Raw genomic sequence first — 55,947 nt, 5'->3', positions numbered from 1 at the left:
TCACCATCGGGCCGCGCAGCACCGCCGGCTGGTCGCCGTCGGGCATCAGGTGGTCGGTGCTCATCACGCGGACGCCGTCCGAGGCCGGGGGAACGATCTCCTCGTTCGGCGTGACGCCCGGCTCGTTTTCGGTCGGCAGCAGCCGGGGCACGTTCGGCCCGTGGACGTCGGCGTCGAGGATGCCGACCCGCGAGCCGCGCTCGGAGAGCCCCGCGGCGAGGTTCGCGGCGACGGTCGTCTTGCCGACGCCGCCCTTCCCGGAGGCGACGGCGATCACGTTGCGGACGCCGGGGAGCACGTCGGTCTCGTGGCCGTGCTCCTCGCGGAACTCGGCGCGGAGGTCCGGTTCCAGTCCGGCCTCCTCGATCGCCTCGCGGACCGCGTCGCCGATCTCCATCTCCGCCGGCGCGTGCGGGGCGTTGAACGCGAGCGACACCTCGGCGGTGCCGTCGCTGATCGCTACGTCGTCGACGAGGCCCATCGAGACGATGTCGTCGCCGTTCTCGGGGTCCTCTACCGCGGCGAGTCGGTCGGTGAGTTCGGCTTCGGTGAGTGTCATTGGTCTGGGTTGGACGGCGAGTCGGTTCGAATTCGGTTCGGGCGTCGAGTCGATTCGGGTTCGGTTCGGGTGGCGAGTCGGTTCCAACGCTGTACGAGTGCCGCCGGGGCCGCGTCAGAAGAACACGGCCCCGATGATCAGCGTCGCCACGAACAGGCTCCCCCACAGGACGGTCGTGAGGCCGGCGAGGTAGCCGACGCCGAGCAGCCCGGCGAACCGGTCGCTCGGGTCGCCGAGGAACCACGCCGCGACCATCGCGTACACCGGCGCGAGGACGATCCCGAAGATCAGGTACGTCCCCGGGCCGACGAACGGGAGCGTGTACTCCGCGGACAGCGGGACCGCGGGCCACGCGGCGGGCGCGAGGGCCGCGACCGCGGCGAGGAGCGCCGGCGGGGGCGCGAGCGCGGTCATGTGTCCACCTCCTCGTGGTCCTCGATCGCGTGGAGCTCGACGACCGGGATCACCTTCGAGACGACGAGGAAGAACAGCACGACGACGCCGATCGTGCCGAAGACCGCCGATATCTCGACCGCCGAGGGGACGTACTGGCCGGGCACCCCGTCGTAGAGCGCGAAGTGCGCGTGCTGGAGCCCCTCGACGACGAACAGCACCTTCTCGGAGAGCGTGCCGAAGAGGACGCCGACGGAGATGCCGACGAGCGCGCGCAGGTCGAACAGGTCGGGCCGCAGCGCGGTCGCGAAGGCGTACAGCATCGCGAGGACGACGAGCCCGATGGCGACCCAGTACAGCGGGGTCGATATCTTCACCTCGGTCGCGTGCTGGAGCGTCGTCGGCGCCGCGAAGATCCCCGTGATCACCTGCTGGAGCTGGAGCCACAGGAAGATCAGGCTGAAGAAGCCCAGCCACTTGGCGAGCCCCCGGAAGACGGCGCGGGGGATGAGCTCCTCCCAGCCGTACGCGTACCGGAACGCGGCCGCGACGATGATGATCCCCGCGACCGCCGAGGTCAGCGCGATGGAGAGGAACGAGGGGCCCTGGACCCCGCCGGCCCAGCCCGCCATCGACGGCAGCAGCGAGAACAGCCACGGGATCACCCCGCCGTGGAGCAACAGCGGCGCCATGATGATGATCGCGAACGCGATCCACCAGACCATGCGCTCGACGACCTCGTCCTCCGTCTCCGTGTACCCCACGGTCAGCGCCGCGTACAGCGGTTCGAGGCGGTTCGGCAGCCGGTCGCGGAGCCGGTTCACGTCGTAGCGGATCGTCAAGGCGAGGTACGTCGCCGTCAGCACGAAGTAGGCCGTGATGACGGTCACGTCCCACATCAGCGGCGACCACTGGACGCGCGTCGGCCACGCCGGCAGGACGCTCGTCACCAGCCGGTCCGGGCGACCGACGTGGATGAGGATGAACGTCCCGGCGCAGGTCAGCGCGGCGATGGTGAGCAGTTCGGCGAGGCGCGCGACGGGCTGGTAGGTGTCCATCCCGAGCAGGCGCACCGCGGCCGAGAGGATGATCCCCCCGTGGGCGATGCCGACCCACCAGATGAACGCGCCGATGTACAGTCCCCACGGCACGCCGCCGCCGGAGCCCCAGTCGGCGAGGTTCGTGACGATCAGGCCGTGCCGGAGCTGCCGGCTGTAGAAGAACAGCCAGACGCCGATCAGACCGAGCGCGACCGCGAGCGCCGCGACGTACCGCGTCGAGAACGTCTTGATCGGCCGGACGAGCGCCTCTCGGTCGACGCCGGTCACGTCGACGCCGTCGACGCTCACGCCTCCTCACCCCCGTTCGCGGCCGCGCCCTGATCGAGGACCTCCTTGCGGTCGTCGACGAGCCCAACGTCCTCGTACGCGACCGGCCCCTCGACCTGTTCCGCGTGCGGCGATGGCTCGTTGCCGACGAACCGGACGTTCGGCTCGGTGCCGCGCTCCTCCATCAGCTTGAACGTCGAGACGGTGTGCCCCTTCCGGTTCGGGTAGTCCGACGTGTCGTTCTCCCGTCCGTCGCGGTACTCGCGGAGGTGCCGGTTGGGGTCGCTCTCCGGGTCGTTGAGGTCGCCGAAGTGGATCGCGTTCATCGTACACGCCTCCTCGCAGGCGGTGGTGCCGACCTTCTCCTCGCCCATCTGCCCGTCCTGCCGGTCGACGCAGAACGTACACTTGCCCATCACGCCCTCCGGGGGGCGGGCGCCGACCCAGCGCCCCCGGTCGTCGATCTGGTGGTCGTCGTCGACCTCGGACTCGGGCACGTCGGGTTCGCCCCACTGGAAGTAGTTGACCCCGTACGGGCACGACACCTCGCAGTAGCGGCAGCCGATACAGATGTCGTAGTCGGTGAGCACGAGGCCGTCCTCCTCGCGGGTGTGGCGGGCGCCGACCGGGCACACCTTCGTACACGGCGAGTCGGTACAGTGCTGGCAGGTCCGGGGGAGGAAGTTCGTCTCGTCGCCCTGCCCCTCGTCCTCGAACGAGAACACGTACATCCAGTTCGCCCCCCGGGAGAGCTTGTGCTCCTGGTTACACGCGACCATACAGGCGAGACACCCGTCGCAGTTGTTGAGGTTGATCGTCATCCCCCATCGGGTCCCCTCGCCGTCGTCGCCGCCGGCGCCGGCCCCTCCGGCGCCGTCGCCGCCGGTGGTCGCGCCCGCGGTGCCGAGCCCGCCGAGCCCGAGCGCGGCCGCCGCGGCGCCCTTCTTCATCACCGACCGACGCGACTCCGCGTCGTCACCGCCGACGCTCCGTAGGGCCTCCCCGACGCCGCCGAACGCCTCTTCGACGCGCTCGACGGCGCTCACGTCCTCCTCGTCGACCTCGTCGGGGTCGGGGATATCCACCTCTCGGTCGTCGACGTCGAACTCCTCGAGGATCCGGTCGTGGTACCGCCGGTAGAACTCGACCTCGGAGAGCTCGTCCGCGGCCACCCGCTGCGCGTCGCGGGCCATCTCCGCGCCGAGGTCGGCGTCGAACCCGGTCTCCTCCAGGAGCCGCCTGTCCTCCTCGTCCACGGTCGTGTACATCGACTCGTCGTCGGTGCTCATGGTGGCTGTGGGGTCGTCTCCCCCCGGCGGTACGCGATCCGAGGGGTCAATCGTGACCCGGGTTCCAACGCCGCGGCAAGAGCGGCGAAGATGTTCGAACCGGCCCACAAGAGGGGCGGGGTCGCCGCCGAGCCGGAACTACTTTTAAAAACCTCGCCAAACGCCGGGGACATGACCGACGAACCAGACGCCGGCGGCTCCGACGTGGACGCCCCGGCCGCGGACGCCGAGAGCGAGGACCCGAACGACGCGGCCGGCTACCACGTCGAGGCCGCGCCCGAGGACGTCGCAGACGCCGTCCTCCTCCCGGGCAACCCCGAGCGGGTCGACAAGATCACCGCGCTGTGGGACGGCCACGAGGAGGTCGCGCGCCACCGCGAGTACCGCACCGCGACCGGCACGTACGACGGCGCGCCCATCTCCGTGACCTCGACCGGAATCGGCTCCCCGTCGGCCGCCATCGCCGTCGAGGAGCTGGCGCGCGTCGGCGTCGACACGTTCATCCGGGTCGGCTCCTGCGGGGCGATCCAGCCGGAGATGGACGTGGGCGACCTCGTCATCACGACCGGCGGCGTCCGGCAGGAGGGGACGAGCGACGAGTACGTCCGCGAGGACTACCCCGCGGCCGCGGACGGCGAGGTCGTCTCCGCGCTGGTCGCGGCCGCCGAGCGGCTGGGCCACGACTACCACACCGGCGTGACGATGAGCGCCGACTCCTTCTACGCCGGGCAGGGCCGCCCCGGATTCGACGGGTTCGAGGCCGCCGGCTCGGACGAGCTGGTCGCCGAGCTCCGGGACGCGAACGTGAAGAACATCGAGATGGAGGCGTCGGCGATCCTCACGGTCGCGAACGTCTACGGGCTCCGGGCGGGCGCGGTCTGCTCCGTCTACGCCAACCGCGTCACCGGCGAGTTCCGGACGGAGGGCGAGTCGCGCGCGGCCGAGACGGCGAGCCTCGCGGTGAAGCTGCTCGCGCGCATGGACGAGGTCAAACGGGAGGCGGGCGCCGACCGCTGGCACGCCGGGCTCTCGCTGTAACGCGCCGTCCAGCCGGGGGCCGGACCGCCGATCGCGACCGTTCCAAAGCGACTTTACCCGCGGGCCGCGGAGCGACAGGCATGAGTACACAGGTCGTGGTCGTCGGCTCCGGGTACGCCGGCGCAGGGGCGGTCAAGGCGTTCGAAGACGAGGTCGGCGAGGGCGAGGCCGATCTCACGTGGATCTCGGAACACGACTACCACCTCGTTTTACACGAGGTCCACCGAGCGATCCGCAACCCCGCCGTCGAGGACAAGATCACGATCCCCGTCGACGAGATCAAGTCGCCCGAGTCCGACTTCGTCCAGGGCCGGGTCGTCGACGTCGACACCGACGAGCGCGTCGTCGAGACCGACGACGGCACGACCGTCGACTACGACTACCTCCTCCTCGCGGTCGGCTCCACGACCGCGTTCTTCGGCATCGAGGGGCTGAAGGAGAACGCCCACCAGCTGAAGGGGCTCGACGACGCGAAGGCGATCCACGAGGACGTGCGCGAGGCGGCCGCCGACGCGACCCGCTCGGACCCCGCGCAGGTCATCGTCGGCGGCGCCGGCCTCTCCGGCATCCAGACGGCCGGCGAGATAGCCGAGTACCGCGACAAGCACCGCGCGCCGCTCGACATCAAGCTCGTCGAGGGGCTCGACGAGGTCTTCCCCGGTAACGACCCGCAGGTCCAGGGGGCGCTCCGCCAGCGGCTCGAAGACGCCGACATCGACATCCTCACCGGCGACTTCATCTCGGAGGCCGACGAGGAGGCGGTCTACCTCGGCGGCGGCGAGGACGAAGAGCCCGAGGAGCTCGGCTACGACGTGCTGATCTGGACCGGCGGAATTACGGGCCAGCCCGAGCTGGAGCACGTCGAGGTCGACAAGGACGACCGCTCGAACCGCGTCCACGCCGGCTCCGACTTCGCCACCAGCGACGACCGCGTGTTCGCCATCGGCGACACCGCCCTCGTCGAGCAGGGCGAGGACGACGTGGCGCCGCCGACCGCGCAGGCCGCCTGGCAGGCCGCCGAGGTCGCCGGCGCCAACCTCGCGCGCGCCGCCCGCGGCGCGCCGCTCCGCTCGTGGACCCACGAGGACAAGGGCACCGTCGTCTCCGTCGGCGAGGAGGCAGTCGCACACGGCGTGATGGGCATGCCGATCAAGACGTTCGGCGGCAAGCCCGCGAAGCTGCTGAAGAAGGCCATCGCCACGCGCTGGATCGCCAAGGTCTCCTCCGCGAGCCGCGGCGTCAGCGCGTTCGGCGACATGTAAGCGCGGGCGACCCGTTAACGGTCAGGACCGTCGGACCCGTTCTCGACCGTTTCGGCGACTACCGAGCGGCGTTTTCCTCTCGAAAACTTTCTCGGCTCGCAGAAACCCCTTCCGCCAGTTAGTGCTGGGCCGGCTCGTCGGGCGCCCGCATGTCGTCGATCCGCAGGATGAGAATGTTCGCGGTGTCGTCTTTGCCGTCGACGGTGCCGTCGATGACGAGCTTCGAGAGCGGCGTCGGGCCGACGGTGACGCTGTCGCCCTCGTGGAAGTCGCGGACCGAGCCCTGGACGTGGATCTCGGCGCGGCACAGCTCGGGGTGGTGGACGCTGGAGAGGTCGATCCCGTCGACGTTGATCCCCTCGACCTGCTCGCCCTCGTGGGAGATCGGCACGTCGGCCGGCTCGTCCATGCGCTGGATGTCGAGCGCCTCGTAGGCGTTCGAGGTGGGCTTGTAGCCGCCCTTCGGACCGGGGACGCCCTCGACGAGCTGGAGGGCCTTGAGGCTCTGCATCTGGTTCCGGATCGTCCCGGGATTGCGGTCTACTTCCTCGGCGATCGCCTCGCCTTTCACGGCGTCCTCCTGTTCCCCGTACAGGTTGATGAGGGCCGTGAGGATGCTTTTCTGGCTCGACGTGAGCTCGATCGATGACATGGTCGCGAATACACGACGCCCCCGCTTAAATGCGATGGAATTCGCTTATAAATGATCGTGTGAAACCGCCTCGACGGCCGGGTACAGCCGGCGCTGCGCCTCGCGGGCCTACTCCCCGCGCAGCCGCTTCATGCGCACGTACGCGAGCGGACTCGACAGCGCGACGACGACGCCGACGCCGATCAGCGCGACCCCGAAGTCGACGGCGACGAACGACACCGCGGCGCCGACGAGCCCGATCGCCGCACCGGTGAACGCGACCGCGATGGTCGCGCCGATCGGCTCGATGTCGCCGGGGTCGACCGAGTAGGAGTCGGAACTGCCCATGACCGCCCCGTGGCGGCCCGGGCGCAAAACGGTGTCCGATCCGGCGAGGCGCATCGGGCGTCGCCGTCGCCCTCGGAGCCGCGGCCGCGTCGATCCCCACCATTCAAGCGCCGCGGCGTCGCGTACCCGGTATGACCACGGTCAGGATCATCGGCGCGCCGACCGACTACGGGGCGAACCGACGCGGAGTCGACATGGGACCGTCGGCGATCCGGTACGGCGGGCTCGCGGACCAGCTCGCCGGGGCGGGCGTCGAGGCGGTCGACGCGGGCGACCTCCCCGTCCCGCGGGCGGAGGAGCGCGACCCGGACGCGGACGCGCCGAGCGAGGGGAAAGCGAAGTTCCTCCGCGAGACCGCCGACGTCTGCCGGGAGCTCGGCGACGAGGTCGCCGCGACGCTCGCCGCCGGCGACGTGCCGCTCGCGCTCGGCGGCGACCACTCGATCGCCATCGGGAGCCTCTCCGGCTCCGCGCGCGACGCGGACATCGGCGCCGTGTGGTTCGACGCGCACGCCGACCTCAACACGCCCGCCACGACGCCGTCTGGCAACGTCCACGGGATGCCGCTGGCGGCCGCGCTCGGGATCGGCGAGTTCGCGGACGCCGAGTGGGCGAACGCGCCGGGGCTCTCGCCGGAGAACGTCGCCCTGGTCGGGCTCCGGTCGGTCGACGGCGCGGAGGCGGAGCTGCTCAGGGAGCGCGGGTTCGCGGCGTACACGATGTCGGACATCGACGAGCGCGGGATCACGGACGTGACCGAGGAGGCGCTGTCGGTCGCCTCGGCCGGCGTCGACGGGATCCACGTCAGCCTCGACCTCGACTTCCTCGACCCGAACGCGGCGCCCGGCGTCGGGACTCCGGTCCGCGGCGGCGCCACCTACCGCGAGGCGCACAGCGCGATGGAGATCGTCGACGAGACGGACGCGCTCCGGTCGATGGAGCTCGTCGAGGTGAACCCGACGCTCGACCAGCACAACGAGACGGCGGAGCTGGCGACGGAGCTCGCGGCGAGCGCGTTCGGGAAGCGGGTGCTGTAAACGGCGGCTCGGGGGACCGAGTCAGACGTTCCGGTCGAGCTCCTCGACGACGCGCTGGAGGTCCGCGGCGGCCTCGATCTCGCCTTTGATCTCCTCGCGGCGGCGGACGGCCGCCGAGTCGGCGTCGTACGCGCGGACGAACTCGGCGCGGGTGTGCTCGTCGAACGCGTGGCGGATGGCGAAGTAGCCGTCCGGGACGATCGTGCCGCACACCTTGCACTCGTGGCGCTGGTGGTCGTTCGTCTGGTGGACGATCGCCGCCTCCACGTCGTCGAAGGCGGCGTCGCAGTCGCCGATGCCGCACGTCCAGCGAGGGGCCATACCCGGAACACTCGCCCGAGGGGGATTAACGGTTTCCCAACTCGGCGGGATCCCGGGACGGGCCGCCGCCCCGCGGTCCGCCCGGCGACCGCGGCACCGTCGTCGTCGAACGATACGCCTTTGCGCGGGCGCGACGACCGTCCGACCGTGACCCGATCGCAAACGCGCGTCGACGCCCACGTCAAGGTGCTCGACGACGAGGTCGTCGCCCGCGCGAAGGCCCGCGGGATCGACGCGCTCGTGTACGCGCCGCACTTCACGCGGCTCCCGACGGTCCGCGAGCGCGCGGCCCGCTACACCGACGACGAGCTGACCGTCGTCCCCGCCCGCGAGGTGTTCACCGGCGACTGGGGGAACCGGCGGCACCTCCTCGCGCTCGGGCTCTCCGACCCGGTCCCCGACTACATCACCTTCGAGGGCGCCATGGCCGAGTTCGAGCGCCAGGACGCCGCCGTCCTCGTCCCGCACCCCGGGTTCGCCACCATCTCGCTCACGCGGCCCGAGGTGGACGCGCACGCCGCCCGGATCGACGCCGTCGAGACGTACAACACGAAGCTCCTCCCCCACCAGAACGCCCGCGCCCGTCGGACCGCGAAGGAGACCGGCTGCGCCGGCTTCGGGTCGTCGTACGCGCACCTCCCCGGCACGGTCGGCGAGGCGTGGACCGCCTTCGAGGGCGACCTCGACGACGCCGAGGCGGTCGCCGAGGCGTTCCGCGAGCGCCGCCCGCGGACGGTGATCCACCGCGGCGGCGTCGGCCACCGGCTCCGGGGGCTCGTCGAGTTCGCCCACCTCGGTTACGAGAACACGTGGGCGAAGCTCGACCGGATGTTCCTCTCCGGCAACGAGCCCACCCTGCCATCGAACGTCGCCTACGAGGGCCGGTTCGACGACGTGAGCGTCTACGAGTAACGCGTCGCGGTCACAGCCCGAACCCAGCCGCGGCCTCGGAGGCCGCCGAGAGGTCCAGGTCGAGGCTGACGACGTAGGTGTGGATCGCCCAGAACGCGGCCAGCTCTATCGCGGTGATGATCACGGTGACGAGGTCGGCGTACTTGCTGCTCGTCGTCACGCCGCTCGGCAGCCCGAACTCCCGGTCCGAGAGCGGGTGGAACAGCGCGATGCCCCGGCGGCTCCCGACCACGTCGAGGACGTAGTGGGTCAACACGCCGATCCAGACGTACTGGAGGTTCCCGAAGAGGATCGGGTACGCGAGGAAGATCGCCAGCACGGGGAGGCTGTGGAGCGTCTTCCGGTGGCGCCCGAAGGCGGTGTCGACGTCCGGGAACAGCGCCCCCAACACGACGGGAACGGTGATCTCGGCGACGGTCGTCGCGGTCGCCGCGTCGAGACCCGGTTCGACGATGAACCCGAGCCCGAGGGCGAGCAGCAGGCCGTTGAGGACGTGGCCGCGCTTGTTCATACCAACCGCTGTGCGTGTCGGTAGGTCAAACCACCGGATCGCGGTGGCTCAGCGGGACCGGGTCCGGCCTTCCGCGCGCCAGCCGCGCGCCGGTCGAAAGAGCCACGGCGACCGCGTCCGACCCGACCGTATGGAGTACGAGGAGCCGAAGTTCTTCCACGTGATGCAGTACGCCGCGGCCGCCGACGGCGACGTCATCGACATGGTGAGCGGCAACCCCGACTGGGAGCCGCCCGCCGCGCTCCGGGAGGCGCTCCGCGAGTACGCCGACCTGCCGCCCGCCGACTTCCAGTACCCGCCGAGCGACGGGCTCCGCGAGCTCCGCGAGGCGATCGCCGAACGCCGCGACGTGGACCCCGAGCGCGTGGTCGTCACTAACGGCACCGGCGAGGCGAACTACCTCGCGATGGCGCGCGCGCTCGACCGCGGCGCCGGCGACGAGGCGCTCCTGATGGACCCGGTGTACCCGTACTACCCGGGCAAGACCCACCTGCTCGGCGGCGAGCCGACGCTCGTGCCCACCGCCCGCGACGGGGGCCTCGACGTCGACGCGGTCCGCGAGGCCGCGAGCGAGGACACCGCGCTGATCGTTCTCAACACGCCGAACAACCCGACCGGCGCCGTCTACGACCTCGACGCGGTCCGCGAGGTCGTCGCGGTCGCCGAGGCGGTCGACGCCGTGGTCGTCGTCGACGAGGTGTACGGTCAGTTCGACCTCGCGGGCTCCTTCGAGTCGGCCCTGACCCTCGACTCCGAGCGCGTGATCGTCACCGGCGGCTTCTCGAAGTCGATGGCGATCACGGGGCTCCGGGTCGGCTACGGCGTGTTCCCCGAGGCGCACGTCGGCGACGCGAAGACCCGCCACATGCTCGTGAACGTCACCGGGGCCCGCCCCTCGCAGTACGCGGTCTACCACGCGCTCGCCGAGACGGAGCCGTCGTACTACGCCGAGTCGCGCGACCTGCTCGCGGACCGGGTCGCGGCGTTCACCGACGCGCTCGACGCGGCGGGCGCGGAGTACAGCCGTCCGGAGGGCGCCTTCTACGTCCTCGCGCGGTTCGACGGGTTCCCCGGAACGATGGCGAACGTCAAGCGCCTGATCGACGAGGCGGGCGTCGCCGGCATGCCGGGCGAGGCGTTCGGCACCGCCCGCGACGAGTGGATCCGGTTCGCGCTGGTGACGCCGCGCGCGACCGAGGCGGCCGAGCGGCTCGCGGACTACTTCGCGGACGGCGCGCCCGCCCCGCGGTGAGCGACGGCGTACACGACTACCCGCCGCCACCGCCGTCGTAGCCCCCCTTCCCCGCCTCGGCCTCCCGCTCGCGGCGGTCCCGGTCGTCGTCCGCGTTCGCGGCCGACCGCTCGGACGCCGACCGCTCCGACGCCGACTCGGACCGCCGCGCCGCGAGCGCCCAGCCGAGTGCGTACGCCGCGACCGCGGCGGCGACGCCGGCGGCGGTACCGACGAGCCACGCGCCGGCGGCGAACGCGACGGCGGCCAGCGCCGGGCCGCCGAGGAGCGCGTACCCGAGGTTCTCGCGCACGACTCGCGGCGTCTCCATGTTCGCTGCGTCCGCTTCCCCGGAGAAGTGTCTTGTCCCGCCTCGCCGCCGCTGAACCGTTCCCACGACTCCGCCGTATTCAAATACGCGCGCGCAGACCAACGCGTATGGAGCAGATCGACGACCAGTACGCGCCCGCGGACGTCGAGTCCGCGGTCGACGAGTACTGGGACGACCACGACGCCTACGAGGCGGCGAAGGAGGCGCACGCCGACGACCCGCCGTTCTTCTTCGTGGACGGCCCGCCGTACACCTCCGGGCAGATGCACCTCGGGACGGCCTGGAACAAGACGCTGAAAGACGCCGTCATCCGGTACAAGCGGATGACCGGCCACCGCGTCACCGACCGCCCCGGCTACGACATGCACGGGCTCCCGATCGAGGTCAAAGTCGAGGAGGAGCTCGGCTTCGAGAACAAGCGGGACATCGAGGAGTACGGGATGGAGGCGTTCATCGAGAAGTGCAAGGAGTTCGCTCTAGAGAACCGGGCGGCGATGGACGAGGACTTCGAGTCCATCGGCGTCTGGATGGACTTCGAGGACCCGTACGAGACCATCTCGCCGGAGTACATGGAGGCCGCCTGGTGGGCGTTCTCCGAGGTCGCCGACAACGGCCTCGTCGAGCAGGGGAAGCGGTCCATCTCGCAGTGCCCGCGCTGCGAGACCGGCCTCGCCAACAACGAGGTGGAGTACGAGGACGTCGAGGACCCCTCCATATACGTGAAGTTCCCGCTCGCCGACCGCGAGGGGAGCCTCGTCATCTGGACGACGACGCCGTGGACCATCCCCGCGAACACCTTCGTCGCCGTCGACGAGGAGCTCACCTACAACGCCGTCCGCGCGGAGAAGGACGGCGAGAGCGAACTCATCTACGTCGCCGCCGACTGCGTCGAGGACGTGCTCGGCGAGGGGCGCTACGAGGACTACGAGGTCGAGGCCGAGCTGACGGGCGACGAGCTCGTCGGCTGGGCGTACGACCACCCGCTTGCCGACCGCGTCGCCGAGTACCCCGACTTCGAGGGCGCCGGTCGGGTGTACGCCGCCGACTACGTGGAGGCCGACCGGACCGGGCTGGTCCACTCCGCGCCCGGCCACGGGGAGGAGGACTTCCAGCGCGGCACCGAGCTCGGGCTCGACATCCACTGTCCCGTGAAGCCGAACGGCGAGTTCACCGAGGCGGCAGGCGAGTACGCCGGCCAGTTCGTGCGCGACGCCAACGAGGACATCATCGACGACCTCGTCGCCGACGGACACATGCTCGCGCACGGCACCGTCGACCACAGCTACGGCCACTGCTGGCGGTGCGACACCGGGATCATCCAGCTTGTCACCGACCAGTGGTTCATCTCGATCACGGACGTGAAGGAGGACCTCCTCGACAACATGGAGGACTCGGAGTGGCACCCCGACTGGGCCCGCGACAACCGCTTCCGCGACTTCATCGAGGACGCGCCCGACTGGAACGTCTCCCGCCAGCGCTACTGGGGGATCCCGATCCCCATCTGGGTGCCGGAGGACGCCGACGCCGGCGACCTCGACGAGGACATGATCGTGATCGGCACCCGCGAGGAGCTCGCCGAGCGCGTCGAGGAGGACGTCGACCCCGAGTCGATCGACCTCCACCGCCCCTCCGTCGACGACCTCACCATCGTCGAGGACGGGACGACGTACCGCCGCGTCGAGGACGTGTTCGACGTGTGGCTCGACTCCTCGGTCGCCTCGTGGGGCACGCTCGGCTACCCGAGCGACGAGGCCGCGCACGACGAGCTGTGGCCCGCCGACCTCATCATCGAGGCGCACGACCAGACCCGCGGCTGGTTCTGGTCGCAGCTCGGCATGGGCACCGCCGCGGTCGGCGAGATCCCGTACGACGAGGTGCTGATGCACGGCTTCGCCAACGACGAGGACGGCCGGAAGATGTCGAAGTCGGTCGGCAACATCGTCACGCCGGAGGAGGCGATCGACCGGGCCGGACGCGACCCGCTCCGCACGTACCTGCTCAGCCACGACCAGCAGGGGGTCGACCTCGCGTTCGAGTGGGACGGGCTCGGCGAGATCCAGGGCAAGCTCAACATCCTCTGGAACGTGTTCCGGTTCCCGCTGGAGTACATGGAGCTCGACGGCTACGACCCCGCCGACGCGGACCTCGCCGACGGCGAGCTCGAACTCGTCGACGAGTGGGTGCTCTCGCGGCTCCAGTCCGTGGAGGCCGAGGTCGCAGAGGCCTGGGACGACTATCAGGTCAGCGACGCGGTCAACGCCGTCATCGAGTTCGTCACGCAGGACGTGTCGCGGTTCTACGTGAAGGCGGTCCGCGACCGCATGTGGGAGGAGGCCGACTCCGCCTCGAAGCGCGGCGCCTACGCCACGCTCGCGACCGTCCTCGACGAGGTGATCCGCCTGCTCGCGCCGATCGCGCCGTACCTCACCGAGCGGATGTACCAGCGGCTCGACGGCGCGGCGACGACGGTCCACGCGCTGTCGTACCCCGAGCCGGACGCCGACCTGCGCGACCCGGACCTCGAACGCGACGTGGCGGTCTTCCGCGACGTGGAGGAGGCGGCCGCGAACGCGCGCCAGCAGGCCGGCCGGAAGCTCCGCTGGCCCGTCCCGCGCGTCGTCGTCGAGACGGACGACGAGACCGTCGCGGCCGCGGTCGACCGGCTCGAAGCGCTGATCGCCGACCGCGTCAACGCCCGCGAGGTGGTCGTCACCGACGCGTTCGACGAGCTGGTCGAGACCGCGGAGCCGCAGATGGCGGCCATCGGCCCCGCCTTCGGCGGCGACGCCCAGAAGGTGATGGAGGCGGTCCAGGGCGCGACCCGCGCGGCGGTCGAGGGCGGCGAGGTGACCGTCGACGGCGAGCCCGTCGACCTCGACGACGAGATGGTCGAGTACGTCGCTGAGCCCCCGGAGCACGTCTCCGGCGCCGACTTCGAGGGCGGCACCGTCTACGTCGACACCTCGCTGACCCCCGACATCGAGTCCGAGGGGTACGCCCGCGACGTGATCCGCCGGATCCAGGAGATGCGCAAGGAGCTTGACTTGGACGTGGAGGCGCGGATCCGCGTCGGCGTCGGCGTCGACGACGACCGCGTGGCCGGCTTCGTGGACGACCACGCCGACCTCATCGCCGGCGAGGTGCGCGCCGACGCCTGGCTCGACGACCCGAGCGACGCGGCGGCCGCCGAGGACGGCCTCGTCGAGGAGTGGGAGGTCGAGGACGTCACGCTCACCATCGGCGTCGACCCGGTCGCGTAGGCTCCCCGACCGAAAACGCCGTTTCGAGCGGCCGAGGGCTGGGTTTCGAAGTCGCGCCCGTCGCGCTCGACGACCCGAACCGACGCCGACGGCACCGCCCGGGCGTCGCCTCCGCGACGCGAGTTACTGTGGGAACAATTCGCACCCCGAAACCTATAGGTGCGTTCTTTACTCACGGTTGAACATGGATGTCCGGGCGGCTCGGGCCGACGACGCCGAGGCCCTTCGCACCGCGGTCTCGCGGGCCCGCGAGGAGACGGTGTTCGACGACATCGGCGCGCCGCTGCTCGACGTCTCCGCCGCCGGCGTTCGCGAGGCCGCCGCCGAGGCCGAGTGGTCGTTCCTGATGGAACACGACGAGGAGGGCCCCGTCGGCCTCGCCATCGCGCACCCGGACCCGGACGGCGCCGAGGCGGAGCTGCTGGCGCTGTGGGTCCACCCGAACCGCGCGGGCGAGGGGATCGCGGGAGAGCTGCTGTCGCGCGTCGGCGCCGCACTCGCCGACCGCGGCGTCGAGACCCTCCGGGCGACGGTGCCGGCGGACAGACCGAGCGCGACGGAGTTCTTCGTCGCGCACGGATTCGAGGGGCGCGGGACCCGACGGAGCCCCGTCGGCGACGAGGACGTGGTGGTCGCGGCCCCCCGGACGCTCGTCTGAGGCCGCCGGCCTACTTCAGTCGTTCCTGGAGGAAGGAGGGGTGCGCCGCGGTGACGCCTTCGACGCCGAGCAACTTCTCGGAGATGACCTCGCCGAGCTCGTCGCCGTCGCCGGCGCGGACCTCGGCCATCAGCATGTGGTCGCCGGAGGAGGTGTACAGCGCCTGGACTTCCTCTAGCGACTTCAGTTCGCGCGTCGCCTCCACGTACTGTCCGGAGTCGACGTCCATCCCGACCATGGCGATGGACTGCGACGAGAGCTTCTTCGGGTCGACCTCCGCCGAGTAGCCGACGATCACGCCCCGCTCTTCGAGGCGGTCGATGTACTTCCGCACCGTCGGCTTCGAGACGTCGGCCCGTTCGGCGATCTCCCCGCAGGACGCCTGCGCGTCCTCCTCTAACACGGAGAGGATCCGCTCTTCCGTCGATACGGTACTCATACCACTCCGTTTGTCACCAATGAAAAAATACCTTGCGAATCAAAAAACGAACTCACCGCGCCGTCAACGACTGACGGCCTCGCTCAGGCGTGTTTGTCGAGGAACATGTCGTGGGAGCGCTCCCACTCGTAGTCGTCGTCCCAGTATCGCTCGGCGAGCGGCTCCTCGGGCATCTCGCCGATCGCGCGCTTCTCCTGGCCGTAGGACGGACGGTCCTCGTCGACGTAGAAGCGGCCGGTGAGGACCTCGCCGTCGTAGAGGGACTCCTCGGTCGTGCGCATCATCTCCTGGGCCTCGACGCGGTCCGTCTTGTCGAACTCGTAGTCGTCGGAGTCGTTGACGTCGATGTACGGGACGTACTGGCGCGCGTCCTTGTTCCAGGTCGGACACTGGGTGAGGAAGTCGACGTGCGCGAACCCGTCGTGTTCGATCGCCTCGGTGATGATCTCCTTCGCCTGGTTCGGGTTAACCGCGGCCGTCCGGGCGACGTAGGAGGCGCCGGCGTTGAGCGACATCGAGAGCGGCTTGATCGGCTCCTTGGCGCTCCCGTGGGGCTGCGTCTTCGACTTGTGGCCCTTCGGGCTGGTCGGGGAGGTCTGGCCCTTCGTGAGCCCGAAGATCTCGTTGTTGAACACGATGTACGTCATGTCGTGGTTCTCCCGGGCCGTGTGGACGAAGTGGTTCCCGCCGATCCCGTAGCCGTCGCCGTCGCCGCCGGCGGCGATCACTTCGAGGTCGGGGTTCGCGAGCTTCGCGGCGCGGGCCACGGGCAGCGAGCGCCCGTGGATCGTGTGGAACCCGTACGTGTCGAGGTAGCTGTTCAGCTTGCCCGAACAGCCGATCCCGGTACACAGCAGGGTCTCCTCGGGCGTGCGCCCGACCTCCGGCAGCGCCTGCTTGAGCGCCTTCAGGACGCTGAAGTCACCGCAGCCCGGACACCACGTCGGCTGCGGCTCCACGCCGGGGGTGTACTCGTCGCGGTCGATCTCTCGCTCCTCTCCGATCGCTGAAAACGTGCTCATTGGTTAGTCACCTGCGGCTGGGACGAACGTGGTCTGGTGGCCGGACGCGTCGCCGTCGCCCTCGACGATCGCGGCCTCGAACCCGTCGACGACCTCCGCCGGCTCGAACGGGTTCCCGTTGTACTTCAACAGGCTCGACAGCTTCTCGCCGTAGCGGCCGAGGTTCTTCTGGACGAGCCCGCGGAACTGTCCGGACGCCGTCATCTCGACGACGAGGACCTCGTCGACGCTCTCGACGAACGCCTCGACCTGCTCGGTCGGGAACGGGAGCATGTCGGAGACGCCGTACGACTTCACGGAGTGGCCGGCCTCGTTGAGCCGACCGACGGCCTCCTCGACGGTCCCCTGCTGACTCCCGAACGTGAGGATGCCGTACTCGGCGTCCTCGGGGCCGGCGTACGAGCCGGTGTCCTCCCCGTCGAGGTCGGCGCGGATCGCCTCCAGCTTCTGGGTCCGCCGGTCGATCTGCGCGACCCGGTTGTCCGGGGACTCGCTGATGTGGCCGGTCGGGTCGTGCTCGTTGCCGGTCGCGAGGAAGCGACCGCCCTTCTGCCCGGGCACCGACCGCGGCGAGACGCCGTCGTCGACGTCGTGCTGGAAGCGGTGGAACTTCCCGTCGCCGGAGTGCGGCTCGTCCGCGAGCGCGTCCTCCGAGAGCGTCTTCCCGAGGTCCGGGTTCGGGTCGCGGTCGAAGTGGCTCTTGGGGACGTTCGTCAGCTCGCCGCCGAGCTTCTGGTCGTACAGCAGGATCGTCGGGATCTGGTACTCGTAGGCGAGCCGGAAGGCGATCCGCGACTGCTCGTACGCCTCCTCGACGGTCCCCGGGGCCAGGACGACGCGCTGGGAGTCGCCCTGCGAGGTGTAGAGGACGTGTTCGAGGTCGGACTGCTCCGGCTTCGTCGGCATCCCGGTCGAGGGGCCGGCGCGCATGGCCTCGACGAGGACAACGGGCGTCTCCGTCATCTCCGCCAGCCCGAGCGGCTCGGACATCAGCGCGAACCCGCCGCCGGAGGAGCCGGACATCGCCTTGACGCCGGCGTGCGAGGCCCCGACCGCGAGCGCGGCCGCGGCGATCTCGTCTTCCACCTGCTCGGAGATCCCGCCGAGCTTCGGCAGGTTCTGCGTCATGATGGTGAACACCTCGGTCCACGGCGTCATCGGGTAGCCGGCGATGAACCGGCAGCCCTCGTCGATGGCGCCGTAGGAGATGGCGTCCGACCCGGACATGAGCAGCTGGGTCTCGTCGTGTTCGCCCGTCGGCACCGACACGTCCGGGGCGTCCACGTCGTACTCCTCGCGGACCTGGTCGTACGCGGTCTCAAGGATCTCCAGGTTCGGTTCGAGGATCTTCTCCGGCATCGCGTCGCGCATCAGGTCCTCGACGTGGTCGAGTTCCATGCCGGTCAGCGCGCAGGTCGCGCCGACGCCGGCGGTGTTGCGCATGACTTCCCGGCCCATGTCGCGGGCGAGCCCGCGGAGGTCGAGCGGGTACACGTGCCAGTCGTTCTCCTCGGCGCGCTCCTCGAAGTTCGGGATCTCGGAGGCGTCCAAGAGCCCCTCGTCGTAGACGATGACGCCGCCCTCGCGGAGCTCGTCTAAGTTCTCCGAGAGCGGTTTGATCTCCTCGTTGCCGTAGACGGCTTCTTCCTGGGGATTACGGGCGAAGGAGTCGCCGAGGGCGAGCAGGAAGTTGTAGCCGTCGCCCCGGGATTCGACGGGGTCCGCCGACGCGCGGACCTCGGTGTAGGTGTGGCCGCCGCGGATCCGCGACGGGTAGTGCCGATGCGTGAAGACGTTGAGCCCCGATCGCATCAAGGCCTTCGCGAAGTTCTGGCTGGTGGAAGCGATCCCGTCACCGGATCCCCCCGATATCCGCCAGATGAGTTCGTCGTCAGTCATAGTGGTATGTGAGCCCGAATGGGCCTCGTGGCCCGACGTTGTGCTGGTTCCCTCTTAGGGCTTGCTATGGAATCCCAAGGGACTATCATGAAGGTCTATTAGGGGCGCTCGGGCGCTCCTCGCCCGTCCGCCGGACCGATCCGAGCGCCCGCCGTCGGTTTCGTCGCTCCCGGCCCTTTCGCGTCCTTTTAGGCCGCCGCGCGCCGAGCGAATCCATGCTCACCTTCATCGGGCTCGGCCTCTACGACGAGCGCTCCGTCACCGTCGAGGGGCGCGAGGCGCTGCGGGCGGCCGACCGGGTCTTCGCGGAGTTCTACACCAGCCGGCTGGTCGGCGCCGACGTCGCCGACTTGGAGGCGTACCACGATGTCGACGTGGATGTCCGCGACCGCGCCGGCGTGGAACAGGATCCGGAGCCGATCCTGGAGGCGGCCGCGGACGGCGACGCGGCCTTCCTCACGGCCGGCGACACGATGATATCGACCACGCACACCGACCTCCGGCTCCGCGCCGAGGAGCGCGGCATCGACACGCGGGTGATCCACGGCGTCACCGCCCAGTCGGCGGCGTCGAGCCTGACGGGGCTCCAGAACTACCGGTTCGGGAAGGCGACGACGCTGCCGTTCCCGTACGCGCACGGCGGCGACGACGTGCCCGCGAGCGTGGTCGAAACCATCGAGGCGAACCGCGAGCGCGGGCTCCACACCGTCGTCTACCTCGACATCAAGGTCGGGACCGGCCCGAGCGGCCCCGACCCGGACCACGAGGAGTACATGACCGCCGACGTGGCCGCCGACCTGCTCGCCGAGGGGTGGCGAGACGAGCTCGCCGTCGTCGTCGCCCGCGCGGGCTCGCCCGACGCGGTCGTCGCCGCCGACCGCCTGAGCGCGCTCGCCGACCGCGAGTTCGGCGACCCGCTCCACCTGCTCGTGATCCCTGGCGACCTCCACCACGTCGAAGCGGACGCGCTGGTCGGCCTCGCGGACGCTCCCGAGGCCCTCGTCGAGGAGTGAGCCGGCGGCGGCTCGGGGGGTTCCCCTCCCTCGCCGCTCGCTCGGCCAGCGCCCGTGTCGCCCGACGCGGACCGGTCCCTCCGACCGGATAATTGATTACCGTGCCCAGCGTTACCACGAGTCATGAACGACGTACTCGTCGATCGGCTCATGTCGACCGACCTCACCACGATCGAGCGCGGGGCCGCCGCGGCCGACGCGGCGAAGCGGATGCGCGACACCGGCGTCAGTTCGATCCTCGTCGTCGAGCCCGACGGGCGGCTGGCCGGGCTGATCACCGCGACGGACTTCGTGGGGCTCGTCCGCGACAACGACCCGAAAGACCGGACGCCGGTCGAGGCGTTCATGACGACCGACGTCGTCACGGTGGGCCGCGAGGACACCGTCGCGGAGCTGGCGGCGCCGACCGCGCACGGCTACACCCACCTCCCCGTGACCGACGCGGACGGGAGGCCGATCGGGATGGTCTCGACGACGGACCTCACGGCGCACCTCTCGAAGGCGCGCTGACGCCCCCTCGGAGCGTCGCGTCCCGACGGCCTTCCGACGGTCCCGAGCGGGGTCGCGCCCGCCCCGCGTTGTGCGTTCCGGAAGAGTAATGACACGCGGTACCACACGTCGTGGCATGGATCTCGACGACAGAACCCGCGTCGCGGACGTGATGTCGACGCCCCTGGAGACGATCGGAGCGGACGCCCCGATTCGGGACGCGGCCCGACGGATGCGCGACGGCGGCATCAGCGCGCTCGTCGTGACCACCGGCGGCGGCTGTATCGTCACGCAGAGCGACGTCGTCGGGGCGGTCGCCGACGGGCGCGACCCCGAGGCGACGACGGTCCGCGACGTGATGACCGAGGACGTCGAGACGGTGACGCCCGACCTCATGATGCAGGAGGTGGCCGCGATGATGACGATGTACGGCGTCAAACACCTCCCGGTCGTCGACGACGACTACGTCGGCATGGTCTCGTCGACGGACATCGCCGAACACCTCTCGTAAGGCCCCCCGACCCCGCGCCGGAGCGGGTCCGCCGGCGCGTTTCAGAGCAGCAACAGCGGGACCCCGGCGAGCACGCCCACGGCGATGAGCAGGAGGTTCCAGAGGAACACCGGTCGGACCAGCTCCCGGGCGATGCTCGCCGCGAAGACGGTCTTGATCAGGACGCTGGCGGCGGTGCCGGCGATCACGCCCGCGACCGCCGTCTCGACTCCGATCTGTCCGGTCCCGAGCAGCGAGACCGCCGTGGTCGTCGAGGTCCCCGACGACACCAGGCCGGCGAGGAAAGAGGTCACGATGAAGCCGCTCGCGCCGAACGACTCCTCGGCGACCGCGGAGGCGAGCAGCACGAGCAGGAAGAGCGCGCCGAAGGTGAGCGCGTTCCCGAGGCTGAACGGCGAGGTCAACTCGGCCTCCATCGTCGTCCGCCAGTCGCTCCGCCACACGGCGACGCCGACCCCCGCGACGGTGATCGCGCCGAGCGGGACGCCGACGACGAGCGCCGCCTCGGGGACGAAGACGGCCACCACCGCGGCGTTCCGGAACGCCATCGCCGCGTTCGCGAGGAGGATCGACCCCACCGCGATGTCGCCGAGGTCCGCGCGCCCCTTCGCCCGCTTGGCCATCTCGGCGACGACCGCCGTCGAGTTGACGAGCCCGCCGAAGAAGCCCGTCACCGCGTAGCCGCGGCCCTGATACCGCTTGACGAGGACGTAGTTGACGAACCCGATGGCGCTGACCGCGACCACCAGCGACCAGACCAGCCGCGGCTGGACCGCCCCCCACGGGTCGACCGTCTCAGCGGGGAGGAGCGGGAAGACGACGAACGCGAGGATGGTGAACTCCACGGCGCTGCGCACCTCCTGTCTGGAGAGCCCCCACGCGAACGCGTGGAGCTCCCGTTTCAACACCAGGAGTAGCGACGACAGCACCGCCACCGTCACCGACTCGATGAACAGTCCCGCCGCGACGAGGACGCCGACGCCGTACGCGACGAGCATCGACGCCGACGTGGTCAGCGAGAGGCCGTCCACGTCGGCCTCGACGAAGCTTCGCACCGCCAGCAGCACCGCGCTGGCGACCACCAGCACCCCGCCGACGACGAGGAGCCCCGGCTCGCCGACGAGCGAGAACACCGCCGCCGCGAGGCTGATCAGCGCGAACGTCCGGATCCCCGCCGACTTCTGTGACCACTCCCGCTCTAACCCGAGGAACATGCCGAGCGCGGTCGCCAACACCAGCTTCGCGACGTTCGTCTCCAGGTAGACGAACGGGTCGACGCCGCCGATCACCGCCGCTCACCCCGTCGCGGCCGCGTCCCCCGACGCGGACCGGGGGATTCGCCGCGCGTCGTCGCAGTCATGCTCGCCCGTACCCGTCGCCCACGTCTATAGCTTGCTATATAGCGCTATGTATTCTCCGCAGTTCTCCGGGACGTGACCGCCCCGCCAGGACCGTCGAGAGGCCGTCGGCTACCGGTTCGTCGGCTCGCGCGGGAGGTCGAGCGCCTCCGTCAGGTCGTGTTCCTCGCCGGTGATGAGGTAGAGCACGTCCTCTAAGATGACCGCCAGCTCGGGCAGTTCGCGCACCGCGAGGAAGGTGATCGCGATGAGCGCCACGACCGCCAACAGCTGGCTCATGATCCGGTCGGAGATGAGGAAGGAGACGCGGTACGGGTCGGTCGCGCCGAACATCGTCATCACGAGGTCCGGGTACCAGTGCATGTACTGGTTGCCGGACACGACCGAGATGAACGTCGTCCGGAGGATGTTCAGCCCGTAGATGAGCGGGATCGACACCGCGAGCGCGCGGAGCTTCCTCGTGAGCGGCGCCTCGACGGCGGCCACGAGCCCGCCGAAGATGGCCATGCTCCCGAGCCCCGTACACGCCAGCACGATGTGGATGACGACCGTGTGGCCGTCGTCGAGCGTCCACGAGTACGCCGCGTCGTACCCCTCGTTGCTCGCCACCGCCTCCGGCGCGTAGCCGAGCAGGTCGATGAGCGCTCCCGTCTGGGACGCCACGATCTCGATGAGGACCCGACGGGGCTCCGGGACCGCGACCCCGGCGACGGTGAACGCCGGGATGGTCTCGAACGGCAGGTAGATGAACAACATGAATGCGATGGCCCGGGTGAGAGTGAAAAGCGAGGCCCGCCCGTCGTAGAGGAGGTACCCCGCGTACACGCTGGCGGGGAAGCCGACCAAAGCGAGGATCGACTCGACGTAGCTCTGGTGTTCGAACGCGAAGTACGGCACCGTCGACAGCCAGAAGAGCCCGAACAGCGCCCACGTCGCGGCCGCGAGGACGCGCCCCGCGGCCAGTCCGCGGCTGTCGAGCGCCCACGAGATCGCGAAGAGGATCGCGACGATCCACGCGAACGTGAACGTGTCGGGGATCACGCTCAACACCGCCGGCACGCCGTGGCCGAACATACCCGTCTGGTCCGTCGTCGTCGAATAAAGCCCTTGTCGTTGCGTGCGGGACCGCCGTCAGACCGGCGGACCGATCCGCCTCGCGTCGCTCCGTTTCCGCGCTCGCCCGGGGGGAGCTACCGTTCCTCGCTGTCGAGCACGCGGATCTGGTCGCCGCGGACCGTCACCGGAATCGGCACGGTCGCCTCGTACAGCTCGACGGTCACCTGGTCTTTCCCCTCGTCGATCCGCTGGACGCGCGCCTTCTCGCCCTTGAACGGGCCCGCGATCAGCTCGACGATGTCGCCCTCGCCGATCCCCTCCACGTCCGGGGTCGGCGAGAGGAAGTGCTCGACCTCGGAGAAGGGGCTCTCGGCGGGGCCGTCGCCGCCCTGAATAACGCCGCGAGCGTGCGGGATCTCGTCGAGGATCCGCCCGAAGGCGGTCCCGTCGGTCGCCTCGACCATCACGTAGCTCGTGAGCTGGTCGGGGGCGATGACGGCCTGGATCTCCGGCGCCTCCTTCTCGGCGATCATGTCGGCGACCGTCCGCTCCTGGCTCGCCGTCGTCTTGACCGAGTAGATCGGCATTACGCGCCGACCCCCGGGAGGAGGCTCATGATCGCGAACATCAGGAAGCCGATGAACCCGATGAGCAGGATCCCGGCGCCGGCGATCTTCGACACCTGGAGGAACTCGTCGGTGCTCGGCGTGCTCGCCAGCTTCAGCACCCGAATGTAGCTGTTGAGGTCGTACGGAACGTCCATGTTACCCGAGGATTCGAGACGAGACGGTTTTTACCTTTTGATGCGCCCCCGAAGCGGCGACGGCGCCGTCGCGGCGCGGGGCGACCGACCCGCCCGCTCGGCGTCCGTCACTCCACGTAGTCGATGTCCTCGACGTCGCTCGGCGCGCCGCCCTCCGGCGGCTCGCCGTTGCTGCCGTAGATCTGCGGCGACTCGACGCCGGTGACGACGATCATCGTCCGCATCTCGCCCTCCAGCTCGTCGTCGACCGAGGTCCCCCAGATGATCCGCGCGTCGGGGTCGATCCGGTCGTAGATCTCCTCGACGACGCCCTCGGCCTCCTCGATGGACATGTCGGTGCCGCCGGTGACGTTCACGAGCGCGGAGTTCGCGCCGGAGATGTCCACGTCGAGCAGCGGCGAGCGCAGCGCGGACTTCACCGAGTCCTGCGCCTTCGAGTCGGAGTCGGACTCGCCGAGGCCGATCATCGCGACGCCGCCCTTCTCCATCACGGTGCGGACGTCGGCGAAGTCGAGGTTGACGAGCCCGGGCATCGTGATGAGCTCCGTGATCCCCTTCACCGAGCGCATCAGCACCTCGTCGGACACCTTGAACGCCTGGCGGACGGGGAGCTTCCCGACCGCGTCGAGCAGGCGGTCGTTGGGGACGACGATGACCGTGTCGCTCACGTCGCGGAGCCGTTCGAGGCCGGCCTCGGCGTTCGTCCGTCGGACCTCGCCCTCGGCGGTGAACGGCGTCGTGACGATGGCGATGGTGAGCGCCCCGGACTCGCGGGCCGCCTTCGCGACGACCGGCGCCGAGCCGGTTCCGGTACCGCCGCCGAGCCCGGCGGTGACGAACACCATGTCGGAGCCGTCGATGGCGTCCTGGATCTCCTCTTGGGACTCGATGGCCGCCTCCTCGCCCACCTGCGGGAGGGAGCCGGCGCCGCGGCCCTGCGTCTTCTGCTGGCCCATCAGGATCTTCGTGTCGGCCTCGATGTTGACGAGGTGCTGGACGTCGGTGTTGGCCGCGACCAGCTTCGCGCCGTGGATCCCCTCCTCGGTCATGCGGTTGACCGTGTTGCCGCCGGCGCCCCCGCAGCCGACGACCGTGATGTTCGTCTGGAGGTCCTGGAGGACGTCCTGTAGCTCGTCGTCGGTCATCGTCCCCGTCTGCGGCGGCGCGCCGGCGCTCCCCCCGGCTGCGCTCTCGCCGGCTCCCCCGGCGTCGTCTGCGGGGGCCTCTTCGGCTTCGTCGATGGCGTCCTCAACGATGGAGTCCATTATGTGGTGAGGTTGCGACCCGGACGTATTTATTTTTGCCCGTTCGTCTGACGCGGGTCAGACGCCGAAATCTCCGTCGTTCGCGGCCGACCCGAGCGCGCACGGCCCGGACGGCGGCGACGACGCCCGCGGGACCGCTTATAAATTATTTCAGGGCCGCGCCGTCGATCGGGAAGCGGTCGGTACGCGCGCGCGACACCGCCTCCGGCGTCACGGTCTCGCCGTCGACCTCGACCGGCTCCCTGTCGGCCAACCGACCGAACGCGGGCCCTTCCGGGACGCCTCGCTCGGCCGCCAGCGACGGGTCGAACGCCGTCTCCCGGGCGACCACCGCGCCCTCCTCCGGCGACACCTCGACCGCGTCGTACCCCGTTTCCAGCACACCGACCAACCCCTCAATCAGGTCCGCGTACCCCGGCGCCTCCGGGGCCGTCGCGAACGCGACGCGCCCGGCCGCCCGCGTGCCGCCCTGTTCCGTGTCGAACGCGACGGCGACGCGCTCGACCGCCGCGCGCGCCGCGTCCGCGTCGAGCCCTTGGGCCCGCGCGAGCAGGTCCGCCGGGAGGTCCCGGACGCGGACCGCGTCGCTATCGCCGTCGACCGCCCCCGCGTCGTTGTCGACCGCATCGTCGTCGACCGCGACCGCGCCGAACCGCAGGCCGTCGTCGACGGGACCGATCTCGGCCTCCAGCCGTTCGACGAGCGCGAGCGGCGCGTCGCCGACCTCGCGGACCCACGTCTCGCTCACCACCCCGTACCCGAGGTCCTCGACCACCGCCGCGAGGTCGGGGCGGTCGCCGTCGATCACGGCCCGCTCGGCGCGGCTCCGCTCGAACGCGGCCTCGATCACCCGGCGGTTTGCGTCGGGCGCGCCGAGCTCCCCGAGCGCCCAGTCGGCGCCGACGTGGCCCACGGCCCACTCGGTCTCGCGAACGATCCGGGTGAACCGCGGCGCGTAGTGCCCCCCGCCGAAGCCGACGACGTGGCGGGGCCGGCTCTCGGCGTCGGCCGCGTCGGCCGCCGCGGCGTCGTCGTCCGCCGTCAGGTCCGCGCCGGTCCCCCGCAGGTCGAGGACCGCCCGCGCGACCGCCCGGGCCGCGTCCGGGTCCTCCCACTGCGGCTCGTCGGACCCCAGTTCGACGAACAGCGACGGGACGGCGACGTCGGTCGGGCCATGGTGGGTACACTCGATGCCGACCTCGTACCCGTCGGGCGCGTGCCGCGCGAGCGCCTCCACGACGCGCTTCTCGGCGCCCGGCGCGGCCCGCGCCAGCGACTCAGGCTCGCCGCCGTACTCGGCGCCGCCGAAGTTCCCGGTGACGTGCGCGGTGAGGAGCCGCCCGGTCTCGCCGGAGTGCCTGGAGACGAACGCGAGGAACGCGGGGTCGCAGTCGAAGGCCGCGGTCGGGTCGGACAGCCGGATGTGGAGGTCGTCGAACTCGCGGAGCTCGAACCCCTCCGTCCGGTAGTAGGTCCCGCCGCCGTCGGCGTCGGGGCGCGAGCCGTCCTCCCGCGCCGTCCAGTCGCCGACCTCCAGCAGCCGCTCCCCGATGTGCGCCGAGGCGCCGTCGGCCCGGCTGACGACGATCGCTATCACGGAACCCGCTCCGGCGCCCGCGACCGAATACCCGTCGGTTCCGCTCCCGGATCTCGCCCCGTCGCGGCCGCCCTCCGCCGCGGCCGCCCCGGTCGGAACCGGGCACGCCGCGCTACGGGAGCAACAGGTACACGAAGACCCCGTACCCGACGGTGAGCACGGCGCCGTCGAGCCGGGTGATCCGGTCGCGGTACGCCATGATCGCGACGATTCCGGCCGTGAACGCGAGCAGCGCGGGGAACTCGAAGCCGCGGACGCCCGGGGCGACGCCGATGGGCGTCACCACCGCGACGATCCCGATGACCGCGAGGATGTTGTAGATGTTCGACCCGACGACGTTGCCGACGCTGAACTCCGCCTGGCCGCGCACCGCGGCCACGACGCTGGCGGCCAGCTCCGGCAGCGACGTGCCCAGCGCCAGCACCGTGAGCCCGATGAAGATGTCGGAGAAGCCGGCGGCCGCCAGCAGCGACTCGCTGCCGTCGATCAGCCACCGGGAGCCGAGGACGAGCGCGGCGATCCCCCCGACGACCGCCGCGGCGTCGCGCACCTTCGCGTCCGGCATGTCGTCGCGCTCGCTGTCGGAGATCGCCGACTGGTTCGCCTGAACGCGCCGCAGGACCGCGGCCGTGAACGCGGCGAGCGCCGCGAGGAGCACCGAGCCGTCGAACAGGCCGATCCGCCCGTCCCAGCCGAGCGCGACGAGCAGCAGCGCGGCCAGCACCATGAACGGAACGTCTCGGCGGAACACGGTGTCGGAGACGTCGAGCGGGCGGATGAGCGCGGAGACGCCCAACACGAGCCCGATGTTCGCGATGTTCGAGCCGACGATGGCGCCGAGCCCGATGTCGGTCGACACCGTGACGGCGCCCAGCAGCGAGACGAACAGCTCCGGGGCGGTCGTCGCGAACGCCACGACCGTGACGCCGACGGTCGACGCCTTCAGCCCCACGGCGAGCGCGAGGTCCCGCGCGCCGGTGACGAGCAGTTCGGCGCCGGCGTACAGGAGGGCGACGCCGCCGACGATCAACAGCAGTTCGAGGAGTGGCGACCCGGGCAGCACGGCTCCCGGTTCGCAACGGCGTTTCAAAAGGGTCGTGATCCCCGGTCGCTCGGGGCGTCGCCACCGGTCGATCGCCGCTCGCCGCCGCCCCCGCGTCAGGCGTGGCCCGCCCGGAACTCCCCGTGTTTCACGCCGATGGCGAACGCGAGCCCCCCGAAGACGAGCATCGAGGGCACGACCATCATCAGCGTCGTCTGAAGGGGCATCATCCCCGCGCCGATGAGGCCGCCGGCGCCGACCGCGACGATCAGTACGAGGATCGCTGCCGCGCGTGGAAGGTCGAACTCCATGGGATCGGTACGTGGCGAGCGATCCTAAACGTTCTGTCTCCGACGCCCGCGTCCCGGCGCATCACGCCTCGATGATCTCGTCGTCCTCGTCGTCGGGGATCCGGATCTCCCCGTCGAGCGCGACCGTGGCTCGCCCGCCGACGCGGACGCCGTCCGCCTCGACGCGGACGCGGACCCGTCCGGGTCGGTCGAGGAAGTGCCCCTGTTCGAACCGGAGCTCGTCGGGCTCGTCCCCGTCGAAGGCGTCGACGCGGCGGAGGTACCCCCCGACCGCGCCGCTCGCGGTCCCCGTGACCGGGTCCTCCGCGATGCCGAGCGACGGGACGAACGCCCGGCCGTGGAGCGTCGAGTCGGCGTCGAGCGCGTCGAAGGTGAACGCGTACACGCCCGCGACGTCGAACTCCTCGGAGAGCGCCTCGACCGCGTCGTCGTCCGGGTCCGCCTCGCCCAGCCGCTCCAAGAAGTTCACCGGGACGACGAGGAACGGTAGGCCGGTCGACGCGACCGCGACGGGGAGGTCCGCGCCCACGTCGCGCAGCGCCGCGGGGTCGACGCCGAGCGCGGCCGCCACCCGGTCGAGGTCGACGTCGACGACCTCGACGCTCGGCGCCTGCTGTCGCATCCAGACGGTGCCGTCGTCGTCGACCGAGACGGTGAGGTCGCCGACGTTCGTACGGAGCGTGCGCTCGCCGCCGTCGATCGCCCCCTCGGCGAACAGGGCGCCGTAGGTCGCTATCGTGGCGTGGCCGCAGAGGTCGACCTCCGTGGTCGGCGAGAAGTAGCGGAGCCGGTCGTCGGCCGCGCCGTCGCCGTCGGTCAGGAACGCGGTCTCCGAGGCGCCGAGCTCGGCGGCGACCGCGGCCTGCTGGTCGTCGCTCAGCCCCTCGGCGTCGGGGACGACGCCGGCGGCGTTCCCGGCCAGCGGCTCCGCGGCGAACGCGTCGACGAGCATCGCGCGTCTGTGTTCCATGTCGGCCCCTCAGCGAGTCACGGACAAAAACCCTCCCGAGCCGGTCGGCGGTCCGGGCCTCGCGAACAGACGAGCCGCCCCTCGGGCGTCGCCGATCCCCGCCTCTCGCGGGCGGCGACCCGGCGTTTCGCGGCGCGTCCGATGTCAATCCTTTTGCCCTCGACCGCGGATGGGTGTGTATGGGCCTCTTCGACCGGCTGCGAGGGAGCGACACGCCGCGGGTGGCGTTCATCGGGATCGACGGCCTCTCGTACCGGCTCGTCGCCGACAACCCGGAGACGTTCCCGGCGCTGTCGGCGATCGCGGACGAGGGCGGTGGGGGACGGATCGACAGCATCGTGCCGGCGGAGTCGAGCGCGTGCTGGCCGAGCCTGACGACGGGGAAAAACCCCGGCGAGACGGGCGTGTACGGATTCCAGGACCGCGAGGTCGGATCCTACGACACCTACGTGCCGATGGGGCGCGACGTCCAGGCGCCCCGGGTGTGGGACCGCGCGACCGAGGCGGGGCTCGACGCAACCGTGATGAACGTCCCCGTCACGTTCCCGCCGCAGCGGACCGTCCAGCGGATGGTCTCCGGCTACCTCTCGCCCGACCTCGACGCGGCGGCCACCCCCGAGGAGCTCCGCGAGTACCTGACCGGCAGCGACTACCGGCTGTCGGTCAACGCGAAGCTCGGCCACAAGCCGGACAAGACGGCGTTCCTAGAGCACGCCCGGGAGACCCTCGACGCGCGCGCCGCGGCCTTCGAGCGCTACGTCGAGCGGGACGACTGGGACCTCTTCGTCGGCGTCTTCACCGCCCCCGACCGCGTCAACCACTTCCTCTGGGGCGACTACGAGGACGGCGGGACGTACCGCGAGGAGCTGCTCGCCTTCCACGCCGCGCTCGACGAGCACGTCGGGTCGATCCGCGAGGCGCTCCCGGACGACGTCACCCTCGTCGTCGGCTCCACGCACGGGTTCCGCCGCCTCCGGTACGACGTGTACTGTAACGAGTGGCTCGAACGCGAGGGGTGGCTCTCGTACGCGGACGACGACCACGACGCGCTCGCCGACGTCACCGATGACACCCGCGCGTACTCGCTCGTCCCCGGCCGCTTCTACCTCAACGTGGAGGGCCGCGAGCCGAACGGCGTCGTCCCCGAGTCCGAGTACGAGGAGACGCGCGCCGAGCTGCGCGAGGCGCTGGAGTCGTGGACCGGCCCCGACGGCGACCCCGTCGCCGACCGCGTCGTCGACCGCGAGACCGTGTTCCGCGGCGATCATGCCGCCATCGCGCCCGACCTCGTCGTCCTCCCGAACGACGGCTTCGACCTCAAGTCCGGGTTCCGCCCGCACGACGGGGTGTTCGACCCCGACGGCCCCCGGACCGGGATGCACGCCTTCGACGACGCCGCGCTGTTCGTCGACCACCCGGACGCGACGGTCGAGGACGCGGACCTCCTCGACGTCGCCCCGACCCTCCTCCGACTCCTCGACATCGAGTACGGCCGCACCGACTTCGACGGCGCCAGCCTCGTCTGAGCCGTCGGCGCCCCGGCTCCCGCGTCGCCCCCACCGTTCCGCTCCCGCCGTCCGGCGACCGAATTGAAGTGAGTCCGCCCCCACCGACCGGTATGGAGCGCACCCCCGACGGGACCCCCGTCGGCGTCGACGACCCCTACGCGGTCGCCGGCGTCTGCGACCACCTCACCGACGACGGTCGGTGTCGCTTCGCGCTGACGCGGTCCGGAGACGACCCCGAGTTCGCGGCGGCCCGCCGCGCCGACGGCTACGACTGCCACGTCGGCGCCGACGGCGAGTGGCGCGCGTGCCCGCACTACCGGTCGACGACCGACGCGAAGACCTGCGCCCGGTGCGGGCTGGCGGACGTCCGTCTGGCCCACGACGACTCCCGGCCGCTCGTCGAGGAACACCACCTCTCGTACGGCGGCGACGGCTCCCACGAGATCACGGTCGGCCTGTGTCGCTGGTGCCACGCCAAGGTCCACAACTCGATCGCTCGGATCGACGACGACGCGAGCCCGGACCCCGAGGCGATCGCCGAGCGCGAGCGACGGCGGGAGACCGAGCGCTCGGCGTCGGCGTTCGAAGCGGCCAGCGAGGGATACGATCCCGAGGAGTGAGCGACCGTCGCCCGATCCGATTCAGCCGACTGACGACCGATCCGATTCAGGCGACCCCCGACCCGATCAGGCGTCGTCGGCCGGCCGGATCAGGTTCGCCAGCGCGACGAGCAGACCGAGGAACCACCCGAGCGGCACCGAGATCCCGATCCACATCAGCACGTAGCCCAGCCCGGGGAGCCCCCACTGCTCGCCGAACGTCTCCAGGTCGAACGCGCCCCGGAGCATCTCGTTTATGCCCCCCACCGAGAGGAACGTGTCGAGGATCCACCGCGCGAGGTCGTAGCTCGGCGGTAAGATCAGTTCCTCCAGCGTCGGCGTGACGAGGGCGGCGACGACGGGCGGCAGGAACAGCGCCGTCATGGCGAACGGGTACGCGAGCAGGACGCTGACGAACCGCCCGCCCAGCTTCGAGAAGCCGGCGGCGAGCGCGGCCGAGACGACCGCCACCGCGCTCGCGGCGCCGACCGCGATCACCGCGTCGAACGGGAGCTGGAGGTGGGTGATGACGGTCAGCGTCCCCCAGACGACGGCCGCGACGAGCACCGCGCCGGCGACGCCGATGCGGGTGACCGCCGAGTCGAGCTTCGCCGCGTAGTAGCGCGTGGCGAACCCGACGAGCAACAGCGGGTACGCGACCGCGACGAGCGGCGCGCCGAGCACCGCCCAGAGGTAGTAGCCGACCGACTGAACCGTCGTCTCGGGCTTCCACTTCCCCAGGACGGCGCTCGGGTCGAGCTGTCGGGGGAAGACCACCTCCATCCACGTCTCGTGGAGGCGAACAACGTCTAAGAAGAGCGCTTCCACCAGCCCGGTTTGTCCTCGGCGTTCCATTTGCCTCACGTCGCGCACGCCCCGACGTGAACTTTGTGCCTTCGGCCCCGGCGTTCTCGCGACCGATACCCTCGGCGATAGTCTTAAAGAACTGTGTGGACCTACGCGATCACATGAAACGACGTGGACTGCTCGCGGCGATGGCCGCCTCGGCGTCGGTCGCGGTCGCGGGGTGCGCCGGCGAGGACGGCAGCTACGAGTTCGACGCGGAACCGGCGCGCGTCCCGGAGAGCGCGTACAGCGACTCCGGATACGACGGTCAGGAGCCGGAGTCGTTCAGCATCGACCGCGAGTTCAACGCCACGGGCGTGAACGCGCGGGTGACGGCGACGACGTGGGTCGCCCGGTACGTCAACCCGACGACCCAGTCGGCGCTGTTCGTGGCGAGCACCCCGAACGCGTCGGTCGCCGGCCAGTCGGTCAATCCGCTCGTCCGGGTGGAGGGCGCCGAGCTCATCCGCCGGCTCCTCAACCAGGTCAACCAGCAGGATATCGGCGGCGGCAACGCCGACATCCAGACGGACGACATCGAGGCGCGCGGCGAGGAGACGCGGACGATCCTCGGTCAGGAGGCGACCATCTCCGTCTTCGAAACGACGGTCAGCGCGGATGTCGAGGGCTCGAACGGGCAGAGCGGGTCGGTCGAGGACATCCCCGTTCTCCTCTACCTCACGACGATCCAACACCAGGCGGCCGACGCGGACAGCGAGGACGTGATCGCGCTGGTGGGGCTCCACCCGGTCGAGGTCGAGCAGTCCGAACAGCTGCTCGCGATGATGGAAGCGGTCGAGCACTGACCCGCTTCGGCGACCGTCCAGTCCTCTCTTTCCGTTCTGTCCGGTCCCGGACTTATCGGCGGTGAATTTCTACGAAAGCAACCCACATGTGACGCCGCTGTCTTGCGATTATTTCTCTGAGCGGAAGCTTTCCCGTTCGTAAGCCACTTATAAGCGATCGATCCGAGTGAGAGATCCCGCGGTGCGACAAGAGCCGCTTCGCGGAGGCGGGCCGACCACTGACGCCGCGCTGCCCCGGGAGCGATCGCTCTGGCATCCGTGGTTCGTTGGCTATGATCCGGACGCGATCGCTTCGATGGCTGTGGGCCGGTATTGTCGTTTGCTTCGTGATCGGTTCTGCTATCGTACTACTGGGAACAAGCATTGTTGATGCTCAAGCAAATAATTATAAACCCACTCTGAACAGCACTGGTGACGCGGAATCTATCCGAATAGGTCATTCTGGACAAAAAATAAATAACATTGAAATTCTGGTTTCGAATACATCAGACTCTCCCGGAAAAATCAGACTGTATGTGGATTTAGCTAGCATTGAGTCAAATGGAGTAAACACTTCTTCGGTCTCAATGTCAATCAACGGTATCCAGAACGGATCTGTAATTAACACCTCACAATTAGATACTGAAGATACGACTCTCCTAGCTGCTACGATACAGCCGAATAGATCTAGTCGCTCAATACATATTGACTCTGTCCAAATATCTGGAATTAACACCGATGAGGCACAACTTTCGAGAAACATAAAATATCCAATTGTAGTCACTAACAAGACTGATTTCTCACCTACCAGCCTTACTGAACGAAAGAGTACAAGTTCATTTCAAATAATAGATGGTAATATCCGAATTCACAACCAAGCGACCGGGTCAACACAACTTCATCGGGACTCCCGGACGACTGTCGGCGTAACTGTTGACAATCTCAGCGGGAATACAAATTCAACCCTATTTATCACAAAAAAGGAACATAACGAGATAATAGGTGTTAGAAATATTAGCAAAGAGACTCTTATGAGAGAAGATTCTATTTCTGTTGATCTGTCCAACCCTGGCGGAGATGTCACTGGATATCTCATAGCTAACTCTACGGTTGATACTTCAGATTTTGACATTGGAGATTATTTACCCACTAATGTAACCGGCTTAGCTCTTTCATCCGCTAGTGGTCGAGTAGTTAATGCCTATATTAAATTCGATAATTCATCACATGATAAACCACAAACAGATACCATCGTTATCTCCAGAGCTAAAGTCTCAGATACAATCAACGATGAGACTCCATACCTAATTTCACTACACCCTGTCAATTCAACAGGTCACATCCTACATGACCAAGTTATTGCTCGCTCGAGAGTTCTAACGGGATGGAGTGAGGATATTCCTCTCCATTTCAATACTACAACTCCTCAAAGTGGAATTTTCCGTAGCAACCGCTATGCTGCGTCCATTCAGTTGGCACTAGGACATAGTGCTGGTAACTGGGTATCTGTAGAAAAGGCGGAGCCTCTTCGGAACTCCGACCTTAGTCAACAGTTTGTCTCTGATGGCGTCGCCGATGGTGGAGTAATTGTCATCGAGTCTGTTCAAACAACTGGGTCAAGTACAGATACTGTCCAAATCAGCCGCAATCAGTCAATAAACACGCCCGTATACTCCGGACAAACAGTTCTGTTTAATTCCACATTAAATCCGAGATCTGTTGAGCTTCATAAAGTAGGGAAGGACGGAAACTCTCGGATTGTATCCATAGGAACACAGTTGAACAATTCCCAACAAGTCGGATATAATACTTCAACGCTCTCTACTGGTACATACTACATCCACTCAGATAGAGTGGATTCAGAGAAGTTTGAGATTATTGGAGAGGACAGAAAACGAGTTACTCTGAAGAATATTACTGAAAGGTCGAACTACGGAAGTCCAATGCGGATCTCTATGTCTCACAGTGTGCCAAGATTAAATATAACATTTTCTAGTACGAATAGTAACTCTTCTACAACACTCAACCTGACAACCAACGAGACAGGCCCGACACCCGTCACGATTAACACGTACGCGTCGCCGGAATCTTCGTCGAACTTCGTCACGACAGGCACCGGTATCTCCGTCGAGTCGATCAACGGGGACTCCGGGTCGCTCACTCCCGGGACGTACGACCTCACACTCCGGTCGGAACACGGCACCGAGGTCGCCAACGACACCGCCACAGTCACCGTGGAACCCCGATCGACGAACAACCTGACGGCGTACACGACGCAGGCGGTCGACCGCGGCGACTTCGAGAACGCGACCGCGGTCCGGGAGGCGATCGCCGACGGAACGCTCACCGAAGCGACGGCCGCGACCGCGAACGACACCGTCGTGTACGCGGTGAACGCGACGGGACTGACGGGCCTCGCGGCGACCGCGAACGGACCGCTGGAGCGTGGCGGGGATCTCGACCGACTCGACGGCCTCGAATTCGGAGTCCAACCGACGGCTACGGACGCAAGTAACGGGTCCGACGGGAACGAGCTCGGTCGTACGCCGAACGAGTCCGCAGTCCACCTCGACCGGAACGGTCTGTTTCTCGTCGTCGCCGGCGACCGCGCGTTCGGAACCGAGACGACCCCCGACCCCGGCGAAACGTTCGAGGCCGCCTTTCGCGTGGACGACGATCGGCTCCGCCGGACCGCGGCGGACGACAGGCACCGCGTGACGACCGGGCTGACCTACGCCGCAGATCCGAGCGAGGTGGACGCTGGCGTCGACTCGACCGCCGACTCCACCGAGACGACCGCGTCGGTCGCGACGGAGCCGTCGGGTCAGTCCGGTTCGGCGACCGGTTCAGACACGGGCGGCGGCTCGGCCGGTGGAAGTTCGGCTGGTGGGGGTTCGAGCGCTGGTGCTTCGGCCGCCGGCGGTTCGATTACTGGCGGGTCCCCGGGCACTGGTTCGACTGGCAGTCCGAGCGGGCCCGGCGGCGCCGTCGGCTCCGACGACGCTACCGGCACCGATATCGGTGGTAGCGGCGGGACTGACGGACCGACCGGCTCGGATCTCGGCCGGTCGACAGGGCCGCCGGGCGTTGATGTCTCGATCGCCCCCGGAACGTCCGAGATCCCGCCGGCCGCGGGACCGGCGGAGTTCTTCGGCACTGGCGGGCTCGAACCCGGCCCAGGCGGTTCCGCGGCGAACTCTCGCCCCGAGAACGGACGGTCGAGCGACGGCGAGAACGATGAGAGCGGCGGCGCGACATCGATCGCCCCCGGCAACTCGGGCGAGTCTCCGGAATCGTCTGCGGCGGGCGAGCAGTCCACGGACGAGACCGCCGCGAGCGATCTGGGCTACGACGACGCGCCGATCCGATCGACCGCGTACGACCTCCCCGGGTTCGGCCCGGTCGCGTCGCTCGCGGCGGTGGCGGGGGCCTCGCTGCTCGCTCGTCGCCGCGAGGGCGGGGCGTGAGCGCGGGCGTGACCGTCGTTCGGGCGCTCCGTCGGATCGCGCCCCGATCCAGTTCGGCGGTCGCCGGCCGTCGGTACGTTTTTGCTCGCTGACGCCTTTCGCTCGGTCATGGGCGTGACCATCACACCGCCGAAGGAGCGCGCGTGCGAACTCTGCGGGCGCGAGGAGCGATGGGACGACGAGGTGGAGGGGTGGCGGATCGCGGACGACCCGGGCAACGTCTACTGTATCCACGAGTGGGACATCAACGGCTCGTTCGTCCCGCTTCGAGAGTAATTTCGGGCTGGACGTTTCACCACTCTACTCGGGTCGAGTGAAACGTTTGCGGTGTGTTATGGGATATCCCGTCAATTATCGGGCTGAAAACCCGATAGTTCTGTCTGGTTCTGGTGGTGTGTCATCTGTTCACCACCCGTGATGAATAATTACCTTATATTCCCTAATGTGTGTACGATGGATCCTACCCCTATCAGGGTCATACCTTTAACTGTTCATCCGTAGGGAGGTGTATGACCAAGTCACGTAGTACCACCCGGGGCGTACGCGACTCGGAGTCCTCGGGTCAGGAGGGGGGGCTCGCGGCACCGACGGACGACCGGTCGAACTGCGGCATCGGCGGTGTCGTCGACCTCGACGGCGCGCCGTCGCACGACACCGTCGCGGACGCGGTCGAACTGCTCGAAAACCTCGAACACCGCGGGACGACCGGCGCCGAGGAGAACACCGGCGACGGCGCGGGGATCATGGTCGCGCGACCGGACGAGTTCTTCCGCGAGGTCGTCGACGCCGACCTCCCGGAGGAGTACGCGGTCGGCTCCGTGTTCATGCCGCCGGAACCGGGGGTCCAGGCGGAGATCCACGACGTCATCGCCGAGGTGTGCGCCGTCTACGGGCTGGAGGTGCTCGCGTGGCGCTCCGTGCCCACCGACAACGCCGACCTCGGCGCCACCGCGCTCGACTCCGAGCCCGAGGTGTCGCAGGTGTTCGTCGCGCCCGTCGAGGGCGCGGGGCTCGCCCAGCGGTTCACCAGCGAGGGGAACCGCCCCGACGACGCCGACCCGGACCTGCTCGGGTTCGACCGCGCGCTGTACGCGGCCCGCCGCGAGATCGAGAACGCGGTCTCGGAGGTCGACGGGGCGGGGCGCTTCTACGTCTGCTCGCTCGACCGCCAGCGCGTCGTCTACAAGGGCCTCCTCAAGGGCTCGCAGCTCGCGGACTACTACCCGGACCTGACCGACGAGCGCTTCGCGAGCCACGTCGCCTTAGTCCACGCGCGGTTCTCGACGAACACGCTCGGCGCGTGGCACCTCGCGCACCCGTACCGCAACATCGTCCACAACGGCGAGTTCAACACGATCCGGGGCAACGTCAACTGGATGCGGGCCCGGGAGAACGACCTCGAACACCCGGCGTTCGGGGCCGAACTCGACACGATCAAGCCGGTGATCGACGACCCGAACCAGTCGGACACCGCCAGCGTCGACAACGCGCTCGAACTGCTCCTCCACACCGACCGCGACCTCCCGCACGCGCTCCGGATGCTGATCCCGGAGGCGTTCCGCGGCGACGACCTGATGGACGACGCCCGCGCGGACTTCTACGACTACCACGCCTCGCTCGTCGAGCCGTGGGACGGCCCCGCCCTCGTCATCGGCTTCGACGGCGAGCGCGTCGCCGGCGTCTTGGACCGCAACGGGCTCCGCCCGTGCCGCTACGAGGTGACGACGGACGACCGCCTCGTCGTCGGCAGCGAGGTCGGCGCGCTCCCGACCGAGCCCGCGGACGTGCGCCGTCGGGGCCGCCTCCAGCCCGGTGAAATCTTCGTCGCCGACCCCGAGGCGGGCCGGATCGTCCCCGACGACGAGGTGTTCGAGGAGCTCACCGACGAGAAGTACGGCGAGTGGGTCGAGGACGGCCAGGTCGACCTCGACGCGCTCACCGAGGAGGACGACATCGCGGCCGGGATCGACGCCGACGCGTTCGACGGGGCGGACGGCGGGGACGCGGAACCGACCGTCCGCGCCCATCAGGCCGCGTTCGGCTACACGACCGACTCGCTGAACCACCTCGTCGAGCCGATGGCGAAGGACGGGAAGGACCCGGTCGGCTCCATGGGCGACGACACGCCGCTCTCGGTGCTGGCCGACGTGGACCGCCCGCTGTTCACCTACTTCAAGCAGCTGTTCGCGCAGGTGTCGAACCCGCCGATCGACTACATCCGCGAGGAGCTCGTCACCTCGCTCGAGACGCGCATCGGCAACCAGCGCAACCTCCTCGACGAGACGCCGGAGCACGCCGAGCAGATCGTCGCCGACTCCCCGGTCCTGACGGACGCCGAGACGACCGCCCTCCGGGACCTGCCCGGGCCGGGCGAGCGGAGCCCGGGCGACGCCGACGGGGCCGCCGACCGCCCTGACTTCACCTCCGTCGTCGTCGACGTCACCTACGACCGCGACGGGTCGCTCGTCGACGCCGTCAACCGGGTCCGCGAGGACGCCGCGGCCGCCATCGAGGACGGCGCCGACGTGGTCGTCCTCTCGGACCGCGCGGTGGGCCCGGACCGCCTGGCGGTGCCGAGCCTGCTCGCGACCGGCGCGGTCCACCACCACCTCGTCCGCAAGGGGCTCCGCAACCGCGCGGGCGTGGTCGTTGAGTCCGCCGAGCCCCACGAGGTCCACCACCTCGCGACGCTCGTCGGCTACGGCGCCGACGCCGTCGACCCGTACCTCGCGTACGCCTCCATCGCCGATGTGGTCGCCGGGCCGGACGGCGCCGACGAAGATGAGGCGCTCGCGGCGTACCGCCACGCGCTGGAGGACGGCCTCCTCAAGACGATGGCGAAGATGGGCATCTCGACGATGGAGTCGTACCAGGGCGCCCAGATCTTCGAGGCGGTCGGGCTCGACTCCGAGTTCGTCGCCGAGTACTTCGAGGGGACCGAGATCCGCACCGAGGGGATCGGGATCGAGCAGATCGAAGACGACCTGCGCACGCGCCACGCGATGGCGTTCGGCGCCGACCCCGAACTGGAGACGATCGGCGAGTACGAGCACCGCTCGTCCGGCGTGAAACACGGCTGGAACCCCCAGACGGTCGGCACCCTCCAGCAGGCCGTCCGCGGCGGCGACTACGAGCAGTACCAAGAGTTCGCGGAGCTGGTGAACGACCAGACCGAGGAGCTCCAGTCGCTTCGCGGGCTCTTGGAGTTCGACTCCGACCGCGACCCGGTCCCGGTCGAGGAGGTCGAGCCCGTCGAGTCGATCGTCGAGCGCTTCTCGACGGCCGCGATGAGCCTCGGGAGCATCTCGCCGGAGGCCCACGAGAACAACGCCATCGCGATGAACCGGCTGGGCGCGAAGTCGAACACCGGCGAGGGCGGCGAGCCGCCCGAGCGGTTCGACACCGAGAAGGAGTGTACCGTCAAGCAGGTCGCCTCCGGCCGCTTCGGCGTCACCTCCGAGTACCTCGCGAGCGCCGAGGAGCTCCAGATCAAGATGGCGCAGGGCTCGAAGCCCGGCGAGGGCGGCCACCTCCCGGGCAAGAAGGTCAACGAGATGATCGCGCACGTCCGGTGTTCCACGCCCGGCGTCGGGCTCATCTCGCCGCCGCCCCAGCACGACATCTACTCGATCGAGGACCTCAAGCAGCTCATCTTCGACCTGAAGGCCGCGAGCCCCGAGGCCGACGTGAACGTGAAGCTGGTCTCGGAGGCCGGCATCGGCACCATCGCCGCCGGGGTCGCGAAGGCGAACGCCGACGTGGTCCACGTCTCCGGTCACGACGGCGGCACCGGCGCCTCGCCGAAGACCTCGATCAAGAACGCCGGTCTGCCGTGGGAGCTCGGGCTCGCGGAGGCGAACCAGATGCTCCGCGCCACCGGGCTGCGCGACCGCATTCGCGTCTCCGCGGACGGCGGGCTGCGGACCGGTCGCGACGTCGCGGTCGCGGCCGCCCTCGGCGCCGAGGAGTACGTCTTCGGCACCGCGTCGCTCGTCACCGCGGGCTGCGTGATGGCCCGGCAGTGCCACGAGAACACCTGCCCGGTCGGGGTCGCCACCCAGCGGGAGGACCTCCGCCAGCGGTTCCCCGGCCAGCCGGACCACGTCATCAACTACATGACGTTCATCGCGCAGGAGCTGCGCGAGATCATGGCCGAGCAGGGGTACACGGAGCTTGAGGAGTTCATCGGCCGCCCTGAGCTGCTCGCACAGCGCGACACCGACCACGAGAAGGCGAAGCACCTCGACCTCTCGGCGGTCATCGCCGAGCCCGCGGGCGAGTCCCGCACCAAGGTCCGCGAACAGGCCCACGGCGGCATCGACGACCTGCTCGACTGGGACCTCATCGAGGAGGCCGCGCCCGCCATCGAGGACGGCGCGCCGGTCGCGCTCACCCGCGACGTGCGCAACGTCGACCGCGCGGTCGGCGCCACGCTCTCGAACCGCGTCGTCTCCGAGCACGGCGGCGAGGGGCTCCCGGACGACACCATCTCCTGCCGGTTCGACGGCGAGGCCGGACAGAGCTTCGGCGCGTTCCTCGCGCCGGGGATCACGATGGAGCTGTCGGGCGCCGCCAACGACTACGTCGGCAAGGGGCTCTCCGGCGGGCGGCTCGTGATCGACACGCCCGCAGAGGCGGCGTACGACCCGACCGAGAACGTCGTCGCCGGCAACGTCTGTCTGTACGGCGCCACCGAGGGCGAGATGTACGTCAACGGCGTCGCCGGCGAGCGGTTCGGCGTCCGCAACTCGGGCGTGAAAGCGGTCGTCGAGGGCGTCGGCGACCACGGCTGCGAGTACATGACCGGCGGCGTCGTCGCCGTCCTCGGCGACACGGGCCGCAACTTCGCGGCCGGGATGTCCGGCGGCATCGCCTACGTGTACGACCCCGACGACCGCCTCGACGACCGCGTCAACCGCGGGATGGTGTCGGTCTCCGAGACGCTGGAGGGATCGGACGAGCGGATGCTCCGCCGGCTCGTCGAGAACCACCGCGCGTACACCGACAGCGAGCGCGCGGCCGACCTCCTCGACGACTGGGAGGCCGCGCTCGACGACTTCGTCCGCGTCTTCCCCGACGCGTACGCGGAGGTCATCGCGGAGGGCACGGGCGCCGACGTGCGCGACGAGCCGCCCGCGCCCGCCGCTGCGGTGCCGGACGCCGACGCCGACGCGACCGGTCAGGTGTCGAGCGACGACTGAGCCGCGAAACGAGCGCCGCCCGCTACTCTAAGGTCTCCGAGTCGACCTCGCTCTCGGTCGCCCGCTCGACCGCGCGGTCGACGTGGCGCTCGCGGGCGCGCTCGACGAACTCCTCCGGAAGCTCGTCTATCTCGCCGGCCTGGACGCCCCAGAGCTTCGCGTAGAGCCCGTCCGCGGCGAGCAGTTCGTCGTGGGTGCCGCGCTCGACGACCTCGCCGTCCTCCAACACTAAGGCGGTGTCGGCGTCGGTGACCGTCGAGAGGCGGTGCGCGATGACGAAGGTGGTGCGGTCGGCGGCGAGGCGGTCGAGCGAGCGCTGGATCAGCATCTCGGTCTCGGTGTCGACGGCCGAGGTCGCCTCGTCGAGGATGAGTATCGCGGGGTCCTGGAGGACGACCCGGGCGATGGCGAGGCGCTGGCGCTGTCCCCCCGAGAGCTTCACGCCGCGCTCGCCGATCCGCGTCTCGTAGCCGTTCGGCAGCGACGAGATGAACTCGTGGGCCTCCGCGGCCTTCGCGGCCTCGACCACGCGCTCGCGGACCTCGTCCTCGTCGAGGCCCTCGGCGCCCGCCTCATCGATCCGCGTGAACCGCCCGTAGCGGATGTTCTCGGCGATGGTGCCGTCGAACAGCGTGGTGTCCTGCGCGACGTAGCCGACCGACGAGCGGAGGCTCTCGACGGTCACGTCGCGCACGTCGTGGCCGTCGACGCGGATGGCTCCGTCGGTCACGTCGTACAGCCGGAGGAGGAGCTTGAGCAGCGTCGACTTCCCGGCGCCGGTCGGGCCGACGAGGGCGACGGTGTCGCCCGGCTCGGCGGCGAACGAGACGCCGCGGAGGACCTCCTCCTCGGCGTCCTCGGGGTCGACGAGGGCGTTCTCGGGGTACGCGAAGGAGACGTCGCCGTACTCGACCGCGCCCGCGACGCCACCGTGGTCGGGGTCGCCGGCCGGCGTCACGCCGCCATCGTTTCGAGCCCCGTCGTCGCTCCGGCCCTCGCCGCCGAGCTCGACCGCGTCGTCGGCGTCCTCGATGCGGACCGGGATGTCGCGCAGGCCGAACACGCGCTCGCAGGAGGCCTTCGCGTTCTCGTACTGGTCGATGATGTTCGAGACCTCGGCGAGCGGGGCGACGAACTGCTGCGTGAGGAGGACAAAGGTGACGAACGTCCCGACGGTCAGCTCGGTGGAGAACGGGCCCGGCGGGCCGTTCGCGAGCCAGTAGCCGCCGACCGCGAAGGTGGCGGCGAAGGCGAGCCCGGCGAGCAGTTCCATCCCGGGGCGGTAGACGTAGTTGAGCCGGAGGATCGACATCGTCCGCTGGAAGTACGAGAACGAGGCGTCCTCCACGCGCTCGCTCTCGTGGGCCTCCGTGTTGGAGGTCTTCACCAGTTCGACGCCCGACAGCGCGTTTTCCAGGGCGGTGTTGAGGTCGCCGACGACCGACCGCTGGGCGGTGTACCGCGGCTCAACCGCGCGCATGAACCAGAGCGTGAAGAGGAACATCAGCGGGATCGCGGCGAGGGTGACGACCGCCAGCTCGTAATTGTAGTAGACGAGGACGGTCGCGATCCCGACGAGCATCACGCCGAGGCGGGCGGAGTTCTGGAGGGCGTTGTCTAAGAAGACCTCCAGGTTCGAGGCGTCGTTGTTGAGGACGGACATGACCTCGCCGGTCTGTTTGTCGTCGAAGAAGGTCATGTCGAGTCGCTGCATCTGGTCGAAGGAGTCGGTGCGGACCGCGTGCATCACGCGGTGCGCGAAGTTGTTCGCCGCGATGCCGTAGACGTACGTGAACACGCCCGTCACGATGAACGACCCGAAGATGAGCAGCACGGAGAGGCGGAACTGCGCGCCGTCCTCGGTGGGGAGCCACGCGTCCGGCACGATCGGGAGCGTGTAGGGACCGGTGCCGGTGAAGACGGCGTCGATCGCGACGCCGAGGACGACCGGCGGGATCAGCCCCGCCACCCGGGCGACGATGTTGGCGACCATCCCGACCACGAGCCAGTGGGCCTCGGAGGCCCCGTACTCGCGGAACAGCCGTCCGAGGGGTCGATCCACCCGGTCGCGGTACACTTCGAAGGCGTTGCGCTCGTCGGCAGCCATGGGCGTACGAGCGCCGCGACCCCCATGTATCCGGCGGCTTCGGCGGCCCGTTCCGGGTTCGGCTGATCGCGGTCCTTCACTCGTCGTTCACGTATAAGACACCGATCACGTGCGGTGGCGCGCGCCTTCGAGTGGCCGCCGACGGCGGCCGCGAGGAGCGCGCGCGAGGGAGTCGGTGGTCCGGAGCGAAGCGGAGGACCACCGACGAGGCTGGGGAGGTGTGAGGCGCGGTGCGGTCGCTGTTGGGTGGGACCCAAAGGGGCAGTCGCGAGGACGACGACGCGCGACGCAAGGACCGCAGGGAGCGTAGCGACCGAGGACCGCAGCGAGCGCATCGAGTCCTCGCGACTGGGGCTTTGGAGGCGGTCACGGCCGATCTCTCGTCGGCTACTTGTATATCAGCGTCCGGAGATCCGACAGCGACTGTCACGGAAAGGCCGACCAAGCACTGTCGCCGGACCGTTTAATAAGCGCCGCGCGAACCCGAGTACGTGGACGAACTCGTCGTGCGAACGGAGGTGTACGCCGACCCCGAGGAGGTGTACGAGTTCCTGCTGGACTTCCCGCAGTACGCGAACTACTCGGAGTACCTCCGCGAGGTCCGCACCGTCACCGGCGACGGCGGGCCCGGGACCCGGTACGCGCTCACGTTCGCGTGGTGGAAGATATCCTACACCGCCCGCTCGGAGGTGACCGGCGTCGACCCGCCCGCCCGCATCGACTGGGAGATCACGAAGGACATCGACGCCGGCGGCTGCTGGCGGGTGACGCCCGCGGCGAGCGACGACGCGAGCGACGACACCGACCGGACCGGCGACGCCGACCGGACCGGCGACGCCCCCTGCGAGGTCGCGCTCGAAGTCGAGTTCGACCCGGGCTCCGCCAGTTCGGACGCGCTCGATCTCCCGCGGCTGGTCTCGTTCGACTGGGTGTTGAAGAAGGCGGTCCCGCTGATCCGAGACGAGGCCGAGCAGGTCGTCGAACGCGCCGTTCAGGACTTGGAGGGGTCGAGGCGGGACGTGGATCTCGACGTGTACGTCGACTCCGACCGGATTTGACCCGCTCCGGGGCGGCCCGCCTCGCGTCGGCGAGTCGAAGGCCTTAATATATCCAGCGGGGAACGAACGGATGCGTTCGCGGGCTCGTAGATCAGTGGTAGATCATCCCCCTGGCACGGGGAAGGCCCGGGGTTCAAATCCCCGCGAGTCCACTCCTGCGCTCACTTCGTTCGCTTAGTCGTTCCCTCGCGTGGTCCCACTCGCTCACTGCGTTCGCTCGCGGGACCCCCGCGAGTCTACGTTTTGCGCCGCGAGCAACGTCGCGGTCGGTGTAATCCGTACTGAGGGGTCGAACCCTCACTCACACGCATCGAACGAAGAGACCCCTTCCCGTTCACCACACGCTGCCCCGGTACTCCAGCCGTAGGTGGTCGGCCGTCTCCGGCGGGATCCCCATCTCCTCGAACATCCGTCGGAAGGTCGCGCGAACGTCGGCTTCCTCGAAGGACCGGGAGGCGCGCGTCTGCGCGTCGACCTCGATCCCGCCGTGGTAATCGAGGTGGACGCGGTAGATGTCCCCGTCGACCTCGTGCGTGACGGTCGCCCGAGAGAGGACGAAGTCGATCGCTCCCAGTCGCGCTTCGCCCGCGTAGTACTCGCGAGTGTGCTGACCGGAGCCCGGGACAGAACGCTCGGTGACTGTCGTCGCGCGAGCGGTCAGATCGTCGTACGTCGCGCGGAACGCGACCGGTTCCTCGATCCGGATCCCCGGGGCGCCCGCCCCGGGCTCGTCGGGATCGGCGTCACGGACGTCCGCTCGCAGGTCCTCGACGTACCCCGCCGCGGTCGCCTCGTCCATCTCGAACAGCGTCGTGAACCGATCGACGAGCCACTCCTCCGGCGGGAGGTCGTCGACGGTGAACGCGCCGCGGTTGCCGTCCGCGAAGACGGTCACGACGGTGACGCCCTCGTCGGCGTAGAAGGTGGCCCACAGCCGCGTCGCCTCCGAGCGGTCGAACGTGACCCTGAACGCCTCGTACTCCGGGCCGAGGTCGGCGTCGAGCTCGTCGATCCCCGGCGGGTGGAAACCGCTCGATCCGACGCGCTCGACCGCGTACCCGGCCGCGTCGGCTCGGTCCAAGGCGTCTTCGTACGCGAGGTCCGACACGGTGACGCCGTCCGAGGAGTACGACGCCACGTCGGACCCGATCAGGACGCCCGCGAAGACCGCGTACGCGGCGGCGACGACGACGACGGCCCCGACGAGCGCGACCGCGGCCCAGCGGCGTAATTCCATACGCGCCGATACATCTCAGCGTCGTATAGCCCTGCCGACGGTTCCCTCGCAGCGGTGACGACCGCCGCGGTGCCGGCCCGCAGCCTCCCGCGTAACGCGGTCGAGCGGGCCGCGGCTACTGCTCCGCCGCCGACACCCGCACCACCTGCTTCCCGATGTTGTCGCCGGAGAACAGGCCGAGGAAGGCGTCGGGCGCGTTCTCCAGGCCCTCCACGACCGTCTCGCGGTGTTCGAGGTCGCCGCTCGCGACCCACCCCGCGAGGCGCTCGCTCGCCTCGCCGAACCGGGTCGCGAAGTCCCCGACGAGCAGGCCCTGGACCTTCGCGCGCACGGAGATGAGCTGCGGGAGCTTCCGTGGGCCGGTCGGGACCGTCTCGTCGTTGTAGTGGGCGATCTGACCGCAGACCGCGACGCGCGCGTCGAGGTTCAGCTTCGTGAACACGGCGTCCGTGATCGGGCCGCCGACGTTGTCGAAGTACACGTCGACGCCGTCCGGCGCCGCCTCGTCGAGCGCGGCCCGGTAGTCGTCCGTCGTCTTGTAGTTGATCGCGGCGTCGAAGCCGAGGTCGTCGGTGAGCCAGTCGGTCTTCTCGTCGCTGCCGGCGAAGCCGACCACCCGACACCCGTTCAGCTTCGCGATCTGGCCGACGACGGAGCCGACGGCGCCGGCCGCGCCGGAGACGACGACCGTGTCGCCGGGCTTCGGCTCGGCCACGTCGAGGAGGCCGAAGTAGGCGGTCCGGCCGGGCATCCCGAGGACGCCGAGGTACGCCTCGGGGGCGGCGACGGTCGGGTCGACCGGCGCGACGTCGTCGGCGTCGAGCGTCGCGTAGTCGGCCCAGCGCCCCTCGCCGGTCACGAGGTCGCCCGCGTCGTACGCCTCACTCTCCGTTTCGACCACTTCGCCGACGACGCCGCCCTTGAGCGCGTCGCCCACGTCCCACGGCTCGGCGTACGACTCGGCGTCGCGCATCCGGCCGCGCATGTACGGGTCGACGGAGAGGTACCGAACGCGGACGAGGAGCTCGCCGGGGTCGGGGTCAGGAACCTCGGTCTCGCGCAGTTCGAAGCTGTCCTGGTCGGGCTCGCCGGTCGGCCGCTCGGCGAGAAGCCACTCGCGGTTGGTGTCCGTCACGGTCGCCGTTGGGGGATGGAACGCAATAGGGTTTGGACCCCAGCAGCCGGCGTGGGGATCCGAAACTCGCAGCCGGCGGGGTGGTCGAAGCATGCGCGGCGGTCAAAGAGTCGCGGCGGGGGACCGTCGCTCACGGGAATCCGCGAGCGACCGCCGGGCGACTCACGCGACCGCGACGCCGTTGCGCGCGAGGTAGTTGCTGGCGGCCTTGATCTCGACCGGGCTCCCGATGATCCGGTACTGGTCGGAGCCCTCCACGACGGTGACGGTGAAGCGGGATTCGAGACACTCCCGGTGCCCGTCGAGCGCGCGGCGCGGGAGGACGATCTGCGTACTGTCGCGAAGGCTCGACGGATCTGGCATTCGGCGTGTGAGAGGGTTATTCGTCTCCGATATAACCGTGTCGAAGTATCGGCGGCCCAACCACTTGCGGCGGCGGCGAACGGCCGGCTCGCGCGGGGCTGGCGGTCGATCCGATCCCCCATCGCGGGCCGGCGACCCGAAGGAACACCTTTAACGAGCCGACCGGCCGAGGAACGGGTAATGGGACTGGAGGAGGAGATCGAAGACCTCCGCGAGGAGATCGCCAACACGCCCTACAACAAGGCCACGGAGGCCCACATCGGGCGGCTGAAGGCGAAGCTCGCGGAGAAAAAGGAGAAGCTGGAGAACCAGTCCTCCGCCGGCGGCGGCCACGGCTACGCGGTCGAGAAGCACGGCGACGCCACCGTCGCCCTGGTCGGGTTCCCGAGCGTCGGCAAGTCCACCCTCATCAACGCCCTCACGAACGCCGACAGCGAGGTCGGCTCCTACGAGTTCACGACCCTCGACGTCAACCCCGGCATGCTGCAGTACCGCGGCGCGAACATCCAGATCCTCGACGTGCCGGGCCTGATCGAGGGCGCCGCGGGCGGCCGCGGCGGCGGGAAGGAGGTGCTCTCGGTGGTCCGGACCGCGGACCTCGTCGTGTTCATGCTCTCGGTCTTCGAGATCGAGCAGTACGACCGGCTCCGCGAGGAGCTGTACAACACGAACATCCGCCTCGACACCGAGCCCCCGAACATCAACATCCGGAAGACGCACAAGGACGGGCTCGGCGTGACGATGAGCGACGAGGTGAGCCTCGACGAGGAGACGGTCAAGCAGGTCCTCCGCGAGTACGGCTACGTCAACGCGAAGGTGACGATCCCCCACGACCTCACCATCGACGAGCTGGTCGACGCCGTGATGGACAACCGCGAGTACCTCCCCTCGATGGTCTCGGTCAACAAGGCGGACCTCATCGACAAGAGCTACCTCCCGACCGTGAAAGAGGAGCTGCGCGAGCGCGACCTCGACCCCGACGACGTGGTGTTCATCTCCGCGCAGGAGGGGCTCGGCCTCGACGGGCTGAAGGAGCGCCTCTGGGAGGAGCTGGGGGTCATTCGGATCTACATGGACAAGCCGGGCCGCGGCGTCGACTACGAGGAGCCGCTCATCCTGTTCGAGGGCGACACCGTCGGCGACGCCTGCGAGAAGCTCGGCGGCGAGTTCGACGAGCGGTTCAAGTTCGCGCGCGTGACCGGCGAGAGCGCGAAACACGACGACCAGCAGGTCGGGAAGGGGCACGAACTGGCCGACGAGGACGTGCTCCGGATCGTCGCGCGGAAGTAGCCCCGCGCGCTCGCCCCGCCCGACCGAAAGGCGCTTTTCGCGGGGCCGCGACCCTCGGGTATGCTCACGGTCGCGCTCGCGGGCAAGCCGAACGCCGGCAAGTCCACCTTCTACACCGCCGCCACGATGGCCGACGTCGACGTCGCGAACTACCCGTTCACGACCGTCGACCCGAACCGAGGCGTGACCTACGTCCGCACCGAGTGCCCCTGCCTCGACCGCGAGGAGCGCTGCGGGGCGGAGAACTGCCGCGACGGGAAGCGGTACGTCCCGATCGAGCTCCTCGACGTCGCCGGCCTCGTTCCCGGCGCCCACGAGGGGAAGGGGCTCGGCAACCAGTTCCTCGACGAGCTGACGAACGCGGACGTGGTGTTGAACGTCGTCGACGCCTCCGGCGCCACGAACGCCGAGGGCGACCCGGTGGAGGTCGGGAGCCGCGACCCCCTCGACGACGTGGACTTCATCGAGGAGGAGATGGACCTGTGGCTCGCCGGCATCGTCGACCGCAACTGGGAGGGCGTCGAGCGGCAGTCCCGCGCGCCGGACTTCGACCTCGAAGCGGCGCTGTCGGACATGCTCACCGGGTTCGGCGCGACCGAGCGCGACGTGACCGCGGTCCTGCGCGGGCTGGAGTACCCCGACGACCCGAAGGCGTGGACCGACGGGGACCGCGAGGCGCTCGCGCGGGCGGTCCGCCGCCGCACCAAGCCAATCGTCGTCGTCGCGAACAAGGTCGACGCGGCGCCCGACGGCGCTGTCGAGCGCATCCGCGAGGGGACCGACAAGCCCGTGATCCCGGCGACCGCCGACGGCGAACTCGCCCTGCGCCGCGCCGCGGAGGCCGGGATCGTCGACTACGACCCGGGCGACGAGGAGTTCGCCATCACCGGCGAGGTCTCCGACGACCAGCGCGCCGGCCTCGACGCGCTCCGCGAGTCGATGGCGGCCCACGGCGGGACGGGGGTCCAGACCGCGCTGAACGCGGCCGTCTACGACCTGCTCGACCGGATCACCGCCTACCCGGTCCAGGACGCCGGCAAGTGGACGGACGGGACGGGCAACGTCCTCCCCGACGCCTTCCTGCTGCCCGCGGGCTCGACTCCGCGCGACCTCGCGTACGCGGTCCACTCCGACATCGGTGAGGGGTACCTCCACGCGGTGGACGCGCGCGCCTCGCGCCGGATCGGCGAGGGCCACGAGCTGACCGAGGGCGACGTGGTCAAGATCGTCTCGACGGCCGGGCCGTAGCGGCCCCCTGGGGAGCGAGCGTCATCGGCCGGGGGCGTCGCCGGTGGTGGGCGCCGCCCGCTGATCACTCCAGCGAGCGCGCGTACGTCACCTGCTTGGGCTCGAAGCCCGCGTCGCGGTAGAACCGCCGCGCGCCGTCGTTGCCCCACTCGCAGGAGACGGTGAGGTAGTCGCGATCCTCCTCGCGGGCCATCGCCTCCACCCGTTCGAGGACCGCGCTGCCGTGCCCCTCGTTCCGGCGGCCCGGGTCGATTTCGAGGTTCACCACGTCGAGGTACCGCCCCCGCTCCCGGGAGGGGCGCTCGCCCGCTTCGAGGGTGACGAACCCGACCGTCTCGCCGTCGACGACCACGAGGTAATCGGTCACGGAGGGGTCGTCGAGGTGCGCGCGGAACCCGTCGTCGGGGACCGCCTCCGCGTCCGGATAGACGATTTCGTTCAGCGTCGAGTGCGACTCCATCGCCGTCGCGAGGTCGTACCATCGCTCGACGAGCGCGTCGAGGTCGTCCTCGTCGGCTGCCACGAGTTCCATGTCGATCCGCGACGGCGGACGGTCACTTCAGCGTTCGTCCGGTGTGCGTCGCCGTCTCGGTCGGGGCGCGGGGGCGGTCTCCGCCGTGCGACCGACAGGCACATGCGGGTCGCCCGAGACGGGCCGGTAGAGAGCGGCATGCTCGGGCTCGAACACGACTTCCGGATCGTCGACACCCGCGCGACCCTCGACCCCGACGAGTCGTCGGTCGCCACCCACGGGCGCGACATCTCGCCGGAGCGCCTGGAACGCGAGATGCTCCAGGCCGGGATCGTCCGCGCGGTCGCGAGCCCCGGGCAACGCGCCGCCGGGCGGAGCTACCTCCGCGCGAACAACGCCGTCGCCCGCCTCTCCATCGACCGCCCGTTCGTCGCGTTCGCCCGCCTCAACGGCCCCCGCGACCCCGGGACCGGCCCGGTGTCGGCCGTCCGGAACCTGCGGGCCGAGCGCGACGACCACCACACCCGCCCCGACGACGTCGAGCAGTACTCCTACGACGACCGCTTCCACGGGTTCACGCTGGCGCCCCACGTCGACGGCCTCCCCAACGAGGACGTGCTGACCCGCCTCGAGGACGCCGACCTCCCCCTGTTCGTCCACGCGGGCCGGGAGTTCCCGCCTGAGGCGGTCGAGACGGAACTGCTCGGCTACGACCTCCCGGTCGTGCTGGGTAGCTTCGGCGGGTACCCGCTGGACGCCGACCTGATGAACGAGACGCTCGACCTGCTCGACGAGTACGACCGGCTCCACGTCGACACGAGCGCGGTCCGGTACCGCGAGGTGCTCGAACGCGGCGTCTTGGAACACCCCGACCGCGTCCTCTTCGGCTCCGGCGCGCCGGACGTCCACCCGAACGTCGGCGTGATGGAGGTGCTCACGCTCGACGTCTCCGAGGACCTGATGCGGCGCGTGCTGGCGAAGAACCCCGCCCGCCTCGTCCCCGCGCTCGCCGAGGGCGCCGACGTGTGACCCGGAGCGCCCCCGCCGCCCGCGGATCGATCCGCGCCGCCGAAGCGACGCGCACTTGTCGCGCCGCCGCCGACCGACGGACATGAGCGACGCAGACGCCCGGAGCGACCCCGTCGCGGGCGACGCCGACGCGGGCGCCGACGACCCGTACGTCGAGGTCGTGCGCGCGGTCGGCCACGAGCACGTCACCGCCGAGCACGCGAGCACGTTCGAGTTCACGACCGACGACTGGCTCACGCCGGCGGGCGACTGTATCGTCGGCGTCGAGGCGGACCGGGCCCCGCGGGACTTCTCGGCCGAGTTCCGCGAGGCCTGCCGGGACGCGGACGCGACGATCACGGCCACCGTCGCGGCCGGGGAGCCGGGCGCCGAGGCGGTCGACCTCTCGGACCCCGCTCACGTCGACCGGGTCGTCGGCCGCGGCGACCCCGGGCTCGCCCTGCTCGACGAGCGTTCCATGGTCGGACGCACGAGCGACTACACCGACGACGAGCGGACGGTCCTCGTCGACGGCGACGGCGCCGCGGCCGACCTCGACCGCGACCTGGTCGCCGCGCTCGCCGACGGCGCGCCCGCGGCGCTGCGGCTGGCGGTCGAGCCGGCGTGAGCGGCCGCTCCGAGTCGGGCGCCGCGAGCGGTCAGGACCGATCGGCGGCGTCGATGATGTCGAGGACGGGGAACGGCTCGGTCCGGTCGAAGGAGGCGAAGACGGCCTCGTAGCGGGCCGAGGGGAACACGAACACGACGACGTTCTCGAAGAACAGCGTCTGGGCCTCGATCGACTCGTCGATCAGCTGCTTGAAATCGTCGCTGGAGACCTGATTCGCCATTATCAGCCGGTAGGCGGACTCCAGATCCTGGTCCGAGTACAGGGACGCGAGGTCGTCCCGGACGTACTCGATGGTGAAATCGAGGGACCCGAGGTGGGCTATCACCCGGGCCTCCGCGCCGTCGACCGCGCGGAGGCTCTCGACGAGGTCGGACATACCGGTGAAGCGTCCTTCGTCGTAGTAAAGCTGGTCATTCGGGGCCGAAACCGCTCAGATCGGGAGTTCCGCGTCCGCGCCGACGACCCGGTCCGGCTCCGCGGGCGCGCGCCAGTCGGTCGTCCGTTCGAGGAGTTGGACGACCATGCGGCCGGTCACGCCCCAGACGGTGTAGCCGCCGACGTGGAAGAAGTGGACGCGGTGATCGCCGTACTCCGGGTGGCCGACCCGGCGCTCCGACTCGTAGTTCGCCGGGTCTGTGAGCGCGTCGACCGGGAGGACCGCCACCTCGGCGACCTCCGACTCGTCCGGGACGTACTCGCGGTCGGGGGCGACGCCGACGAACGGGCGGACCGCGTACTTGCTCGACGTGCGGGTGTCGTCGAGGCGCCCGACGACGTCGACCTCCGTCGGTCGCATGCCGACCTCCTCGTCGGCCTCGCGCAGCGCGGTGTCGGTCAGCGTCCGGTCGATCGGCTCGCGGCCGCCCCCGGGGAAGCTCATCTGCCCGGGGTGCTCGCCGAGGTGCGCGGCGCGCTTGGTGAAGAGGAGGTGGGCGTCGCCGTCCCGCGCGATCACCGGCGCCAGCACGGCCGCCTCCCGGCGTCCGGCGAGCGACTGCGGCGCGTGTCGACGCAGCCCCGACAGGTCCATGGACGAGGTAGGCGACGCGACGCGGTTAACGTTTCCGCGAATTCCGACCGCGTCGGACGGGAACGTATCGCGCGGAGGTCGGGGCGACGCGCCGACCCCGGCTCAGATCGCCGGTATCTGACGGACGAGCGTCGCCACGAGCGCCGACAGCACGACGATCATCGCCGCGAGCAGGACGGTCCGCTTCGTCGGGTACATCGTGTTCGCGGGAGGGGCGGGGCGACCAAGTACCCCGCCGACCGTCGTCCCGAGTTTAGCCGAATTTGGCGACGCGCCGGGCCGAAGGGGCTCCGTACCGACGTACCCCGCGGACGGGCGACGGCGGTCGGGTTCGGACCTTTTAAGCCCGCGACACCCGCTTTCGAGAGTAATGAGCGACGACGACCAGGAGCTCGGTATCACCGAGTCCAAGACGCACAACACCGGCGAGTGGTACGCCGAGGTCGTACGGAAGGCGGGGCTCGCGGACTACGGCCCCGAGGGGATGAGCGGGTTCATCGTCACCCGCCCGCGGGCGTACGCCGTCTGGGAGCGCCTCCAGGGCTTCCTCGACGCGAAGTTCAAGGACACCGGCGTCCAGAACGCCTACTTCCCGCTGTTCATCCCCGAGTCGTACCTCGAACGCGAGAAGGACATCGTCGAGGGGTTCGACCCCGAGGTGGCGTGGGTCGACGAGGCCGGCAACAAGGAGCTCGAAGAGCGGCTGGCGGTCCGCCCCACCTCCGAGTCGATCATCACGCCGTACATCAGCCAGTGGGTCCGGAGCCACCGCGACCTCCCGCTGCGCGTGAACCAGTGGTGCTCGGTCGTGCGGTGGGAGGCGACCGAGACGAAGCCGTTCTTCCGCACGAAGGAGTTCCTCTGGCAGGAGGGCCACACCGCGCACGCGACCCGCGAGGACGCGTGGGACGAGACGATGACGCGGCTCGACCAGTACGAGTCCGTCTACGAGGACCTGCTCGCGCTGCCGGTCCTGAAGGGACAGAAGCCGGACCACGACAAGTTCCCCGGCGCCGACACGACGACGACCGTCGAGGCGCTGATGCCCGACGGGAAGTCGGTCCAGGCCGGCACCTCTCACCACCTCGGCCAGTCGTTCGCGGAGGCGTTCGACATCACCTACTCGGACGAGGACGAGGAGGAGCGCACCGCCCACACCACCTCGTGGGGGCTCTCGTGGCGCGCGCTGGGCGCGCTGATCATGACCCACTCCGACGAGCAGGGGCTCGTCCTCCCCCACACCGTCGCCCCCACGCAGGTCGTCGTCGTCCCCATCTGGCAAGAGGACACGAAAGACGACGTGCTGGCGTACGCGGAGGGCGTGGCCGACGACCTCGACGACGCGGGGATCCGGGTCGAGCTCGACGACCGCGACGAGCGCAACCCCGGGTTCAAGTTCAACGAACACGAGCTGAACGGGATCCCGCTCCGGATCGAGATCGGCCCCCACGAGGTCGACGACGAGGAGCTCACCCTGGTCCACCGGCCCGACGGCGAGAGCGTCGAGGTGGACCGCGACGGGGTCGCCGAGACGGTCCGCGAGCAGTTCGACGAGATATACGCCAAGCTGTACGCGACCGCCGAAGAGACCCTCGACGACGGCGTGCGCGAGGCCGACGACCGCGCCGACATCCTCGGCACGCTCGGCCAGCACGGCGGCTACGTGAAGGCCCCGTGGTGCGGCGACGAGGCCTGCGAGGAGCCGATCAAGGAGCCCATGGCCGCCGAGATCGTGATGGTTCCGTTCGAGGACGACGACCCCCTCGCCGACGGGGGGCACGACGAGACGTGCGCGATGTGCGACGCCGACGCCGAGCGGACCGCCTACTTCGCGAAGACGTACTGAGCCGCGGCGGTGCCGGCGCCGCCTGCGCTACCGGGTTCGCGCGGTGGCGGTGACCCGGACCGCGCGTCCCCTGTGGGAGTGACCCCTCGGCGACGCGACGTTCCTCCGGGATCGAACTGACCCCCTCACGTCGTGCGATTAATCCGCGTTGATCCGACTTAACGGAGTTCCGGGTATATAGGGACGGAGTGCGTACGCGCAGGTGATGAACCGATGGATTGCCGGCCTCGTCGTCGCGGCCGTCGCCGCCGCGGTGATCGCGGGGGCCGCCGCCGCCGCGCCGGCGGGAGCGGTGACCGCACAGACCGACGCGCCGAACGGGAGCGGTGCGGACTCCGGCGCCGAGAACGCGACGGTCGACCTGAGTCCCGGCGAGCAGCTCGCCGGCGTCGTCGGCGTGCAGGGCGCCGAGATCGAGGGCGAGGTCGAGTCGCGGGCCTTCGAGGTCGGGCTCCGCGAGGCGGCGAGCAACGAGAGCCGCGCCGCCGTCGTTGCGGAGCGCCTGAACCGGACCGAGGAGCGCCTCGCGGAACTGGAGCAGCGACAGGAGGAGCTGCGCGAGCGCCGCGCGGCCGGCGAGTTGAGTCAGGGGGAGTACGCCGCGCGAATGGCGACGACGACCGCGCGGATCGAGACGCTCTCTCGCGGGCTGAACCGGAGCGCGAGCGCGGCCGCCGAGCTCCCGGCCGCCGTCCGCAGCGAGGCGGGCGTCGACGGCGAGCGACTGACGGCGCTGCGCGAGCGCGCGAGCGAGCTCAGCGGCCCCGAGGTCGCCGCCATCGCCCGCGGCGTGGCCGGCGAGGGCGTCGGCGGGCCGGTGGCGCCCGGGCGGCGCGGCCCGCCGGCGAACGGCACCGAACGCGGCCCGCCGGGCGACGCCGGTCCGCCCGGTGCCGACGCCCCGGGCGGGACCTCGGGAAACGGCTCGATGGGGCCACCGGGAGCGGGATCCGGGAACGGCTCGATGGGGCCACCGGGAGCGGGATCCGGGAACGGTTCGATCGGAGCGCCGGGCGCGGGCTCCGGGAACGGATCGGTCGGCGGTCCCGGTGACGGGTCAGCCGGCCCGCCGGACTCGGGGAACGCGACCGGCTCGGGCCCCGGCGGGTCCGGGAACGCGACCGACGGCGGCTCCGGCAACGCGTCGAGCGGTCCCTCGGCCGGCTCCGGCACCGGGTCCGGGAGCGAGGGCGGTCCGGGTGGCGGCAGTTCGAGCGGCGGCAACGGCACGTCCCCGCAACGACGCATGCGTTCACCGACGGGCGCGATACC

The 55,947-nt window shown here is 69.8% G+C and carries 53 protein-coding genes and 1 tRNA gene (1 of these 54 only partly in view); 24 read left to right on the top strand and 30 right to left on the bottom strand.

Going from position 1 to position 55,947, the window contains the following annotated elements; all coding sequences use genetic code 11:
* The 4 genes from EXE44_RS14165 to EXE44_RS14150 all read right to left on the bottom strand — a co-directional run.
* On the bottom strand, nucleotides 1-559 hold the 5' portion of the coding sequence (locus tag EXE44_RS14165) for an Mrp/NBP35 family ATP-binding protein (protein WP_137717684.1). It extends 572 nt beyond the left edge of the window; the window shows 559 of its 1,131 coding nt (coding positions 1-559); it begins with the start codon at nucleotides 557-559; the stop codon falls past the left edge of the window.
* A gap of 114 nt (nucleotides 560-673) precedes the next feature.
* On the bottom strand, nucleotides 674-973 hold the full coding sequence (locus tag EXE44_RS14160) for a hypothetical protein (RefSeq protein ID WP_121561897.1): 300 nt from the start codon (nucleotides 971-973) through the stop codon (nucleotides 674-676).
* Nucleotides 970-2,301 (bottom strand): NrfD/PsrC family molybdoenzyme membrane anchor subunit, encoded by a 1,332-nt coding sequence (nrfD, locus tag EXE44_RS14155; protein ID WP_199241218.1) that lies wholly within the window; start codon nucleotides 2,299-2,301, stop codon nucleotides 970-972. Before nrfD ends, EXE44_RS14160 begins: the two co-directional genes overlap by 4 nt.
* A complete protein-coding gene (locus EXE44_RS14150; RefSeq protein ID WP_137717683.1) occupies nucleotides 2,298-3,569 on the bottom strand; it encodes a 4Fe-4S ferredoxin N-terminal domain-containing protein in 1,272 nt (423 codons plus the stop codon). Before EXE44_RS14150 ends, nrfD begins: the two co-directional genes overlap by 4 nt.
* Before the next feature lie 171 nt (nucleotides 3,570-3,740).
* On the opposite strand from EXE44_RS14150, the gene EXE44_RS14145 reads away from it, so the two are divergent.
* Nucleotides 3,741-4,607 carry a nucleoside phosphorylase gene (locus EXE44_RS14145; RefSeq protein WP_137717682.1) on the top strand — a complete coding sequence of 289 codons (867 nt, stop codon included), beginning with the start codon at nucleotides 3,741-3,743 and terminating at the stop codon, nucleotides 4,605-4,607.
* 80 nt (nucleotides 4,608-4,687) lie between these two features.
* On the top strand, nucleotides 4,688-5,869 hold the full coding sequence (locus tag EXE44_RS14140) for an NAD(P)/FAD-dependent oxidoreductase (protein ID WP_137717681.1): 1,182 nt from the start codon (nucleotides 4,688-4,690) through the stop codon (nucleotides 5,867-5,869).
* A gap of 118 nt (nucleotides 5,870-5,987) precedes the next feature.
* Here EXE44_RS14140 and EXE44_RS14135 read toward each other — a convergent pair whose 3' ends face one another.
* Both EXE44_RS14135 and EXE44_RS14130 read right to left on the bottom strand, forming a co-directional pair.
* Nucleotides 5,988-6,521 (bottom strand): Rrf2 family transcriptional regulator, encoded by a 534-nt coding sequence (locus EXE44_RS14135; protein ID WP_137717680.1) that lies wholly within the window; start codon nucleotides 6,519-6,521, stop codon nucleotides 5,988-5,990.
* A gap of 108 nt (nucleotides 6,522-6,629) precedes the next feature.
* Nucleotides 6,630-6,848: a hypothetical protein gene (locus EXE44_RS14130; RefSeq protein ID WP_137717679.1), complete on the bottom strand. Its 219-nt coding sequence runs from the start codon at nucleotides 6,846-6,848 to the stop codon at nucleotides 6,630-6,632.
* Between the two features lie 131 nt (nucleotides 6,849-6,979).
* Here EXE44_RS14130 and rocF point away from each other — a divergent pair, with 131 nt between their 5' ends.
* A complete protein-coding gene (gene rocF, locus EXE44_RS14125) occupies nucleotides 6,980-7,885 on the top strand; it encodes an arginase (protein ID WP_137717678.1) in 906 nt (301 codons plus the stop codon).
* Nucleotides 7,886-7,906: 21 nt separating this feature from the next.
* Here the strand turns inward: rocF and EXE44_RS14120 are convergent, their stop codons facing one another.
* The gene (locus EXE44_RS14120) at nucleotides 7,907-8,206 is read right to left on the bottom strand and encodes a hypothetical protein (RefSeq protein ID WP_053771534.1); all 300 of its coding nucleotides are present in this window, start codon (nucleotides 8,204-8,206) and stop codon (nucleotides 7,907-7,909) included.
* Between the two features lie 120 nt (nucleotides 8,207-8,326).
* Here EXE44_RS14120 and EXE44_RS14115 point away from each other — a divergent pair, with 120 nt between their 5' ends.
* On the top strand, nucleotides 8,327-9,118 hold the full coding sequence (locus tag EXE44_RS14115) for a PHP domain-containing protein (protein ID WP_137717677.1): 792 nt from the start codon (nucleotides 8,327-8,329) through the stop codon (nucleotides 9,116-9,118).
* A 10-nt stretch (nucleotides 9,119-9,128) separates the two neighbouring features.
* Here EXE44_RS14115 and EXE44_RS14110 read toward each other — a convergent pair whose 3' ends face one another.
* Nucleotides 9,129-9,629, bottom strand: coding sequence for a metal-dependent hydrolase (locus EXE44_RS14110; protein ID WP_137717676.1), 501 nt, complete (start codon nucleotides 9,627-9,629; stop codon nucleotides 9,129-9,131).
* A 130-nt stretch (nucleotides 9,630-9,759) separates the two neighbouring features.
* On the opposite strand from EXE44_RS14110, the gene EXE44_RS14105 reads away from it, so the two are divergent.
* Nucleotides 9,760-10,881 carry a pyridoxal phosphate-dependent aminotransferase gene (locus EXE44_RS14105; protein WP_137717675.1) on the top strand — a complete coding sequence of 374 codons (1,122 nt, stop codon included), beginning with the start codon at nucleotides 9,760-9,762 and terminating at the stop codon, nucleotides 10,879-10,881.
* Between the two features lie 16 nt (nucleotides 10,882-10,897).
* On the opposite strand, the gene EXE44_RS14100 is transcribed toward EXE44_RS14105, so the two are convergent.
* A complete protein-coding gene (locus EXE44_RS14100; protein ID WP_137717674.1) occupies nucleotides 10,898-11,191 on the bottom strand; it encodes a hypothetical protein in 294 nt (97 codons plus the stop codon).
* A 107-nt stretch (nucleotides 11,192-11,298) separates the two neighbouring features.
* Here EXE44_RS14100 and ileS point away from each other — a divergent pair, with 107 nt between their 5' ends.
* Nucleotides 11,299-14,451 (top strand): isoleucine--tRNA ligase, encoded by a 3,153-nt coding sequence (gene ileS / locus EXE44_RS14095; RefSeq protein WP_137717673.1) that lies wholly within the window; start codon nucleotides 11,299-11,301, stop codon nucleotides 14,449-14,451.
* Between the two features lie 184 nt (nucleotides 14,452-14,635).
* Nucleotides 14,636-15,109 carry an N-acetyltransferase gene (locus tag EXE44_RS14090; protein WP_137717672.1) on the top strand — a complete coding sequence of 158 codons (474 nt, stop codon included), beginning with the start codon at nucleotides 14,636-14,638 and terminating at the stop codon, nucleotides 15,107-15,109.
* Between the two features lie 10 nt (nucleotides 15,110-15,119).
* Here the strand turns inward: EXE44_RS14090 and lrpA1 are convergent, their stop codons facing one another.
* The 3 genes from lrpA1 to EXE44_RS14075 all read right to left on the bottom strand — a co-directional run bounded on the left by lrpA1 (nucleotide 15,120) and on the right by EXE44_RS14075 (nucleotide 18,469).
* Nucleotides 15,120-15,548: an HTH-type transcriptional regulator LrpA1 gene (lrpA1, locus tag EXE44_RS14085; protein WP_121561912.1), complete on the bottom strand. Its 429-nt coding sequence runs from the start codon at nucleotides 15,546-15,548 to the stop codon at nucleotides 15,120-15,122.
* Between the two features lie 83 nt (nucleotides 15,549-15,631).
* Nucleotides 15,632-16,570 (bottom strand): thiamine pyrophosphate-dependent enzyme, encoded by a 939-nt coding sequence (locus EXE44_RS14080; RefSeq protein ID WP_137717671.1) that lies wholly within the window; start codon nucleotides 16,568-16,570, stop codon nucleotides 15,632-15,634.
* Nucleotides 16,571-16,573: 3 nt separating this feature from the next.
* Nucleotides 16,574-18,469, bottom strand: coding sequence for a 2-oxoacid:acceptor oxidoreductase subunit alpha (locus EXE44_RS14075; protein ID WP_053771524.1), 1,896 nt, complete (start codon nucleotides 18,467-18,469; stop codon nucleotides 16,574-16,576).
* Nucleotides 18,470-18,684: 215 nt separating this feature from the next.
* Between EXE44_RS14075 and dph5 the strand changes: the two genes are divergently transcribed.
* The 3 genes from dph5 to EXE44_RS14060 all read left to right on the top strand — a co-directional run bounded on the left by dph5 (nucleotide 18,685) and on the right by EXE44_RS14060 (nucleotide 20,482).
* Nucleotides 18,685-19,482, top strand: a complete 798-nt coding sequence (dph5, locus tag EXE44_RS14070; RefSeq protein ID WP_137717670.1) for a diphthine synthase — start codon at nucleotides 18,685-18,687, stop codon at nucleotides 19,480-19,482.
* Between the two features lie 123 nt (nucleotides 19,483-19,605).
* Nucleotides 19,606-19,992, top strand: a complete 387-nt coding sequence (locus EXE44_RS14065; protein WP_137717669.1) for a CBS domain-containing protein — start codon at nucleotides 19,606-19,608, stop codon at nucleotides 19,990-19,992.
* A gap of 115 nt (nucleotides 19,993-20,107) precedes the next feature.
* Nucleotides 20,108-20,482, top strand: coding sequence for a cyclic nucleotide-binding/CBS domain-containing protein (locus EXE44_RS14060; RefSeq protein ID WP_121561917.1), 375 nt, complete (start codon nucleotides 20,108-20,110; stop codon nucleotides 20,480-20,482).
* A 41-nt stretch (nucleotides 20,483-20,523) separates the two neighbouring features.
* On the opposite strand, the gene EXE44_RS14055 is transcribed toward EXE44_RS14060, so the two are convergent.
* The 9 genes from EXE44_RS14055 to EXE44_RS14015 all read right to left on the bottom strand — a co-directional run bounded on the left by EXE44_RS14055 (nucleotide 20,524) and on the right by EXE44_RS14015 (nucleotide 28,844).
* Nucleotides 20,524-21,771: a DUF4010 domain-containing protein gene (locus tag EXE44_RS14055; protein WP_137717668.1), complete on the bottom strand. Its 1,248-nt coding sequence runs from the start codon at nucleotides 21,769-21,771 to the stop codon at nucleotides 20,524-20,526.
* A 180-nt stretch (nucleotides 21,772-21,951) separates the two neighbouring features.
* Nucleotides 21,952-22,914, bottom strand: coding sequence for an archaeosortase A (artA, locus tag EXE44_RS14050; protein WP_137717667.1), 963 nt, complete (start codon nucleotides 22,912-22,914; stop codon nucleotides 21,952-21,954).
* Between the two features lie 116 nt (nucleotides 22,915-23,030).
* Nucleotides 23,031-23,483 carry a transcription elongation factor Spt5 gene (locus tag EXE44_RS14045; protein WP_004598345.1) on the bottom strand — a complete coding sequence of 151 codons (453 nt, stop codon included), beginning with the start codon at nucleotides 23,481-23,483 and terminating at the stop codon, nucleotides 23,031-23,033.
* A complete protein-coding gene (locus tag EXE44_RS14040; RefSeq protein WP_006628863.1) occupies nucleotides 23,483-23,659 on the bottom strand; it encodes a protein translocase SEC61 complex subunit gamma in 177 nt (58 codons plus the stop codon). Before EXE44_RS14040 ends, EXE44_RS14045 begins: the two co-directional genes overlap by 1 nt.
* 107 nt (nucleotides 23,660-23,766) lie before the next feature.
* On the bottom strand, nucleotides 23,767-24,924 hold the full coding sequence (ftsZ, locus tag EXE44_RS14035; RefSeq protein WP_053771518.1) for a cell division protein FtsZ: 1,158 nt from the start codon (nucleotides 24,922-24,924) through the stop codon (nucleotides 23,767-23,769).
* A gap of 145 nt (nucleotides 24,925-25,069) precedes the next feature.
* Complete coding sequence (locus EXE44_RS14030; protein ID WP_137717666.1) at nucleotides 25,070-26,521, bottom strand: D-aminoacyl-tRNA deacylase; 1,452 nt, start codon at nucleotides 26,519-26,521, stop codon at nucleotides 25,070-25,072.
* 112 nt (nucleotides 26,522-26,633) lie between these two features.
* Nucleotides 26,634-27,584, bottom strand: a complete 951-nt coding sequence (locus EXE44_RS14025; protein ID WP_137717665.1) for a calcium/sodium antiporter — start codon at nucleotides 27,582-27,584, stop codon at nucleotides 26,634-26,636.
* A gap of 95 nt (nucleotides 27,585-27,679) precedes the next feature.
* On the bottom strand, nucleotides 27,680-27,874 hold the full coding sequence (locus EXE44_RS14020; RefSeq protein WP_137717664.1) for a hypothetical protein: 195 nt from the start codon (nucleotides 27,872-27,874) through the stop codon (nucleotides 27,680-27,682).
* A gap of 61 nt (nucleotides 27,875-27,935) precedes the next feature.
* Nucleotides 27,936-28,844, bottom strand: a complete 909-nt coding sequence (locus tag EXE44_RS14015; protein ID WP_137717663.1) for a PhzF family phenazine biosynthesis protein — start codon at nucleotides 28,842-28,844, stop codon at nucleotides 27,936-27,938.
* A 179-nt stretch (nucleotides 28,845-29,023) separates the two neighbouring features.
* On the opposite strand from EXE44_RS14015, the gene EXE44_RS14010 reads away from it, so the two are divergent.
* Both EXE44_RS14010 and EXE44_RS14005 read left to right on the top strand, forming a co-directional pair.
* On the top strand, nucleotides 29,024-30,370 hold the full coding sequence (locus EXE44_RS14010) for an alkaline phosphatase family protein (protein ID WP_137717662.1): 1,347 nt from the start codon (nucleotides 29,024-29,026) through the stop codon (nucleotides 30,368-30,370).
* Between the two features lie 92 nt (nucleotides 30,371-30,462).
* The gene (locus EXE44_RS14005; RefSeq protein WP_137717661.1) at nucleotides 30,463-30,972 is read left to right on the top strand and encodes a hypothetical protein; all 510 of its coding nucleotides are present in this window, start codon (nucleotides 30,463-30,465) and stop codon (nucleotides 30,970-30,972) included.
* Between the two features lie 66 nt (nucleotides 30,973-31,038).
* On the opposite strand, the gene EXE44_RS14000 is transcribed toward EXE44_RS14005, so the two are convergent.
* Nucleotides 31,039-31,779: a hypothetical protein gene (locus tag EXE44_RS14000; RefSeq protein ID WP_053771511.1), complete on the bottom strand. Its 741-nt coding sequence runs from the start codon at nucleotides 31,777-31,779 to the stop codon at nucleotides 31,039-31,041.
* A gap of 140 nt (nucleotides 31,780-31,919) precedes the next feature.
* Between EXE44_RS14000 and EXE44_RS13995 the strand changes: the two genes are divergently transcribed.
* On the top strand, nucleotides 31,920-32,603 hold the full coding sequence (locus tag EXE44_RS13995) for a DUF6517 family protein (protein WP_137717660.1): 684 nt from the start codon (nucleotides 31,920-31,922) through the stop codon (nucleotides 32,601-32,603).
* 436 nt (nucleotides 32,604-33,039) lie between these two features.
* On the opposite strand, the gene EXE44_RS21105 is transcribed toward EXE44_RS13995, so the two are convergent.
* On the bottom strand, nucleotides 33,040-33,318 hold the full coding sequence (locus EXE44_RS21105) for a hypothetical protein (protein WP_137706857.1): 279 nt from the start codon (nucleotides 33,316-33,318) through the stop codon (nucleotides 33,040-33,042).
* A 1,219-nt stretch (nucleotides 33,319-34,537) separates the two neighbouring features.
* Between EXE44_RS21105 and EXE44_RS13985 the strand changes: the two genes are divergently transcribed.
* The 3 genes from EXE44_RS13985 to gltB all read left to right on the top strand — a co-directional run bounded on the left by EXE44_RS13985 (nucleotide 34,538) and on the right by gltB (nucleotide 41,250).
* A complete protein-coding gene (locus EXE44_RS13985; RefSeq protein ID WP_137717659.1) occupies nucleotides 34,538-36,049 on the top strand; it encodes a PGF-CTERM sorting domain-containing protein in 1,512 nt (503 codons plus the stop codon).
* A 108-nt stretch (nucleotides 36,050-36,157) separates the two neighbouring features.
* On the top strand, nucleotides 36,158-36,325 hold the full coding sequence (locus EXE44_RS20820; protein WP_167551913.1) for an HEWD family protein: 168 nt from the start codon (nucleotides 36,158-36,160) through the stop codon (nucleotides 36,323-36,325).
* A 233-nt stretch (nucleotides 36,326-36,558) separates the two neighbouring features.
* The gene (gene gltB, locus EXE44_RS13980; RefSeq protein WP_137717658.1) at nucleotides 36,559-41,250 is read left to right on the top strand and encodes a glutamate synthase large subunit; all 4,692 of its coding nucleotides are present in this window, start codon (nucleotides 36,559-36,561) and stop codon (nucleotides 41,248-41,250) included.
* A 22-nt stretch (nucleotides 41,251-41,272) separates the two neighbouring features.
* On the opposite strand, the gene EXE44_RS13975 is transcribed toward gltB, so the two are convergent.
* Nucleotides 41,273-43,357 carry an ABC transporter ATP-binding protein gene (locus EXE44_RS13975; RefSeq protein ID WP_137717657.1) on the bottom strand — a complete coding sequence of 695 codons (2,085 nt, stop codon included), beginning with the start codon at nucleotides 43,355-43,357 and terminating at the stop codon, nucleotides 41,273-41,275.
* 491 nt (nucleotides 43,358-43,848) lie between these two features.
* On the opposite strand from EXE44_RS13975, the gene EXE44_RS13970 reads away from it, so the two are divergent.
* Both EXE44_RS13970 and EXE44_RS13965 read left to right on the top strand, forming a co-directional pair.
* Nucleotides 43,849-44,415, top strand: coding sequence for an SRPBCC family protein (locus EXE44_RS13970; protein ID WP_137717656.1), 567 nt, complete (start codon nucleotides 43,849-43,851; stop codon nucleotides 44,413-44,415).
* Between the two features lie 80 nt (nucleotides 44,416-44,495).
* Nucleotides 44,496-44,567 (top strand) — tRNA-Ala (locus tag EXE44_RS13965).
* A 182-nt stretch (nucleotides 44,568-44,749) separates the two neighbouring features.
* Here the strand turns inward: EXE44_RS13965 and EXE44_RS13960 are convergent.
* From EXE44_RS13960 to EXE44_RS13950, 3 genes are all read right to left on the bottom strand, one after another.
* Nucleotides 44,750-45,652: a hypothetical protein gene (locus EXE44_RS13960; protein WP_137717655.1), complete on the bottom strand. Its 903-nt coding sequence runs from the start codon at nucleotides 45,650-45,652 to the stop codon at nucleotides 44,750-44,752.
* Nucleotides 45,653-45,767: 115 nt separating this feature from the next.
* On the bottom strand, nucleotides 45,768-46,787 hold the full coding sequence (locus tag EXE44_RS13955; RefSeq protein WP_137717654.1) for an NADP-dependent oxidoreductase: 1,020 nt from the start codon (nucleotides 46,785-46,787) through the stop codon (nucleotides 45,768-45,770).
* A gap of 162 nt (nucleotides 46,788-46,949) precedes the next feature.
* Nucleotides 46,950-47,150 carry a hypothetical protein gene (locus EXE44_RS13950; RefSeq protein ID WP_053772351.1) on the bottom strand — a complete coding sequence of 67 codons (201 nt, stop codon included), beginning with the start codon at nucleotides 47,148-47,150 and terminating at the stop codon, nucleotides 46,950-46,952.
* Nucleotides 47,151-47,330: 180 nt separating this feature from the next.
* On the opposite strand from EXE44_RS13950, the gene EXE44_RS13945 reads away from it, so the two are divergent.
* The gene (locus EXE44_RS13945; protein ID WP_053772350.1) at nucleotides 47,331-48,440 is read left to right on the top strand and encodes a GTP-binding protein; all 1,110 of its coding nucleotides are present in this window, start codon (nucleotides 47,331-47,333) and stop codon (nucleotides 48,438-48,440) included.
* A gap of 60 nt (nucleotides 48,441-48,500) precedes the next feature.
* Complete coding sequence (locus tag EXE44_RS13940; protein ID WP_137717653.1) at nucleotides 48,501-49,688, top strand: redox-regulated ATPase YchF; 1,188 nt, start codon at nucleotides 48,501-48,503, stop codon at nucleotides 49,686-49,688.
* Between the two features lie 64 nt (nucleotides 49,689-49,752).
* Here EXE44_RS13940 and EXE44_RS13935 read toward each other — a convergent pair whose 3' ends face one another.
* Nucleotides 49,753-50,220 (bottom strand): GNAT family N-acetyltransferase, encoded by a 468-nt coding sequence (locus tag EXE44_RS13935; RefSeq protein ID WP_137717652.1) that lies wholly within the window; start codon nucleotides 50,218-50,220, stop codon nucleotides 49,753-49,755.
* 138 nt (nucleotides 50,221-50,358) lie between these two features.
* Between EXE44_RS13935 and EXE44_RS13930 the strand changes: the two genes are divergently transcribed.
* Both EXE44_RS13930 and EXE44_RS13925 read left to right on the top strand, forming a co-directional pair.
* Complete coding sequence (locus tag EXE44_RS13930; protein ID WP_121561935.1) at nucleotides 50,359-51,189, top strand: amidohydrolase family protein; 831 nt, start codon at nucleotides 50,359-50,361, stop codon at nucleotides 51,187-51,189.
* Between the two features lie 82 nt (nucleotides 51,190-51,271).
* Nucleotides 51,272-51,796 (top strand): DUF371 domain-containing protein, encoded by a 525-nt coding sequence (locus tag EXE44_RS13925; protein ID WP_137717651.1) that lies wholly within the window; start codon nucleotides 51,272-51,274, stop codon nucleotides 51,794-51,796.
* 31 nt (nucleotides 51,797-51,827) lie between these two features.
* On the opposite strand, the gene EXE44_RS13920 is transcribed toward EXE44_RS13925, so the two are convergent.
* Together EXE44_RS13920 and EXE44_RS13915 are read right to left on the bottom strand one after the other, a co-directional pair.
* Nucleotides 51,828-52,175 (bottom strand): hypothetical protein, encoded by a 348-nt coding sequence (locus tag EXE44_RS13920; protein ID WP_137717650.1) that lies wholly within the window; start codon nucleotides 52,173-52,175, stop codon nucleotides 51,828-51,830.
* 54 nt (nucleotides 52,176-52,229) lie between these two features.
* Nucleotides 52,230-52,829 (bottom strand): CoA pyrophosphatase, encoded by a 600-nt coding sequence (locus EXE44_RS13915; RefSeq protein WP_137717649.1) that lies wholly within the window; start codon nucleotides 52,827-52,829, stop codon nucleotides 52,230-52,232.
* Between the two features lie 370 nt (nucleotides 52,830-53,199).
* Here EXE44_RS13915 and proS point away from each other — a divergent pair, with 370 nt between their 5' ends.
* On the top strand, nucleotides 53,200-54,675 hold the full coding sequence (gene proS, locus EXE44_RS13910; RefSeq protein ID WP_137717648.1) for a proline--tRNA ligase: 1,476 nt from the start codon (nucleotides 53,200-53,202) through the stop codon (nucleotides 54,673-54,675).
* Between the two features lie 205 nt (nucleotides 54,676-54,880).
* Nucleotides 54,881-55,947: hypothetical protein (locus tag EXE44_RS13905; RefSeq protein ID WP_137717647.1), on the top strand; the 1,067-nt coding region annotated here is incomplete at its 3' end.

The organism is Halorubrum sp. SS7 (assembly GCF_005435055.1).
Taxonomy (GTDB): Archaea; Halobacteriota; Halobacteria; order Halobacteriales; family Haloferacaceae; genus Halorubrum; species Halorubrum salinarum.
Note: the sequence above shows the minus strand (reverse complement) of the source record. Positions and strands in the feature narration are given on the sequence as shown.

Coding starts and splice junctions, on each gene's coding strand:
- EXE44_RS14160 (WP_121561897.1), bottom strand. CDS start 973: ATGACCGCGCTCGCGCCCCCGCCGGCGCTCCTCGCCGCGGTCGCGGCC.
- EXE44_RS14150 (WP_137717683.1), bottom strand. CDS start 3,569: ATGAGCACCGACGACGAGTCGATGTACACGACCGTGGACGAGGAGGAC.
- EXE44_RS14145 (WP_137717682.1), top strand. CDS start 3,741: ATGACCGACGAACCAGACGCCGGCGGCTCCGACGTGGACGCCCCGGCC.
- EXE44_RS14140 (WP_137717681.1), top strand. CDS start 4,688: ATGAGTACACAGGTCGTGGTCGTCGGCTCCGGGTACGCCGGCGCAGGG.
- EXE44_RS14135 (WP_137717680.1), bottom strand. CDS start 6,521: ATGTCATCGATCGAGCTCACGTCGAGCCAGAAAAGCATCCTCACGGCC.
- EXE44_RS14130 (WP_137717679.1), bottom strand. CDS start 6,848: ATGGGCAGTTCCGACTCCTACTCGGTCGACCCCGGCGACATCGAGCCG.
- rocF (WP_137717678.1), top strand. CDS start 6,980: ATGACCACGGTCAGGATCATCGGCGCGCCGACCGACTACGGGGCGAAC.
- EXE44_RS14120 (WP_053771534.1), bottom strand. CDS start 8,206: ATGGCCCCTCGCTGGACGTGCGGCATCGGCGACTGCGACGCCGCCTTC.
- EXE44_RS14110 (WP_137717676.1), bottom strand. CDS start 9,629: ATGAACAAGCGCGGCCACGTCCTCAACGGCCTGCTGCTCGCCCTCGGG.
- EXE44_RS14105 (WP_137717675.1), top strand. CDS start 9,760: ATGGAGTACGAGGAGCCGAAGTTCTTCCACGTGATGCAGTACGCCGCG.
- EXE44_RS14100 (WP_137717674.1), bottom strand. CDS start 11,191: ATGGAGACGCCGCGAGTCGTGCGCGAGAACCTCGGGTACGCGCTCCTC.
- ileS (WP_137717673.1), top strand. CDS start 11,299: ATGGAGCAGATCGACGACCAGTACGCGCCCGCGGACGTCGAGTCCGCG.
- EXE44_RS14090 (WP_137717672.1), top strand. CDS start 14,636: ATGGATGTCCGGGCGGCTCGGGCCGACGACGCCGAGGCCCTTCGCACC.
- lrpA1 (WP_121561912.1), bottom strand. CDS start 15,548: ATGAGTACCGTATCGACGGAAGAGCGGATCCTCTCCGTGTTAGAGGAG.
- EXE44_RS14080 (WP_137717671.1), bottom strand. CDS start 16,570: ATGAGCACGTTTTCAGCGATCGGAGAGGAGCGAGAGATCGACCGCGAC.
- EXE44_RS14075 (WP_053771524.1), bottom strand. CDS start 18,469: ATGACTGACGACGAACTCATCTGGCGGATATCGGGGGGATCCGGTGAC.
- dph5 (WP_137717670.1), top strand. CDS start 18,685: ATGCTCACCTTCATCGGGCTCGGCCTCTACGACGAGCGCTCCGTCACC.
- EXE44_RS14065 (WP_137717669.1), top strand. CDS start 19,606: ATGAACGACGTACTCGTCGATCGGCTCATGTCGACCGACCTCACCACG.
- EXE44_RS14060 (WP_121561917.1), top strand. CDS start 20,108: ATGGATCTCGACGACAGAACCCGCGTCGCGGACGTGATGTCGACGCCC.
- artA (WP_137717667.1), bottom strand. CDS start 22,914: ATGTTCGGCCACGGCGTGCCGGCGGTGTTGAGCGTGATCCCCGACACG.
- EXE44_RS14045 (WP_004598345.1), bottom strand. CDS start 23,483: ATGCCGATCTACTCGGTCAAGACGACGGCGAGCCAGGAGCGGACGGTC.
- EXE44_RS14040 (WP_006628863.1), bottom strand. CDS start 23,659: ATGGACGTTCCGTACGACCTCAACAGCTACATTCGGGTGCTGAAGCTG.
- ftsZ (WP_053771518.1), bottom strand. CDS start 24,924: ATGGACTCCATCGTTGAGGACGCCATCGACGAAGCCGAAGAGGCCCCC.
- EXE44_RS14020 (WP_137717664.1), bottom strand. CDS start 27,874: ATGGAGTTCGACCTTCCACGCGCGGCAGCGATCCTCGTACTGATCGTC.
- EXE44_RS14015 (WP_137717663.1), bottom strand. CDS start 28,844: ATGGAACACAGACGCGCGATGCTCGTCGACGCGTTCGCCGCGGAGCCG.
- EXE44_RS14010 (WP_137717662.1), top strand. CDS start 29,024: ATGGGCCTCTTCGACCGGCTGCGAGGGAGCGACACGCCGCGGGTGGCG.
- EXE44_RS14005 (WP_137717661.1), top strand. CDS start 30,463: ATGGAGCGCACCCCCGACGGGACCCCCGTCGGCGTCGACGACCCCTAC.
- EXE44_RS13995 (WP_137717660.1), top strand. CDS start 31,920: ATGAAACGACGTGGACTGCTCGCGGCGATGGCCGCCTCGGCGTCGGTC.
- EXE44_RS13985 (WP_137717659.1), top strand. CDS start 34,538: ATGTCTCACAGTGTGCCAAGATTAAATATAACATTTTCTAGTACGAAT.
- EXE44_RS20820 (WP_167551913.1), top strand. CDS start 36,158: ATGGGCGTGACCATCACACCGCCGAAGGAGCGCGCGTGCGAACTCTGC.
- gltB (WP_137717658.1), top strand. CDS start 36,559: ATGACCAAGTCACGTAGTACCACCCGGGGCGTACGCGACTCGGAGTCC.
- EXE44_RS13975 (WP_137717657.1), bottom strand. CDS start 43,357: ATGGCTGCCGACGAGCGCAACGCCTTCGAAGTGTACCGCGACCGGGTG.
- EXE44_RS13960 (WP_137717655.1), bottom strand. CDS start 45,652: ATGGAATTACGCCGCTGGGCCGCGGTCGCGCTCGTCGGGGCCGTCGTC.
- EXE44_RS13950 (WP_053772351.1), bottom strand. CDS start 47,150: ATGCCAGATCCGTCGAGCCTTCGCGACAGTACGCAGATCGTCCTCCCG.
- EXE44_RS13945 (WP_053772350.1), top strand. CDS start 47,331: ATGGGACTGGAGGAGGAGATCGAAGACCTCCGCGAGGAGATCGCCAAC.
- EXE44_RS13940 (WP_137717653.1), top strand. CDS start 48,501: ATGCTCACGGTCGCGCTCGCGGGCAAGCCGAACGCCGGCAAGTCCACC.
- EXE44_RS13935 (WP_137717652.1), bottom strand. CDS start 50,220: ATGGAACTCGTGGCAGCCGACGAGGACGACCTCGACGCGCTCGTCGAG.
- EXE44_RS13930 (WP_121561935.1), top strand. CDS start 50,359: ATGCTCGGGCTCGAACACGACTTCCGGATCGTCGACACCCGCGCGACC.
- EXE44_RS13925 (WP_137717651.1), top strand. CDS start 51,272: ATGAGCGACGCAGACGCCCGGAGCGACCCCGTCGCGGGCGACGCCGAC.
- EXE44_RS13920 (WP_137717650.1), bottom strand. CDS start 52,175: ATGTCCGACCTCGTCGAGAGCCTCCGCGCGGTCGACGGCGCGGAGGCC.
- EXE44_RS13915 (WP_137717649.1), bottom strand. CDS start 52,829: ATGGACCTGTCGGGGCTGCGTCGACACGCGCCGCAGTCGCTCGCCGGA.
- proS (WP_137717648.1), top strand. CDS start 53,200: ATGAGCGACGACGACCAGGAGCTCGGTATCACCGAGTCCAAGACGCAC.